This is a genomic window from Rhizobium sp. CG4 (assembly GCF_023701965.1).
Taxonomy (GTDB): domain Bacteria; phylum Pseudomonadota; class Alphaproteobacteria; order Rhizobiales; family Rhizobiaceae; genus Agrobacterium.
Map to the genome: position 1 here is coordinate 112592 of NZ_JABAEG010000011.1, position 46720 is coordinate 159311.

A 46720-nucleotide genomic window follows, 5' to 3' on the forward strand; every position below is an offset into this window, starting at 1 on the left:
TTGGCGCTGGCAGCGGAAAGCCGTCCGGTGCCGCCTGTTGTGCCGCAACTGGCCAGCAGTGTTGCCAAGGAATGGGAAAACAAGACCTACACCAGCACGCAGGAACAGGCGTGGATGTTGCTGGCTGCCCGCGCGCTTAAGGGCGAAGACAAGGACATTCGCCTTGATGTGAACGGCGAAATGTCGACCGGTGGATTTGGCAAACAGATGACGGGCGACGAGTTGCTGCACAAGCCGCTGACCATCTCGAATGCCTCTTCCGATCCAGTCACGGCAACGGTCACCACGGTTGCCGCGCCGGCCTCGCCGCTTGCGGCCGGTGGCGATGGGTTCACGATTTCCCGGGCCTATTATTCGCTTGATGGCGAAGAGGTGAACATCAGCGAGGCCGTGCAGAACGAACGTTATGTGGTGGTGCTCAATGTCACGCCGCAGCATGACTGGCAGTCACGCATCCTGATTACCGACCTGTTGCCAGCCGGTTTTGAAATCGACAATCCAAGCCTTGTGGATAGCGCGCAGCTTTCCAATTTCGAATGGATTGGCGAGGTCGAGGCAGCACACACCGAATTCCGCAGCGATCGTTTCGTGGCGGCTTTCGATCGCTCGGCTGGTGACAATTCGGAAATTTCCCTGGCCTATGTGGTGCGTGCAGTCACACCCGGTACCTACGATCATCCGGCAGCAAATGTGGAAGACATGTACCGTCCGCAGTTCTCCGCCCGCACGGCAACCGGCCGCATGTCTGTGGTGAAGGCTGAATAAGGCTTTCGCCATGGTGCGGTTCAAAAGCATGCGGTGGAAAAAGACAGCTACAGCGGTTGCCCTGGTCAGTGTTCTGACCATCGGCGCCGCCTATACGCTGGATGCTCTCGATAGGGCCTATCCGCCGCCGCTTGATGCCGCGTTGAGCCGCTCATTCGAAGTGAAGGACGCAAATGGCCAGCTGCTGCGCGCCTTTGCGACTCCTGACGGGCGGTGGAGGCTGAAGACCACGGCTGGCGATGTTTATCCGCAGTTTTTGAAAATGCTGGTTGCTTATGAGGACCAGCGTTTCTGGCAACATGCGGGTATTGACCCATGGGCGTTGATGCGGGCGGGCTGGCAGCTTGTCTCGAATGGGAGGATCGTCTCCGGTGCCTCCACACTGTCCATGCAGGTGGCCCGATTGATCGAACCGCGCACGGACCGCTCCTTTTCTGCGAAATTCTTGCAGGCAGCGCGCGCGGTACAGATCGAACGACGTCTGGGCAAGGCGGCAATCCTTGACCTCTACCTCAATCTTGCACCCTATGGCGGCAATCTTGAGGGGGTCCGTGCTGCAAGCCTCGCATGGTTTGGCAAGGAGCCGAAACGCCTCTCAACGGCAGAAGCTGCTTTGTTGGTGTCATTGCCGCAACTGCCTGAAAGGCGACGACCAGACCGTTTTCCTGACGCAGCAAAGGCCGCCCGGGAGCGGGTGTTGTCGCGCCTTGCCGTTGCCGATGTGGTAGGCGATGGTGAAGCCGCCCGCGCATCGCTTTCAATGATACCCTCACGACGAATGGAGCTGCCGGCCTTTGCACCGCATCTGGCGGAGGTTGCCAGACGGAAAGCGCCTGATGCCGGCGAAATCTCAACCACCTTGTCGCTGTCTGTTCAAAGAGAGCTGGAGGCGCTGGCAAAACGTGCAGCTGAAAAGCTCGGGCCCAAAGTCTCGGTGGCGATCGTGATGGCTGACAGCCGCACTGGAGACATTCTCGCGGAAATCGGTTCTTCCGATTATACCGACACGTCGCGACGCGGCTGGGTGGATATGACGCGGGCGGTGCGTTCGCCTGGCTCGACACTCAAGCCGTTTATCTACGGCCTTGCCTTTGAAGATGGCGTGGCAGCGCAGGAAACGCTGATTGAAGACCGGCCGTCCGATTTTTATGGCTATCGTCCGCGCAATTTTGACATGAGTTATCAGGGTGACGTCAGCATCCGCCAAGCATTACAGCTTTCTCTCAATGTGCCTGCGGTGAAATTGCTGGAGGCGGTTAGCCCTGCTGCCTTGATGGTGCGTTTCCGAAGAGCGGGCGTGTCGTTGTCGCTGCCAGCAGGCGAGGCGCCGGGACTTGCCATTGCGCTTGGTGGGGCCGGTGTTTCTTTGGTTGATCTGGTTCAGCTTTATGCCGCCCTTGCCAATCGTGGAGTGCCGGTCGCTCTCGGCGACGGAGTTCGATCGCAGCCCCAGGCGCAACAGACATCGACAATGCTGGATACGGTCGCGGTGTGGAATGTCAGCGATATACTGGCCAGTGTTCTGCCGCCGCTTGGCATGAAGCAGCGCGGCATCGCTTACAAAACCGGAACCAGTTACGGTTATCGTGACGCGTGGTCGGTGGGGTATGACGGCCGCCACGTCATTGGCGTCTGGGTTGGCCGTGCCGATAACGGCGCTGTGCCGGGCATTGCGGGATATGCTTCTGCTGCGCCCATTCTGTTTGAAGCCTTTGAAAAATCTGGCGTGGCGATCACACCCTTGCCATCGGCACCCACAGGTGCGGTGCGACTGGCCGCACAGGATCTGCCTGCTGCGCAGCGTCGTTTCAGTGTGACATCAAGCGGGCTTGTGACTGCTTCAACCCGTGAAGCTGCGCCGCATATCGTCTACCCACCCGAGGGGGCAAAGGTGGAACTTTCGGGGCAGGGCGGTGACATGTCGCCGCTGGTTTTGAAGATGCAGGGTGGTCGGGCGCCGTTTCGCTGGCTGGCAAATGGCAAACCCATTCGCGACCTGTCGCGCAAGCGCACCAGCCAATGGCTGCCGGACGGTGCCGGTTATTCGACGCTGACTGTCATCGACGCGGATGGGCGTGCGTCCAGCGTGCGCGTCTTTGTAGATTAGCCCTGTCCGAAGTCTCGCATAACGTTATAGCGTGGTTTTAATGGCGTAGCTATTATCTGCGATCTTGCTTGTTTTTTGACATGGATCAGTTCTGAGTGGCTAAAACTATCCCATACTTATTGCCAAGTTGCGCTGGTGCGAACTATGCGCGATGTCTGTTGCAGTGCAATATATTGTCGTCGGGACGATGACATAAGTGCGTTTTTAGGAGAGTTTCATGCTTCAGGATCGTATTCGCAACGCCAGCCTTCTCGACAGGGTGGTCAGTGCGGACGAGGCTGCTTTGCTCATCAAGGACGGCATGACCGTTGGTATGAGTGGCTTTACCCGTGCTGGCGAGGCCAAGGCCGTGCCGCTGGCATTGGCGGAACGGGCGAAGAAAAGCCCACTCTCCATTACGCTGATGACCGGGGCATCACTTGGCAATGATCTCGACAAGACCATGGTCGAAGCCCATATGCTGGCGCGGCGCATGCCTTTCCAGTCCGATCCGGCGCTTCGCAAGGCCATCAATGCCGGTGAAGTGATGTTCATCGATCAACACCTGTCGGAAACCGTTGAGCAACTGCGTTCGGGCCAGATCCACGGCGTTGATGTTGCCATTATCGAGGCGGTGGCAATTACTTCCGAAGGTGGCATCGTGCCAACTACATCGGTTGGTAACTCGGCAAGTTTTGCCATTCTGGCGGACAAGATCATCGTTGAAATCAACCTGTCGCAGTCGGTCATTCTGGAAGGGCTGCATGACATTTTCATTCCGGCACGTCGACCTACCCGCATGCCCATCCCGGTGGTGACGCCGGATAGCCGCGTTGGTCTGCCCTATATTCCGGTTCCGCCGGAAAAGATTGCTGCTATCGTTGTCACGGAAAAGGAAGACAGCTTCTCGACCGTTCTGCCACCAGATGACGATACCAAGGCGATTGCCTCCCATCTTTCGGACTTCCTGCTCAACGAGGTGAAGCAGGGTCGCATGGGCTATGAACTGCAGCCGCTGCAGGCCGGTATCGGTACGATTGCCAATGCGGTGATGCACGGTTTTATCGACACACCGTTCCATGACCTAAAAATGTATTCCGAGGTTCTGCAGGACTCGACCTTTGAATTGTTTGACAGTGGCAAGCTGACCTTTGCATCCGGTTCTTCAATCACCCTGTCGGGAGAGATGAACGAAAAGGTTATGCCGCGCCTGATGGACTATAAGTCCCGGTTAATCCTGCGTCCGCAGGAGGTCAGCAACCACCCGGAGGTTATTCGCCGTCTGGGGATTATTGGCATCAACACGGCACTGGAATTCGACATTTACGGCAATGTGAACTCCACACATGTTGGCGGCACCAATATGATGAACGGCATTGGTGGTTCCGGGGACTTTGCCCGCAACGCGTACATGTCGATCTTTGTCACCAAGTCTATTGCCAAGAATGGTTCGATTTCCAGCGTTGTGCCGATGGTAAGTCATGTCGACCACACCGAACATGATGTGGATATTCTGGTGACGGAAGTGGGCATCGCTGACTTGCGTGGACTTGCGCCGCGTGAGCGTGCGCCGGTGATTATTCGCAACTGCGTGCATCCGCTCTACCGCGACCAGTTGGCAGATTATTATGAGCGGGCTGTAAAACGTGGTGGACATACACCGCATATCCTCGAAGAAGCATTCTCCTGGCACACGGCACTGCGGGAAAAGGGCACCATGTTGCCTTCTGCCTGATCACCAAAAATGCGGGATTGTAAAAAGCAATTCCGCTTCATTGGGCTTTGCTATAGAAGGGACCCGGCCGGATGCTGTTTTGACGAAGGCTCCATGGTTCGGGGAGAATGAATCTATGCCCTTTGGAATGCGCACAAAATGTGCGGCAGTGTTTATGGTATTTGCCGTGCTGACCGGCTGTGGTGGGCGTCCAATCGGCGTGATGACCCCAACCGGAACGACCGTCCCGGGCACGTCTGAAGTCAATCTTCTCGTTGCGACGACCCGTGCTCCCTCTGATAATACCGCAATCCTGTTTGGCGGAGAGCGTGGCACCGGCCTCAAGATCGACGCTGTGACTGTCTCCATTCCACCTGAAGCCAATCGCAAGGTCGGGCAGGTGCAGTGGCCAAAGAAATTGCCACCCAACCCGATCAAGGATTTTACAACGGTTTCGATCGAGCCGATCATCGGTGAGGCAGCCGGTTTTTCGTGGGTGAAGAAGCACCTTTCCAAGGACCGCCGCGTTTTGGTCTTCGTGCATGGTTTCAACAACCGCTACGAGGAATCGGTCTATCGATTTGCGCAGATCGTGCATGATTCCGGTACGGACGTGGTGCCAGTGGTGTTTACCTGGCCATCCCGCGCCAGCATCTTCGATTATAATTACGACAAGGAAAGCACCAACTATTCGCGCGACGCGTTGGAGGAAATGCTGACCCGCCTTGCCAAGGACACGTCTGTTGGTGAGATCACCGTGATGGCGCATTCGATGGGCACCTGGCTTGCGGTGGAATCGCTGCGGCAGATGGCCATTCGCAATGGCCGTGTGAATCCGAAGATAAAAAATGTCATTCTTGCCGCACCTGATCTGGATGTGGACGTATTCAGCCGACAGTACACGGCACTCGGCACGACCCCACCGAAGTTCACGTTGTTCGTGTCGCAGGACGACCGGGCCTTGACCCTATCTCGCCGCATCTCCGGTAACGTCGATCGCCTTGGACAGATTGATCCAACCGTTGAACCCTATGCTTCACAGCTTGAAAAGGCCGGCATTACGGTTCTCGATCTCACCAAGCTGAAGTCGGGAGACAATCTCAATCACGGTAAATTTGCCGAAAGCCCCGAAGTGGTGCGGTTGATTGGCGACCGGTTGATTGCCGGACAGACAGTGACAGATTCTGATGTTGGCCTTGGTGAGGCAATTGGCGCCGTTGGAATTGGCGCAGCGCAAACCGTTGGCACGGCGGCCAGCGTGGTGGTCAGTGCTCCGATTGCTGTGTTTGATCCACGCACACGCGACAATTACGGTCAGCAGGTTGAACGCTTCGGTCGTTCGCTTGGCAACACAATTGGTTCGGTTGGGGATACGGCCGGCAGTGTGGTCAACGAGTCGGCATTGGGTTCGTCCGGCGTGAATTGCGATCTCTCCGTCAATCGCGATCGTGCCGTCTGTAATCGACGCTGACTGCGCAAAACTGTCGTCGGGAAACACAATTATTCAATATACAAACTGCATGCAGTTGAGTATTGCTTAAGGCTAGGTCGCGTCATGATTGGCGGCATTGTTCGCCCTTGTTGATTTTCGGAGAGAATATCATGCGTTGGAAACGCACACTTCAGCTTCTCGATGTGCATTGTGAAGGCGAAATCGGTCGCGTCGTCGTTGGTGGCGCGCCGAAAATCCCTGGCAACAGCATTGCTGAACAGCTTCACTGGATGAATACCGATCCGAAAGGTACCGAGCTTCGGCGCTTTCTGACGCTTGAACCGCGTGGCACGCCCATGGGGTCGGTCAATTTGTTGCTGCCACCGAAACATCCGGACGCCCATGCGGCCTTTGTTATCCTGCAGCCGGATCAGGCCCATGCCAGTTCCGGGTCGAACTCCATCTGCGCCACAACGGCGCTGCTGGAAAGCGGCATGGTGGAGATGAAAGAGCCGGAAACGGTGATCATTCTTGAAACGGCTGCTGGCCTCGTAAAAGCAACCGCCACCTGCCGGGACGGACGCTGTGAAAAGGTCAAGCTGACCATGGTGCCGTCTTTTGTTCACGAGCTTGATGTCAGTATCGACACGGCGGAGTGGGGCCCGGTGACGATGGATATCGCTTATGGTGGCATTTTTTACGCGCTGGTGGATGTGCGGCAGATCGGCTTGACCATCGACAAGGCGAACGCAGCCAAGCTGGTGGCGGCGGGTATGGTGCTGAAAGACATCGTCAACCGGTCGGTGCCGGTTGTTCATCCCGAAATTCCGGCGATCTCAGGTGTTGCCTATGTGATGTTCCGTGATGTCGATGCGGATGGCTCCATCCGCACCTGCACCACCATGTGGCCGGGGCGTGCTGACCGTTCGCCATGCGGAACCGGCAACTCGGCCAATCTCGCGACGCTTTATGCGCGCGGCAAGGTCAAACTCGGTGACGAATACACATCGCGTTCCATCATTGGTTCGGAATTCGAGGTTGGACTTTCCGCGCTTACTGAAGTTGCCGGTCGCCCGGCTGTCATCCCGACCATTGCCGGTCGTGGATTTACATTTGGCCTGCACCAAGTGGGTGTGGACCCGTTTGATCCACTGGCGGACGGTTTTGCGATGACCGATGTCTGGGGACCAGAGGCAGGCGGTATCTAGCGCCGGTCTCAGATCGGTCCTTCCAGCTGAAAAAATGCATTTACAGCCGCTGAAACCTGTTCAGCGGCTGTATCCCCGGTGCAAAAGATGTTAAGCGGTTGCCGCATTCCATACAGCACCCGAGGTCCGCACGATGAATTCGATCACCCTTCGCCGCCCTGATGACTGGCACCTGCATTTGCGCGATGGCGCCATGCTCGAAGGCGTGATCGGGGATACGTCGAAGGATTTCGCTCGTGCGATCATCATGCCGAACCTCGTGCCGCCTGTTGTCACGACCGAAGATGCGCAGGCCTATATGGATCGCATCGTCAAGGCTATTCCGGCTGGCCATAAGTTCCAGCCGCTGATGACGCTTTATCTGACCGAACACACCGAGGCGGATGATGTTGAGGCAGGCAAAAATAGCGGCCTGATCACCGCCGTGAAGCTCTATCCCGCCGGTGCCACCACAAATTCCCACGGCGGCGTGCGTGACATGGACAAGGCCATGCCTGTTCTGGAGCGTATGGCGAAGATCGGTCTGCCGCTTTGCGTGCATGGTGAAGTCACAACGCCTGAGGTCGATATTTTCGACCGCGAGGCCGTGTTTATCGAAACGGTTCTCGAACCGCTGCGCAAGCGTTTGCCAGAGCTGAAAGTGACGATGGAACATGTCACCACAAAAGATGGCGTGGATTACATCAAATCCTCCAAGGCCAATCTCGCCGGTTCGATTACCACGCACCACCTGATCATCAACCGCAACGCCATTCTGGTCGGCGGTATCAAGCCGCATTATTATTGCCTGCCGGTTGCCAAGCGTGAAAAACACCGTCTTGCGCTGCGTGCTGCGGCAACATCTGGCGACGCACGTTTCTTCCTGGGCACGGATTCCGCACCGCATATCGATCCGTTGAAGGAATGCGCCTGTGGTTGCGCCGGCGTCTACACCTCGATCAACACGATGAGCTGCCTTGCGCATGTGTTTGAACAGGACAATGCACTCGATAAGCTAGAGGCCTTCACGTCTCTCAACGGTCCGGCATGGTATGGCCTTGCCCCGAATGATGAGACGATCACGTTGGTAAAACGTGATGAGCCTGTCGCCTTCCCAACCAAGCGGGAAACCGGTGCCGGCATCGTGACGGTGTTTGACCCGATGTTCCCATTGCATTGGGATGTGGCCTGAGCCGCAACACCCATTTACTGAATTTTGAAAAGCCAAAGACGCCCAAGGAGAGCCAGATGATCCATGCCAACTTTACAGATCGCGCCATCATGGCAGAAATCGTCGCCAAAATGCTCTGGGAAATCAAGGCTGTGCATTTTTCTGCTGACCAGCCGTACAAGTTCGCGTCCGGCATGGCGAGCCCTGTTTACATCGACATGCGCAAGCTGATTTCCTATCCGCGCATTCGCTCAACGGCGATGGATTTTGCCGCGGCAACTGTGATGCGCGACGCAGGTTTTGAAAAGTTCGACTGTGTTGCCGGTGGTGAAACGGCTGGCATTCCCTTTGCCGCTTTCCTGTCCGAGCGTCTTTCGCTGCCAATGATTTACTGCCGCAAGAAGCCAAAGGGCCATGGCCGTAATGCGCAGATCGAGGGCAACATGCCTGAAGGTTCGCGTGTTCTGGTCATTGAAGACCTGACGACAGCCGGTGGTTCGATGTTTACCTTCATTGATGCAATCCGTGCGGCCGGTGGCATCGTTGATCATGGCATTGCGCTTTTTTATTACGGCATTTTCCCGGAAGCGGAACAGCGTTTTGCAGCCGGTAATGTCAAGCTGCACTACATCGCCACATGGCGCGATGTGCTGGCCGTTGCCAAGGCTGACAAGCTGTTCGATGACAATACTTTGGCTGAGGTAGAAGCGTTTCTGGATGCGCCGCTGGCCTGGTCTGGCCGCAACGGTGGTGTCAGCGAATTGCCAACGTCCTGATCTGGTTTTTCTGCGTAACATCGGTTAAATCGATTTAAAGCGCAAAGAATTTTCAGATTCATTTTTCATATGGGTGAGGAGGACCGAATGATCCTGTGCTGCGGCGAAGCTTTGATCGACATGCTGCCACGTCAAACGACGCAAGGGGAGGCAGGTTATGCCCCTTATGCAGGTGGTGCAGTGTTCAATACGGCCATCGCGCTTGGAAGGCTTGGTGTTGCCTCCGGCTTTTTCTGTGGCATTGCCAAGGACATGCTGGGTGACGTGCTGATTGAAAGCCTCAAGGCCGCCAATGTCGATTACAGCTTTTGTGCACTTTCGGATCGTCCGTCCACCGTTGCCTTTGTGAAGCTGGTCAATGGCCATGCGACTTACGCCTTCTATGATGAGGGCACGGCACTCAGAATGTTGTCGCAGGATGACTTACCGGCGCTGGGCGATGACTGCGAGGCCATGCATTTTGGTGCGATCAGCCTTATTCCCGAACCATGCGGCAGCACCTATGAGGCGCTGATGCAGCGCGAACATGCCGCCCGCGTCATCTCGCTCGACCCGAATATCCGCCCGGGATTCATCAAGGACAAGGAAAAGCACCTGGCTCGTATCACCCGCATGGCTGCGATGTCGGATATTCTCAAGTTTTCCGATGAAGACCTCGAGTGGTTTGGTCTAAATGGTGACCTCGACGCCATGGCCACGCATTGGCTGAAGGATGGCACCAAACTGGTGGTGGTGACCAAGGGTGCTGAAGGCGCTGTCGGTTACACCCGGGATCGCAAGGTGTTCGTGCCAAGCCAGAAGGTTGAGGTTGTCGACACGGTCGGTGCTGGTGATACATTTGATGCTGGTATTTTGGCCTCGCTCAAGTTGCAGGGACTGCTGACCAAGGCGCAGGTTGCAACGCTCAGCGAGGAGGCGATTACCAAGGCGTTGGCGCTCGGCTCCAAGGCTGCCGCTGTCACCGTTTCCCGCGCGGGCGCAAACCCGCCATGGGCCAAAGAAATAGGCCTTTAAAACGAGCGTTTGATGCGTTTTGCAATGTGCAGTGTGCCTCCGGATGACTGCCTGGGGCACACAGCACATATGTGTGTTCTACAGTTAGGGTTGCCCGGACCCAGGGTAGATTGGGGGAGAAATTTGTGTCAGTGGCAGGTGCCGGTTTTGGTCGGTTGATGATCTTTCTGGCCGTGTTTTTCCTGCTTTTGTCGCGCCGTAGCGTCGGGCAAAAAGCGTGAGGGCGGCTCCTTCTGTTGAATGCCAGCACGGCACTGACCTTTCTCACTTTCTTTTATGCTCTGAAGTTGATTGAACCGGCGATTGTCGGTGCGGTCGAAATTGGTATCGGTCCTGTTCTGGCTGTGATCATTACCTTCGCTATGACCGGTCAGAAACCGTCGGTTCAGCGCATTGCGGTCTGCGCGGGTGTGCTAGCTGGATGTGGTGTTCTCGCGCTTGCTGCGGTGAAGGGCAGTGGTTTTGCTTCCATTGGTGAGAATGCCTGGCTTGGTCTGCTTGCAAGTGTGGCCGCCAGTATCGGTGCTGTGCTCATCACTATGGCTTCCAAGGCGCTTCTTAATCGCGGCTGGAAATTCGAGTCGGTGCTGGCGCATCGGTTTTATCTCATCATTCCGATTTCGTTTGTCATGACACTGGGCTCAGGCCTGCCAGCCATTGAGTGGTCCGTCTATCTGGTTGCGGCTCTACTTGCCGTGACAGTAATCGGCGTTCTGGCACCGCTTTATCTTTTGCAGATTGGTATCGGACGTTGTGACGCCTTACTGTGATGGTGACGATGGCGGCACTGCCCGTTTTGACCTTCATCATCGAAGGTTTTTCGCCGCTCTATGCCTGGTCCTGGCTGACCGCTGCCGGGATTGGTGTGGTCACCCTGTTTCTGTTGATTGATGTAATAGCCAAACGCTCCTGACGGATGCTTCCGGTTGAGGCGGCAACGGTGTGTCGGCGATAGCGGACGGCACGCATGAAGCTTGACGTTTTTGCAATCAGTAGGTAGACCGATCTACCTACTAATGAGGTTGCTGATGAGCGATGTGCAAATAACCGTGCCGGAAAGTGCTCGTGAACGTCTTTTACGCGCGGCAGCGGTGCTGTTTTATGAGAACGGCATTGCCGGAACCGGCATTGACGCCATTGTGGAGCGCGCCGGCGTTGCCAAGAAAAGCCTCTACAACAATTTTGCCTCCAAGGCCGATCTGGTAAACCAGTATCTGCAGGTTCGCCATGCCGAATGGCTTGCCCTATACGATAAGCGGTTGGCCAAGGTGCATTCGCCCAAAGACCGGATCCTGGCGGTGTTCGATGCGTATCAGGATCATGCCGAATATGCCTATGAACGTGGATTTCGTGGATGTGGCCTGCTGAATGCGGCGGCCGAACTGACCGTTGGCGACATCGGGCGACAGGCGGTGCGTGTTCACAAGGAAGAAGTCGAACGGCTGCTTGCCGATCATTTGGCCGAACTGATTGGCGGTGACAGGCCTCGTGCGGCCAAGATCGCACGACAACTGGCCTTTCTCCTGGAGGGTGCCATTACCCGCGCCGGACTGGAAGGCAACAGCGGGCTGGTGATTGAAGCGCGTGCCATGGCATCGGACCTGTTGGAGATATTATGAATACTGCGCCAAAAGATTTCAGGATTGGCGTAGCCGCTGTCCTTTTTGCATCCGTTGTCTGGGGCACCACCGGCACGGCAGCAACATTTGCGCCTGAAGTCAGTGCTGCAGCCATCGGCGCAGCTGCCATGGGCATCGGCGGTCTGTTGCAGGCAGCGATTGCCGCCAAAACCATTCGCCTGTCTATCCCGGATCTGGCCGTACGCTGGCGCAAGCTGTTGCTCGGAGGTCTTGCGGTCGCGCTTTATCCGCTGGCTTTTTACGGATCGATGCGTTTGGCCGGAGTTACGATTGGCACGGTGGTTACTCTTGGCTCGGCGCCACTACTGTCTGCCGTGATAGAAAATCTCTTCGATGGGGCACGTTTGTCGAAACGCTGGTTGGGCGGTGCGCTGCTCGGCCTTGCCGGCATGTTGCTGCTGTGCGTAGCGGAAAGTTCCTCCACCGAAATCTTCACCGGTGGTCATTCGACAATTGCCGGGATTGGATTGGGTCTGGTCGGTGGCCTGACCTATGCGCTTTATTCGTGGACGGCACGCGGTTTGATGTTGCAGGGCATTCGGTCATCCGCAGCCATGGGTGCGACCTTCGGTATTGGTGGCCTACTGCTGATGCCTGTGCTGGTTATGACCGGTGGACCGTTTCTCGCCTCGTGGAACAATGCGGCGGTTGGCCTCTATATGGCGATGGTGCCGATGTTCCTGGGTTACATCTGTTTCGGCATCGGACTGGCGCGAATTCCCGCCAGTATGGCGACGACGATTACACTTATCGAGCCGGTCATTGCGGCAATGCTTGCAGTTGCAATCATCGGCGAACGGTTGCCTATGTTGGGGTGGGTTGGGGTCGTCCTGATCATCTGCTGCCTTGTTGTCATTACGGTACCGATGAAGTTCATTCTGCGTCGACAAAGCTCACTATCTGGGCAATCGTGACAATCAGCAAGGCGGTTGTGCCGGCGCTACCGCCAAAGCATCCCGCCAATTGCCTGTATGGAGGAATGAATTTTCGTGAAGCGTCGGTTTCGCGCAATTGTGTCTGTTGATATTTAAGGCGAAATGCCAAATATATAGGCAGACCGCAGCGCCGCATTCATCAGCCGCTGCCACGTTTGTTCTTATCTCCATCAAATGGAATGCAAAATGTCTAGTTCAACATCCGCTTCGCGGGCGCAGAAGCCGTTTTACGCTTCGTTCGGCTTTCAGGTGTTCGTCGCCATGGCTATCGGCCTGGTCCTCGGCTACATCGCGCGCCAGATCGGCCCGACCGATGCTGGCCCGAATTGGCTCGTACAGACGCTTTCGACCATTGGCTCCATCTTTGTGCAGCTTCTGCGCGCCCTGGTGCCTCTGCTGATTTTCACGGCCATTGTGGCCAGTATCGCCAACCTGCGTGAACTCAACAATGCAGCGCGCCTCGTCTGGCAGACCCTGCTGTGGTTTGCGATTACCGCACTGATAGCGGTTCTCATCGGTATCGTACTTGGTCTGGTCATTCAGCCGGGGATCAACAGTGGTGTTGCCGCAACGGCTGCCGCGGCACCTTCCAGTACCGGTTCGTGGCTTGATTTCTTGAAAGGCCTTATCCCTTCCAACGTGCTAGGCCTGCAGGCATCGACACGGATCAATGACAGTGGTGCCACCACATCGCTCAACTTCAACGTCTTGCAGATCCTTGTGGTTTCGATTGCCGTTGGTATTGCCGCCTTGCAGGTGGGTGAAAAGGCTGAACCGTTTCTGTCCTTCAACCGTTCGCTGCTTGCCATTACCCGTAAGATTCTGTGGTGGGTCATTCGCCTGACGCCAATCGGCACAATCGGCCTTCTGGGCAATGCGGTTGCCGTTTATGGCTGGGATGCGCTCGCATCGCTTGGTTGGTACTCTGCTGCGATCTACATCGGTTTGGCGATCGTGCTTTTCGTCGTCTATCCAATCGTGCTGGCGACAAACGGACTGAACCCCGTGCGGTTCTTCGCCGGTGCATGGCCTGCGATCCAGCTTGCCTTTGTTTCCCGTTCGTCGATTGGCACTCTTCCGGTAACCGAGCAGGTTACGGAGCGTAATCTCGGTGTCCCACGCGAATATGCAGCCTTTGCCGTGCCGCTCGGCGCGACCACAAAGATGGATGGTTGCGCGGCAATCTATCCGGCCATTTCGGCGATCTTTGTCGCGCAGTTTTACGGCATCCCGCTTGGTGTGCAGGAATATGTGCTGATTGCCTTTGTTTCGGTACTTGGTTCCGCTGCAACTGCTGGCCTGACTGGTGCCACCGTGATGTTGACGCTGACGCTATCCACCCTTGGCCTGCCTCTGCAGGGCGTTGGTCTGCTGCTTGCGGTTGATCCTATTCTAGACATGGGCCGTACTGCCGTTAACGTGGCTGGTCAGGCACTTATCCCGACCATCGTTGCAAAACGCCAAGGCATTCTCGATCAGGACGCCTATGACCGTGTTGAAGGCATAGACGCGCTTGATCCGACAGCCGTTCCTGCTGAATAAGCGAGGGTACTGTGAATGACAAAACCGCCGGGAAACCGGCGGTTTTTTTATGCGATATGATGGGGCGGCGGAGGCAGGTCACTGTGTTTTGTGGTCAGCGAGCCCGGTGGATGGCCAATGATGCGTTTGAAGGCACGGCTGAATGCGGCCTGTGAGCCGTAACCGAGTTTCAGGGCGGCCGTTTCAATCGGCATATGTTCCTTGCCAATCCATTGCGAAGCAAGCCGCATGCGAAGCTCGGTTAGATAACGCAGCGGTGTTATGCCGGTCACTTCGAGAAAACGTTCGGCAAAAACCGAGCGTGACGCACCCATCTGGCTGGCAAGTTCTGCCAGAGACCAGTCGTGGCCGGGATTGTTGTGAATGGCAAGCAGAACGCGACCAAGGCGAGGATCGCGCAACGCTGCAATCCAACCGGAGGAATCGCCGCAGCCACATTCGACCCATGCCCGCACGATGAATGCTGCAACCACATCGGCAAGCCGCGCCAGAATGCCTGCAAAGCCGGCACGGGCCTGTCGCGTTTCCCGCTCCATCGCCTCCAGCATCGGCAGCAATTCCGGGTAACGATTAATCAAGGTGCCAACGAACATCACTTCCGGCATCAGTCCGACAAGCGGGTGCAGGCCACCCAGGTCAAACTCCATGCAACCGCTGAAAACAAGTATGCGCTCAGCGGCCGGTGTTTCGGGGCTGCAGGTCTTGATGGCGGTGACGGAATTGCAGAGCGGCGCAGTGTTGAAGGAACGGATGTTCTGGCAGGGCATTTCCGGGCTGGACAGCAGGGAATGTGCGCCACCACGTGGCAACAGAACGGCATCGCCAGTGTTCATCTCGTGCAGGCTACCGGACAGTGTTCTCAGATAGACCGGGCCGCGTGCCACAAAGTGAAATTGTGCTCGTCCCTCGACCTCGCCAAACGCCAGACCAAAGGGCGGAGCAACCTCGATGCGATTGTAATTCAGGCCGACAAGTCGCATGCCCATCAGCAGTTCACTGACGAGATCCGGATCTGGCAAGGAGTGATTTTCGGACTTTCGATCAAGCATGACGGATTTTGTGACATAGATAGTCCGGCCTGTCCAGTTTATCTTCAGATCATTCCTTCCCTCCCAAAGGACAAGATGATGAACCCGACTTTTGAACCTACACAGGCTGGGGCTGGCCCGGCAACCCCTGCATGGGGTGCCGTGACCTCCATGGCGCTCGGTGTATTCGGACTGGTGACGGCAGAGTTTCTGCCCGCAAGCCTTCTCACCCCCATCGCTGCTGAACTTGGTATTACCGAAGGTGCGGCCGGACAGGCCGTTACCGTCACGGCGGTTGTTGGCATGATTGCCAGCCTGCTGATCACATCGGCTGCACGTCGCATTGACCGTCGACATCTGATGATGTTTTTCTCCGCGCTGCTGGTTGTTTCCAATCTTATGGTGGCGGCTGCCCCCGGCTTTACGCTGCTTTTGATCGGGCGTCTGCTGTTGGGCGTGGCGCTTGGCGGTTTCTGGGCAATGTCCACGGCCATCGTCATCCGCCTTGTACCGCCGCGTAATGTGCCGCGGGCCCTATCCATGGTGTTCAGCGGTGTGTCTGCTGCAACCATCGTTGCGGCGCCGATTGGAAGTTATGTCGGTGAAATGGCCGGCTGGCGTTTCGTCTTCGTGTTGACGGCCGGTTTGGGTGTTATTGCTTTTATCATGCAGTATCTGACGCTGCCAAAGCTCGCCCCTTCAGGCACAAGCAGCCTGCGCACCCTTGGTACCGTTCTGACGAGGCCAGGCATCGCGCTTGGTCTCGTGGCGGCAACGCTGGTATTTGGCGGACACTTTGCGTTCTTCACTTACCTTCGTCCGTATCTGGAAATGGATATCGGTGCCAATATCGGCATGGTCTCGGCGCTGTTGCTGGGCTTTGGATTGGCCAATTTTGTGGGCACGCTGACGGCTGGATCATTGATCGGCCGTAGCCTCAAGCTGTCGCTGGCCGTCTTGCCGCTGTTGATGGCTGCTATCGCATTCGTGATTGTGACCACACAACCGCCGCTGCCTCTGGCTGCCGTGCTTGTTGCGCTGTGGGGTTTTCTGTTTGGCGCGGTGCCGGTGTCATGGTCGACATGGCTGGCGCGCACCATTCCCGATGAAGCGGAAAGTGCCGGCGGTTTGCTGGTTGCCTCCATCCAGTTTGCCATCGGCATGGGTGCGGCAGTTGGCGGCTTTATCTTCGACATGAATGGCGCAACCGGCGTTTTCGGTATCAGTGGTCTGGTGCTTGCTGTCGCCAGCATTGGCATCATTCTCGGGGTCAAGCCGCGTGCGCAGGTCAGTCTCGCCTGATCTCCTCAAAATATTGGATCATGGAAAAACCGGGATCATCTCCCGGCTTTTTCTTTGTGTTTCAATCAGATAATCGTCTCCTGCTGCCGGTTGTCATGACTCGTCTCGGTCGATCTATTGCCGTGAGTTAATCCGCCGCTTGCGCTCAGAGCGTTGCGGGTATATACCCATTATTATGTCAACCAGTAACTGTCACTGCATATTGTTGCGCCAAGCCTCCCGGAAGGTCTCGTCCTATTACGACGAGGCGCTGGCTCCGCTTGGGGTAAATATCGGTCAGTTCAGTCTGCTGAGGAAGATCAGGCGTTTGGCGCCGGCGTCACTGACCGATGTTGCTGCCGCCGCGGAATTGGACCGTTCGACGGTCGGCCGTAATGCCAAGGTACTTGAGCGTATGGGGCTGGTGGCAATTGGCCATGGCGAGGATCAGCGCGAGGCTATGTTGTCTATTACCGAGCAAGGGCAGGCGGTTCTGAATGAGGGTGCGCCGCTCTGGGACGGTGTGCAGGATGATATTGAGGCCCGGTTGGGCCCTGACAGAACGAGACAGTTACAGGAGCTGCTGGCAGCTCTCTAATTTTTATCAAGAAGCGGGTATATGCACGCAAATAAGGGTATCTACCCGTATTTCGACGCAACACCAGTGATCAGGAAAGGGAAGTGCAATGTTTTCCGAACGTCTTGCTGGCTGGATGGCTGGCAAAAATCTTCATTATGGCTGGGTGGTGGCGTCGACCACATTTCTGACCATGCTAGCGACCGCCGGTGCCATGGGTTCCGCCGGCGTGATGATCCAGCCGCTGCATCAGGAATTTGGCTGGGACATTGCCGATATCTCTTTTGCCATGGCAGTGCGACTGGTGCTTTTTGGTCTTCTCGGACCGTTTGCTGCGGCCTTCATGAATCATTTTGGTGTGCGCCAAGTTGTTTTAACGGCGCTGACACTGATTGTGTTTGGCATCCTGACATCGTTTCTGATGACGGAAGTCTGGCAACTCGTCGCACTCTGGGGTGTGGTCATCGGTGTCGGCACAGGCATGACAGCGCTGGTCCTTGGCGCAACGGTCGCCACACGCTGGTTCTCGAAACGCCGCGGGCTGGTTGTCGGATTGATGACCGCCAGCAACGCAACCGGTCAGCTGGTGTTTTTGCCCATTCTTGCGGCACTTACCGAAGCCTATGGCTGGCGCACAGCCCTGATGCTGGCCGTCACGGTAATCGTGTTGGCAATGCTACTGGTGCTGTTTCTGATGCGTGACTATCCCGCCGATGTTGGTTTACCGGCCTATGGTGAGGAGACGGTGACTGCGCGGGTCAAGCAGGATCACAAACTGCTCGCCACACTTGTTTCGCCACTGCTGGTGTTGAAGGAAGTGTCTACAAACCCGGTATTCTGGGTGTTGTTTGGAACATTCTTCATCTGCGGTCTGTCGACCAATGGGCTCATTCAGACGCACTGGATCTCGATTTGCGGAGATTTTGGCATGGCTGCGGTGACGGCGGCCGGCACGCTAGCGGTTATCGGCATCTTTGATTTCTTCGGTACGGTATTTGCTGGCTGGCTGTCGGACCGTTTTGACAATCGTTTCCTACTGTTCTGGTTTTATGGTCTGCGTGGTCTGTCGCTGATCTACCTTTCCTTCTCGGGTTTCAGTCTGGTGGAGCTGTCGATCTTTGCGGTATTTTACGGTCTGGACTGGGTTGCCACCGTTCCGCCAACCGTCAAGCTTGCGGCTGAGAATTTCGGACGCGAAAAAGCCGGTCTGGTTTTTGGTTGGGTGTTTACTGGCCACCAGCTTGGCGCTGCGACCGCCGCATTCGGTGCCGGATATTTCAGGGATGATTTCGGAACCTATATGCCCGCTTTGCAGATCGCAGGCGTCATGTGCATGATCGCGGCTGTGTCGGTGCTGCTTTTGAGAAAACCCGGTACCACCAATTTCGCGACACCAAATTTGGCGCGGTCTTGACGTTCAATCCAGTCGTACAGACACAGGCTTGGTTTTCATGAAAAAGCCGGGAGCATATCCCGGCTTTTTTATCTTGTGTTGTTGGTTATTTCGCCAGACCGGCCAAAACCTTGACCAGCCCCTGTGTGGAACTGTCATGGCCATCGGCCTTTTCCTTGCCTTCAACAACCGGCAGCAGGCCCGTTGCCAGTTCCTTGCCAAGCTCCACGCCCCATTGGTCGAAGGAGTTGATACGGAACAGCACGCCTTCCACGAAAACGCGGTGTTCATAGAGTGCAATCAGGCGACCAAGCGCAAATGGTGTCAGTTGGTCATACACGAAGGTGATCGATGGGCGGTTGCCGGTAAAGACGCGATGTGGCGCAATGAGATCGGCCTGTTTGTCGTCCATGCCCTTTGAGGTCAGCTGTGCCTTGGCTTCTGCCAGTGTGCGACCCTTCATCAGGGCCTCTGACTGGGCAAGGCAATTGGAAATCAGCAACTGGTGCTGATGACGCAATTCTTTCTCAAAGCCGTTGGCGGCAATCATGAATTCAGCCGGGATGATGCTCGTTCCCTGGTGGATCAGCTGATAAAAAGCATGCTGTCCATTGGTGCCGGGTTCACCCCATACGACCGGGCCGGACTGACCTTCAACGGCTTTGCCGTCAATCGTGACGCCCTTGCCGTTGGATTCCATGTCGAGCTGCTGCAAATAGGCAGGGAAGCGCGAAAGCCGCTGGTCGTAAGGCAGGATGGCGCGGGTTGGATAATCCAGCACATTGCGATGGTAAAAACCGATAAGGCCCAGCAGCATTGGCAGGTTTTGACGGAATGGCGCTTCGCGGAAGTGCTTGTCCATCGCATGCGCGCCATCCAGGAACTTGCCGAAGTTTTCAGGCCCGATGGCAATCATCAATGGCAGACCAATTGCCGACCAAATGGAATAGCGTCCGCCGACCCAATCCCAGAAACCGAAAATACGGTCACTTTCGATGCCGAAGGCGGCCACCTTGTCCAATGCGGTCGATACTGCGCAGAAGTGGTGCTTTACGGCGTCTTCACCCAGTTTGTCGGCGATGAACTTGCGTGCCGTTGCCGCATTGGTCATCGTTTCGATGGTGGTGAATGTTTTTGATGCAACGATGAACAGTGCCGTCTCAGGATCAATTGATTTCAGCGTATCGGCAATATGCGCGCCATCAATGTTGGATACGAAATGCGCACGTGGGCCATCATGGAAGGGTGCGAGCGACAATGTCGCCATGACCGGGCCGAGGTCGGAACCACCAATGCCGATATTGATGACGTCGGTGATCTTTTTGCCGGTTGCGCCTTTGAGTGTGCCCAAGCGGATTGCATCGGCAAACTTGCCCATGGCGGCGAGAACGTCGTTGACATCAGGCATCACGTCCTTGCCGTCAACCAGGACCGGAGTGTTGGAACGGTTGCGCAAAGCTGTGTGCAATACGGCGCGATCTTCGGTGAAGTTGATCGCCTTGCCGGAGAACATTTCTTCGCGTTTTTCAGCAACGCCACCTGCCGTTGCCAGCTTTTCAAGCAGGTCAACAATCTCGGCATTCACTGCGCATTTGGAATAATCCATCAGCAGATCGTCAAAACGTACGCTGAAATTGTCGAAACGCTTTGCGTCATTGGCGAAAGCGGCCCTGATGTCTGTTGCGGATGTGGCCGCAGCCGTAGATTTCAGGTTTTCGATGATAGCCTGCATGGAATGTTCCTCAGTTCCGTGGAAGGATGCAGAAACTATTCCCTTTCAGCAGGCCAAATCAAGGCGCGTATTTGACAAAAGAACGATGTTCTTGCCGACCATCGTTCTGTCGCTGAATGATACCGTCTTCAGCTGCGCAGTTCGCGTCGCAGGATCTTGCCGACATTGGTTTTTGGCAGCTCTGTTCTGAACTCGATCTGGCGTGGGCGTTTGTAGTTGGTCATGTTCTCAGCACAGAACGCCTTGAGTTCTTCTGCCGTCAGGTTCGGGTCTTTTTTGACTACGAATAGTTTAACGGCTTCACCGGACCGTTCATCTGGAATGCCAACCACGGCGCATTCCAGCACGCCGGGATGTGAAGCGACCACTTCTTCGATTTCATTGGGGTACACGTTGAAGCCGGACACCAGGATCATGTCCTTCTTGCGGTCCACGATTTTGGTGTAACCGCGCTCATCCATGAAGCCCATGTCGCCGGAGCGGAAGTAACCATCCGCTGCCATGACCTTGGCGGTTTCGTCCGGTCTTTGCCAGTAGCCGGCCATGACTTGCGGGCCACGAATGCAGATTTCGCCAACCTCGCCAAATGGCAGGCTGTTATCGTTTTCATCCCGAATATCCACTTCGGTGGACGGAATAGGCAGGCCAATGGTGCCTGTGAAATCATTGACATCCAGCCGGTTGACGGTTGCCACTGGTGATGTCTCGGACAGACCATACCCTTCGCTGATCGGGCGGCCGGTTACCGACATCCAACGTTCCGCCACGGGTCTTTGAACAGCCATGCCGCCGCCGAGCACAAGAAGAAGCTCGGAGAAATCAAGCGTCTTGAAGTCGTCATTGTTCAAAAGTGCATTGAACAGGGTGTTGATGCCGGGGAATACGTGAAAGCGATGATGGCGCATTTCCTTGATCAGCGCCGGAATATCACGCGGATTGGCAATCAGCACGTTGTTAGCACCCAGTGCCACGCCCATCAGCGAGTTCACCGTCAATGCAAAGATGTGGCAAAGCGGCAGGGCGCAGAGGAAAGTCATGCTTTCCGGGCGTTGTTTGCCGGCCAGTGCCGAATCAAGCCACAGCGAAATCTGCGCCTTGTTGGCCAAAAGATTGTTGTGCGTCAGCACCGCACCCTTGGAGATTCCTGTGGTACCGCCGGTATATTGCAGAAACGCCACGTCTTCTGGTGCAATATCGGTATGCACCATTTTCAAGCGGTTCGCCTCGTTCATCATGTCCGTGTAGCGGATCGCACAGGAGATCGACCATTTGGGCACGATCTTCTTGACCCGGCGCAGCACGAAATTGATCAGGATACCCTTGGCGCCGAACACGTCACCAATCGAGGCAACAACGACATTTTGAATATCGGTGCCGATGATGGCCTGCTGGGCCGTGTGAGCAAAGTTCTCCAGTACAAACAGGACTTTTGCACCGGAATCCTTCAACTGATAGGTCAGTTCACGGGCGGTGTAGAGCGGGTTGATGTTAACGACAATCATGCCTGCCCGCAGAATACCGTAAACAGCAATCGGGTTTTGAAGGATATTGGGCATCATCACCGCAATACGGTCACCCTTGCGGAAACCGTGGGCCTGCAGCCAGGCTGCGACCTTGCGTGTTTCCTGTTCAAGTTCAGCGTAGGTGATCGACTTGCCCATGCTGGTGAAGACTTTGCGGCCAGCATAAGCGGCGCAGTTTTTCTCCATCAGATCGCGCAAGGAGTTATAAGCCGATGGCGGAATTTCCGCTGGCACACCTTCCGGATAGGAAGCCAGCCACGGTTTATCCTTTGCAGAACCTTCAGGTTTAGTTTTGAACGCGTCGTTCATGCCGCTCCTCCCAGCGTAACTTATCGCACAGCGTTTTGTGTGAGGCAAATAGCTCTCACCCGCTGTCCATGCCGTTCCGGTCCTCCAACCGAATTAGCTGCCTGATCAAAATGTATGTAACTCTAACGTACACGTCAATCTCACTGTAACGATTGTTACAGTCAAAAATACGCGACCGGATTACGCAATTTGGTCCGGTGCGGACGGATGGCGCAAGAGGCGGCACCAAACATCGGCCTTTCGGCGTGTCGATTTCGGTAGTCGACTACAATTTACCGCCGAAAATCCGCTTTCATGGCCATTCGCCCGCCGGTTGGTTTTGACTTTAATCCTGATTTGCGCGATCAACAAAGAATATCGGCCTGTATGCATGGAATAACGTGAATGACTGTCGCTGCACTTGAGTTGAAAAACATCGGTAAACGGTTTGGTGCGACCGATGTGTTGAACAACATCGATCTCACGGTCAACAGCGGTGAAATCATCTGCCTGGTCGGGCGTTCCGGTTGCGGCAAGTCGACGCTTTTGAGAATTATTGCCGGTGTTGAAACTCCTGATCAGGGCACGCTGATGATGAATGGCCGGGAGATTGCCGGGCCGTCGTCGTTTGTCGAACCTGAAAACCGCAATATCGGTTTCGTCTTTCAGGATTATGCACTGTTCCCGCATTTGACCGTCGAGCGAAATGTGATGTTTGGCCTCAAGGGCGTGCCAAAGGACGAGGCGCGTGAGCGTGCCAATTCCCTGATCGAGCATGTCGGACTGCGGGCATTGGCAACGCGTTATCCACACACGCTTTCCGGTGGTGAACAGCAGCGCGTGGCGCTGGCAAGAGCGCTTGCTCCACGTCCGGCTATCCTGCTGATGGATGAACCCTTCTCCAATCTCGACCGTGGCCTGCGAGACAGCGTGCGCGAAGAGACGCTTTCATTGCTACGTGGTCTTGGCACCACGGCTATCATGGTCACACATGATCCCGAGGAAGCGCTGTCTGCCGGTGATCGTGTGGTGCTGATGCAGCAAGGCCAAATCGTACAAACCGGCAGTGGATATGATCTGCACGATAGACCAAATTGCCGTTATGCGGCGGATTTTTTCTGTGCCTTCAACAAGGTCAATGGCGTCATTCGCAATGGCCGGATTGAAACCGGGTTGGGTGCCTTTACGACGCCTGAAAAACTTCCCGAGGGTGCGCAGGCCGTTGCCTATATTCGTCCCAGTGCCATTTCCCTGTCGGCAAATGGCGCGATGAACGGTTCGGTGGAAGGTTTTATTTCCGGCAGAACCTTCCTTGGCGAGATCGAGCAACTCAATATCCAGGTTCCCGGCATGAGTGAAAATCTGCGTGTGCGCAGCATGGATCGCCTGCCTCAAGGCGTGGATCGTGTGCAGCTTGAGGTGAAGCCGGAAACGGTTCTTGTTTTCATTTAGGGTTGTATTTGCGTCGGTATCCACTGTGTTTTTGGTGCGCTATCAACTTAAAGTCAGTATTTTCTCCGAATTTGCCAGCGCATAAACTTGACATCAGTTGTCATGTATGATGCAGACCGCCTGTAACTTTTCTTAGGAGTACAGGGGATTAAGATGAGCAAAGTCATTTCTTTCAAGACAGCACTTCTCGCATGCGTGTTCATGGCGGGTGCGGTTCAGGCAACTGAACTGAACATCTACACCACCCGCGAACCGGCTCTTCTTCAGCCGCTTCTCGATTCCTTCACCACCAACAGCGGCATCAAGGTCAATACCGTATTCCTGAAAGACGGTCTGGCTGAGCGCGTTCTGAGCGAGGGCGCCAGCTCTCCTGCAGACATCCTGATGACCGTTGATGCTGGTAACCTCGTTGATCTGGTTGAAAAGGGTGTGACGCAGGCCGTTGATTCCGCCGCTCTCAAGGAAGCCGTTCCAGCTGAACTGCGTGACGCCGACGGCAACTGGTTTGCACTTTCGATGCGCGCTCGCGTTCTCTACGCTGCCAAGGACCTTGATCTGGCGTCCTTCAACTATGAAGACCTCGCTGATGCCAAGTGGAAGGGCAAGGTGTGCATTCGTTCTGGCCAGCACCCGTACAACACGGCCCTGTTTGCTGACTATGTCGCCCATTACGGTGCAGAAGAAACTGAAAAGTGGCTGGCTGGCGTCAAGGACAACCTCGCTCGCAAGGCTGGTGGCGGTGACCGTGATGTTGCCAAGGATATCCTCGGCGGCATTTGCGATATCGGTATTGCCAACTCCTATTATGTTGGCCTGATGCGTTCGGGCAAGGGTGGTGAAGACCAGATCAAGTGGGGCGAAGCGATCAAGGTCGTTCTGCCAACCTTCAAGAACGGCGGTACGCAGGTCAACATATCGGGCGCTGCTGTTGCCAAGAACGCGCCCAACAAGGACAACGCTGTAAAGCTGCTTGAGTATCTGGTCTCTGCAGAAGCCCAGAAAATCTACGCGGAAGCCAACTACGAATATCCGGTCAGACAGGGTGCTTCTGTCGACCCGATCATTGCTTCGTTCGGCGAACTGAAGATCGACAACAAGACGCTTTCGGAAATCGTTACCCACCGCAAACAGGCCAGCGAACTGGCTGAAAAGGTTGGTTTCGACAACTGATAATCAGTTTGTTACATGCTACCGAGGCGCTCGTTTTGAACGGGCGCCTTTGGCCGTTTAAGATGCTATTCGGCCAAGATGATAATTCCCACCTGAAGAGCAGGTCGATACGTGAGCCTTAACCCAGCCGTCGAATCCGCAAGCAAGGCCAGACGTCGTAAACTGGAAATCTGGCTGGTTGGCGCTGTGGTGATTGCGCTTTTGGCACTGGTGCCGGTTCTGGCATTGCTTTTTGAAGCGCTGCAGGGCTCGCAAGGTCTGTGGGCGCATCTCGCATCATCGGTACTGGCAACGGCATTGCCCGACACGCTGGTTCTGCTCGTTGGCGTCGGGGTCATTGCCGGAGTTCTTGGAACACTTGCCGCCTGGCTGGTGGCCGCACATGATTTTCCCGGTCGCAAGATACTGGAATGGGCGCTGCTTTTGCCGCTGGCCATGCCGACCTATATCGTCGCTTACGCCTATCTCGACATCCTGCACCCGATCGGTCCGGTGCAGGAATTGATCCGCTGGGTATTGGGTTACTCCAGCCCGCGCGAGTTCCGACTGTCGGATATTCGCTCGACCACTGGCTGCATCATCCTGCTCAGCTTCGTGCTGTATCCTTATGTCTACATTCCCGTGCGGGCGATGTTCATGACGCAGGCGGGCAATCTGATCGAGGCTGCACGTAGCCTTGGCGCGTCTCGTAGCGGTGTCTTTGTACGGGTGGCAGTGCCATTGGCGCGTCCGGCCATAGCGGTTGGCATCAGCCTCGCACTGATGGAAGCGCTGAATGATATCGGTGCGTCCGAGTTCCTTGGTGTACGAACGCTGACAGTGTCCGTCTACACGACATGGGTCACCCGTTCCGATCTGCCGGGTGCATCGCAGATCGCCCTGTTCATGCTGTTCATCGTCGTTGCTCTTGTTGCGTTGGAACGGTGGGCGCGTCGCAGACAGCAGTATTCCGTATCTGCGCAGCGCAATCATCCGCTGCAGCCTCTGCGGCTATCTGGGCTCAAGGGCTGGCTGGCATTTCTCGCTGGAAGCCTGCCGATCCTGGTGGGCTTCGTGTTCCCGGCGATCTATCTGGTTATCGAAGCCTGGAAGCGCTTCCGCTTCAGCGGGCTTTCTCCCCGTCTCATCGGTGAGGCAGGCAATACGCTTGTGTTTGCAGGCGTTGCGACAGCCGTAACGTTACTATGTGGCATCATCGTTGTTTACGCCATGCGGCTAAGGCCCGGTGCAACCAGCCGGTGGAGCTACCGTTTGTCGACAATCGGTTATGCAGCACCCGGTACGGTGATCGCGATTGGCGTGTTGATCGCGCTCGGCGCTTTTGATCGCTTGGTCGATGTGACTGCGCAAAGTTGGTTTGGCGTTTCAACCGGTCTTTTGATGATCGGTAGCGGCGGAGCGCTGATCTTTGCCTATACTGCGCGATTTTTGACCATTGCTGCTGGTGGTGTTGATGCCGGTTTTAGCCGCATACCGCACTCCTTTGATCATGCGTCGCGAACACTCGGTCGCACTGCTGGTAGCACATTCCGTCATGTGCATTTTCCACTGTCACGGGCGGCGCTGGCCGCTGCAGGTTTGCTGGTGTTTGTCGACTGCGTGAAGGAGCTTCCGGCAACGCTTCTTCTGCGTCCGTTGAATTTTGAGACCTTCGCCACCCACCTTTATGGCGAGGCGGCACGCGGTACCTATGAGGAAGCGTCAATTGCAGCGCTGGCCATTGTTGTCATCGGTATATTGCCTGTGATCCTGCTTGCCCGCGTCGGTCGGATTGAAACCACCCGTCGATAAGGTTTCCTGGCCGGCAAAAAGACAGAATTGTTTCAAAACGGGACATCTCGCGTGGTTTCATATCAGCACACACCTCTTCCTGTGTCCTTTGTATTTTATTCATTAGGCAAGTCTAATTAAATGAAATGAATTAAAGGAACTGCTGATGTAGTTTCGCTTTCAATGGTTTGTAGCCGCTCGTGGCTAACAACATTTGGAGGAAGATCATGAAAACAATAACAAGCAGCCTTCTCGTCTCCGCCTGCCTTCTTATGCCCGTGGGTGCCTACGCTCTCGACATCAATGTTGGTGGTGAAAAAGGTGTGAGCGTCAGCGTCGATGCAAAAGACGGGCTGGATGCGGGTGCCTCGGTTGGCGGTCGTGATGGCGTTAATGCTGGCGCTTCCGTTGGTGGCCGCAGCAGTGGCGGTCTCGGTGCTGATGTCAGCGCATCGGTTGGTGGCCGCGATGGCGTTAATGCCGATGTCGGAGCCACGGTTGGCGGTCGCGACCTTGCCAGTGCCAATGCAAAAGCCTCGGTTGGTGGCGACCGTGGATTGAAGGCCAATGTCGGGCTGAATGCCGGAACCGGTGGTGTCAATCTGGGTGTGGGTCTCGGTCTCGGTGGCACCACCACGACGACACCTGGCACACCAGGAAACCCTGGCGTCAACAATCCCGGTACCAAAAATCCGGCCCTGCGTCGCGCTATAGTTGGCTACAACAACATGTCTCGTCCGGAGCAGATCCGACTGGCACGTCGCTGTGTCGATATTCTCGGTAGCGGTGGTTATGATGCGGCGCTGACCCAGCTCTGCCGCATGATCCAGATGGCGTCGCGCTAAACCGACCCTTGATCTCAAGTGACGTAAAATCCATCACCCGCAGATGTCTTTGCGGGTGATTTATTCGTCCTTTGACAGTTGCCGTGTTGTTGATCAGGCGCCGCGCCGGCCCAGCGACATGATCCGCTGACGCAACATACGCGCAATACTGCGGGTGTTACGATACATATGGACCTGTGACGAAACTTGCCGCACATCGCGGTCGCTTTTCTGTGTCAAGCCGATGATCAATGTTCCCATCTCTTCACGCTCTTTCCAGAAGCGGCTCATGATGGGGTGATCTTCAACCGCGCAACTGTCGGTCCGTAAAATATTGGCGTCATCAAGGTGCCAGTCCGTCAGCTTCCATGTCAGCAGCTTGCCGGGCGAATATTTTGAGTAGTTTTCGTTGTAGGCCGTTTTCCAGGTGTATGCTTCGCCTTGCGCCATCAGTACCACCATGGAGGCGATCGACTGTCCGTCGAGGTCGATGGTGTGAATACGGGCCGCATCGTTTTCCGCAAGGTTGTTGATGCCTTCACGCGCAAACGCAGCGCGGTAACGGTCATCCACCAATGCAGAGCGTTTGCGCCCCTTCCAGCCGCTGGCTTCCAATGCCAAAAATTCTTCCAGACGGAAACGAATGTCCTTTGGCTGACGGGCCACATTGTAGGTCAGCGTACCGACCTTCTCCAAAAGCCGCCACTGCCGGCGCATTTCACGCAGGTGATTGGAGGCCAACGTTTCTTTCAGATAGGCCTCGCCATCCTCATAGCTTTGCAGCATCGGGCGTTGATGTTGTTCAGCGGTTGCCAGTGGCAGGTTGCGGCTGAGTGCTATGGCTTTCAGCATACGCGCAAACGGTCCATCCAAGCGCAGGTCCGGCAGAACCAGAACGTCGGGCAGATCGGCGCGGTCATCGCTTAAGGCGTCAAGCAGGGTGTCAATGGTTTCGGCCGCGGCTTCTGTATCCACCAGCGGCGTGCCAAGTGGTCCAAACGGATTGGCCCAGACACGAATAACGGATGGACCTATCGAAAAACCAGGCTTTTCGACCGAGAATGGCATTAGCAGGCGCATGCGGCTGCGCTGCTCGTTGCGGTCGCGGATCAGCGCAAAACGCACAGCGCGCTCATCGATACGTGTCATGGCCGGTGCCAGAAGACGACCGGTGAAAAAGACGTTCGGTTCCATCACGCGGTTGGTGAGGAAGTCGAGTTCTTCTTGCAAGTCATAGCCCAGTTGTGCGGGATATATGCAGAACTCTCGACCCTCGCGACCAATCTGCAGGGTCTTGTCAGCAGAAGGGGCAACCGTATCGCTCATGCCACTGGCCTTTGCGCCTGCTGGCGTCTCAACCGTTTGCATGTCGGTGGGGCGCTGGTTGGGGGTCATGATCATGCTGCCTTTTTCCGGTCGGCACGCGCAAATGGAAACTTGAAAGCAAACAGCACAATGCCAAGCGTATGGCGTACCGCGACATGCAACAGAACGGTTTCGATGACCGTAATTGCTGCCGTTGCAATTGCTGCTCCGATCAGTCCGTAAAGCGGCGTCAGGGTCAGATAGAGAATGATGCCGCACACCAGAGTTGCGACGTAAATACCAACACACAGTTTCTGGTGTCCGGTCATGTTCAGCAGTGCCTCCGCCGGGCCAATACTGGCCTTGGCCAGGAAACCGGCAAACAGAATGAACATCAAACTATAACCCTGAGTGAAGGCGGGTCCGAAGAGAGAGAGTAACAGAGGTCCTGCCAGCAGTACACAGGCGCCGATACCGAGCGACGGCCAGAATGTCCAGCGCGCTGACTGCCCGGCAAAGGTGGATAGTCCTTCTCGGTCATTGTCGGCGATCAGGGCTGCAAAACGCGGTGATGCACCAGCCTTAACGGCAAAAAAGACGAATTGCACCAGAATGATGGTTTTGGCGGCGGCGAAATAAATGCCGACATGATCGGGTGGCAGGTAAAAGCCGACCACCAATACATCTGCGTTGGTCATCATGAAGCCGATGCCGTCGATGACGAAAATCGGCAGGGCGAAGCGAAACCATTGACTGAAATGGATGGTTCTTTTGCCGCGATCAAATGTGTGATCCAGCCTCTTGCTGATCAGCAGCAGTTGCAGAACAGTTGTCGTGTAGGCGGCTGCCAATCCGGCAACCATTGCCGTTGTGGCAGTGTGAGGTTCGCCCGCCAGTATGGCGATCAGCATATAGATCAGGATCAAGAGCGGGCGTACGATGTAGGTTGGACTGAGAGCGGAAACAGGCCAGCCATTGGCTCTGGCCGTGCCATCCAGCACATCACCGAGTGCGATCATTGGCAGGATCAGGGCGCCCAGAAAGGTCGGAACCAGATAATAGTCCGGTATCATGTCGCCGAAGAAATACAGGAAGGCTGCACCGGCTGCGGCCATCAGACTTGCAGAGACGAGTGCAAAAATACGCGCTGTGGCGGTCAGGCCGCGGATCAGATGGTTGTCGCCCGCTGCCTTGTATCCCGGCAGAAAACGGATGACGGTGGCGTGGAAACCGAGACAGGACATGTTGCCGAGCAGAATGACCATGACCCAAACAAAGGCGAAAATGCCGTAGTCAAATTCACCCATCAGGCGGGCAAGCATGATCTGCGACACGAAGGCAATGCCAGCACTGATAATGCGGATCAGGAAGGCGATCAGCGCCATGCGTTGGGCGCGCGTTGCTTCGGTTTCGCCGGATAAAATTCGTGCGGTTCCGAGCCTTACCGCTGCGACTTTGCAGCGAAGACTATCGGGCAGGATTTTTTCCGCCGCATAGAGAACCGTCATGATGGTCACGCAATACTTCCAAAGCCACCGGGCTATGCACAGCCTAGCCTGCGCCAGTTAACGAAGGGTATTGGCTGCACAAAATTGATGTGTTTTCGGTACCTTGCACGTCAAGGTTTTTGCGGACGGGACAGGCTTTATTTTCGACCTGTTTCAGGTTTCCGGCATGAAAGGAACGGGTTGTTTGCGGCGCGGGAAAAGTCCCAGCACCAGAATGCATCCGGTAATGATAACAACGGCACCACCCAACTGCAAAACTGAAAGTGGTTCGTGCAATACCAGCGCGCCAATCAGCACCGCTATAATGGTAACGGCAAACTCCACGCTGATGGCCTTGGTGGCTCCGATCTTGGAAACCAGCCAAAAATAGGTGATGTAAGTCAAAGCACTCATCACCATGGCAAGCGTGAAAAGATAAAAGAAATCAACGGGTCCCGGTATCGCGCGGAAGGGGACAGCGAGCAGCAGCGGCAATGTGATAAAGCCGCCGGCCAGAAATGAGCCGATGGTGATTTCCCACGAACCGGTGCCTTTCAGGCTGCGGCTGGCATAGTTGCTGCCAAAGGCAGCGCAGATACAACCGACAAGGCAGGCACCACAGCCAAGCACGAAGGACAGTGTAACCGGTACGGTTGGAAAACCAACCAGCAGGATGATGCCGCCGGCGCCGAGCAACAACCCGACCAGCCCCTGTACTGTCATTTTCTCCAATCCCCAGAACTGGCTGATCAACATGGAGAACAGGGGAATGGTGGCAACGATGATTGCGGCCATCGCAGTCCCAATCAACGGAGTGCCGTAGGACAGGCCGACAAGCTGACCAGCAACAGTGGTCGCGCCCACAATGGCAAAGGCACGCCATCCAGCGCCAAAGTTCAGTTTACGGCCGGTCAGCTTTGCGATCAAAAGCAACATTAGGCTGGCAATGAAACAGCGGGTTGTCACTGCGCCCACCCAGCCGAATGTTTCGACAACGCGTAACATCAACAGGAATGACAAACCCCACGCAACAGCGAGGAAAATGTATGCGGCGATTGCACCGGGTTTCATAAAATTATCCAGAAAAAGAGGCGGTTCTGGCGGCACAGTTATGAGAGCCTTTGACAGGCGTCAATCAAATTGTATGCGGCGAGAATACCGCCCGACAGCCGATGGCGCATGAGTGTCCCCCCTTGCGCCATCCTGACATCCGCAGGTCGTGTTGGCCGACCAATTATTCTTCGATCGTGTATTCGCTCAGTTCACACAGGTTCTGAGTGTCTTCCGTTGTGTCCAAGTCAGCGCTGCCTTCAAACTCAAAGCGCATGTCGTATTCACAGACGTCGCGACCGTCAGTAATGGTGACAGTGCCGCTTTCACCGGGCTTGAGGACTTGGCTGCCAAACACATCGCCTTCCCAGTTATCTACACCCACTGGCGAAGTATAAAAATGGGTCAGGACAGAGTTCGTGCCATTGATGAGCTTGAACACAAGGTCTTCAGCCATCGAAGGCGTAGCTGCGGCCACACAAAGTGCTGCCGTTACGATCGCAGTTTTGAAGTTGAACATGATTTTTCCATCCAGCTCATGAGCGAGCGGGTAATCATTAAAATAAAACCAACAAGAACTGGTAAATCTGCCTACTGATTGTTCGCCGATCCTGCGCAAGCGTCCTTGCTGTCCGTGACTACAAAAAAGCCTGCAAACGAGGTTTGCAGGCCTTTTGAATTTTTTTTGTCGCTGAACAGGCAATCAGGCCTGATCAAAAACGCCGTGGCAATGTTTGTATTTCTTGCCGGAGCCGCAAGGGCAAAGCTCGTTGCGACCGATCTTGCCCCAGGTTGCGGGGTTGTTCGGATCACGATCTTCCGGAGCAACGTAGGCCAGACCCATTGCAAAAGCCGGTTCGTTCATCTCGTCTTCGCCGGTATTCGGGTCTGCGTGATGAGCGGTCATTTCCGGCAGTTCGGCAGGCTGTGGTGGTTCCTGAACCAGTTCAACACGCATCAACTGGGTGGTGACGGCTTCGCGCAGATTGGCAAGCAGTGCCTGGAACAGTTCGAATGCTTCGGCCTTGTATTCCTGCAGCGGGTCGCGCTGGGCATAACCGCGGAAACCGACGACGGAGCGCAGGTGATCGAGGTTGACGATGTGCTCGCGCCACAGGTGGTCGATGGTCTGCAGAAGGATAGAGCGTTCGACATAGGTCATCAGCTCTTCGCCGAAACGCTCGCGACGGTCTGCTGCGTATTTTTCGGTGGCTTCCGTGATGCGCTGGAGAATGTCATCTTCAGCAATGCCTTCTTCCTTGGCCCAGTCTTCGATAGGCAGGTCAAGGTTGAGGAACTGGGCAACACCGGCCTTCAGGCCAGTGGTATCCCATTGTTCGGCATAAGCATGTTCAGGAATGTGCTTCTGCACCAGCATGTCGATGACTTCGCTGCGCATGTCGGCAACGGTTTCGCTGATGTTCTGTGCATCCATCAGTTCCAGACGCTGGTCGAAGATCACCTTACGCTGATCGTTGAGAACGTCGTCGTATTTCAGCAGGTTTTTACGCGTTTCGAAGTTGCGGGCTTCAACCTTCTTCTGGGCGCGCTCAAGGGCCTTGTTGATCCAGGGGTGGACGATTGCCTCACCATCCTTCAGGCCAAGTTTCTGCAGCATGCTGTCCATGCGCTCGGAGCCGAAGATGCGCATCAGGTCATCCTGAAGCGACAGGTAGAACTTCGAACGGCCCGGGTCACCCTGACGACCCGAACGACCACGCAACTGGTTATCGATACGGCGGCTTTCGTGGCGCTCTGTCGCGATGACGTAAAGACCGCCAGCAGCCAGTGCTTTTTCCTTGAGAACCTTGATCTCTTCGCGGATCGCCTTTTCTTTTGCGTCGCGCTCGGCGCTTGGCTCCATACCGTCGAGTTCGCGCTCAAGACGCATGTCGACGTTGCCGCCAAGCTGAATGTCGGTACCGCGACCAGCCATGTTGGTGGCGATGGTGACAGCGCCGGGAACGCCGGCCTGTGACACGATGTAGGCTTCCTGCTCGTGGTAGCGGGCGTTCAGAACCTGGAAATTCTCGAAACCAGTCTGACGCAGCATCGTGGCAAGCAATTCCGATTTTTCAATCGATGTCGTGCCAACCAGAACAGGTTGATTGCGGTCATGGGCTGCGCGGATTTCGGTGATGATCGCCTTGTATTTCTCTTCACCGGTCCGGTAGATCTCATCATCCTCGTCGATACGCTGGATCGGCAGGTTGGTGGGAACTTCGATAACATCGAGGCCGTAGATGTTGCTGAATTCTTCCGCTTCGGTAGATGCCGTACCGGTCATGCCGGCAAGCTTCTTGTACATACGGAAGTAATTCTGGAAGGTGATCGAGGAAAGCGTCTGGTTTTCCGGCTGGATCTGAACCTTTTCCTTGGCTTCAAGCGCCTGGTGCTGGCCTTCCGAATAACGGCGGCCTGGCATCATACGTCCGGTAAATTCGTCAATGATGACGATCTCATCATTGCGGACAATGTAGTCCTTGTCGCGTGTGAACAGCTTGTGAGCCTTCAACGCGTTGTTGATGTGGTGAACGATTGCAACGTTCTCGACATCGTAAAGCGATTCACCCTTCAACAGGCCAGCAGCGCGCAGCAGGTTTTCCAGCTTTTCGGTGCCTTCCTCGGAGAAGTTGGCCGAACGTTGCTTCTCGTCGATTTCGTAATCGGCAGCATCAAGCAGAGGGATGAAAGCGTCGATCGTGTTGTAAAGATCGGAACGGTCATCAAGCGGGCCGGAAATGATCAGTGGCGTCCGCGCTTCATCGACGAGGATCGAGTCCACTTCGTCGACGATGGCGTAGTGGTGGCCGCGCTGAACCATCTGGGCGCGATCATATTTCATGTTGTCGCGCAGATAGTCGAAACCAAGCTCGTTGTTGGTCGCGTAGGTGATATCGCAGGCATAGGCCGCGTGACGCTCTTCGTCGGAAAGACCATGCACGACGATGCCGGTGGTCAGTCCAAGGAAGCTATAGAGCCTGCCCATGATGGTGGCGTCGCGGGAGGCGAGGTAATCGTTCACCGTCACCACGTGTACGCCCTTGCCCTCAAGCGCGTTCAGATAAACCGCCAGTGTTGCCACAAGCGTTTTACCTTCACCGGTCTTCATTTCCGATATGGCGCCCTCATTGAGGATCATACCACCAGTCAGCTGCACATCGAACGGGCGCATGCCCAGAACGCGGCGCGATGCTTCACGGCAAACGGCAAAGGCCGGAATAATCAGGTCTTCCAGTTTCTTGCCATCTGCAAGCTGCTGGCGGAATTCGACGGTCTTTGCGGAGAGCGCCTCATCGGAAAGAGCCTTAGTGGCTTCTTCCAGCGCGTTGATGGCTGCGATCTTGCTTTTAAACGAACGGACACGGCGTTCATTGGCCGAACCGAACAACTTGCGGGCGATGCCGCCTAGACTGACCATCTTGCTGGCCCTTTCTGAAGTGCCGTTTCCGCTTCGTGCTGCGACCGTCAGAGCTTTTCACAAACAAATGACGGCTTTCGCCCGGAAACGTATCTGGACGCGAGGTTGCGTGACAGATAAGAGGGGGGGCAAATGATGTCAACGGTTCTGCCGGTTACAGAATGGCCACAATCCAATGTTTGGAACATTTTCCAGCCGGAAGTGCCATGTGGAACCCGGCATAGTCTCCGAAAGGTTTATTATGTTGCGCTATAACAAAATTGCCGCCGCCGTAATCGTGGCGACGCTTGGCCTTCAACTTCCAGCTTTTGCGCAGGAAGACGCCGTTGTTGCAAAAGTGGGCGATCTGGAAATTCACCAGTCCGAACTTGATCTGGCAATTGCCAATCTCGACCCGCAATTTGCCCAGTTTCCCGATGAGCAGAAAAAAGTTGCAGCTCTGTCGTCCATCATCGATGTGAAGCTGCTGGTAAAGGATGCTGATGCGGAAGGTCTCAGAGACACCGACGCTTTCAAGAACCGCGTCAATTTCATCACTGAGCGCGAACTTCACAATGCTTACTTCCTCAAGCACGTTTCCGACGCCGTGACGCCTGAAGAGGTCAAGGCACGCTACGACAAGGAAGTCGCTGCGATGCCACAGGAAGAAGAAGTTCACGCCCGTCATATTCTGGTTGAGTCTGAAGACGTGGCCAAGGATGTCATCAAGCAGCTTGATGAAGGCAAGGATTTTGCTGAAATCGCCAAAGAGAAGTCCACTGATTCCAACAAGGATGAGGGTGGCGATCTCGGCTGGTTCGGCAAGGGCCGCATGGTGCCAGAATTCGAACAGGCTGCTTTCGCTCTCGAAAAGGGCGCTTACACCAAGACCCCGGTCAAGAGCCAGTTCGGCTTTCACGTGATCAAGCTGGAAGACAAGCGTATTGCACCACCACCGCCATTTGATCAGGTCGAGCAGCAGGTTCGCCAGATGGTCATGCGCGAAAAATATGTTGCGCTGATTGAAAAGGCAAAGACCGAGCAGAAGATCGACATCATGGATCCGGCGCTCAAGACTGGCTACGACGAAGTCAACAAAGCGCAGGACGCTGAGGCGGCACAGCCGCAGCCGCAGCCATAATCGATATTTCGCGGGGCGGTCATTACCGCCCCGTTTTCCATAGCCCCACCCCGTTTCTGTCAGGTTCCGTCATGTCCGTTGCCGTTTCTCCGCTCGCCCCCAAATCCTATCCCGAAATGCCTTCCTTGCGCGGTGTGCGCATGGCAACGGCGGCAGCTGGCATAAAATACAAGAACCGCACAGACGTTTTGATGATGGTCTTCGACAAGCCGGCCAGTGTTGCCGGTGTTTTCACCAAGTCGAAGTGCCCGTCTGCGCCAGTTGATTTCTGCCGCGCCAACCTTGCACATGGCGTTGCCCGCGCAGTGGTCGTCAATTCCGGTAACGCCAACGCCTTCACCGGCGTAAAGGGCAAGCAGGCCACCACGCTGACGGCGCAATCTGCAGCCGCTGCTGTTGGATGCGGCGAAAACGAAGTTTATCTTGCTTCGACCGGTGTTATTGGCGAACCGCTCGACGCGACAAAGTTTGCAGGCGTTCTTGGCCAAATGCACAGCGACGCGACTGGTGATTTCTGGAAGCAGGCTGCTGAAGCCATCATGACCACGGACACCTATCCAAAGGTTGCGACCCGCACTGCCGACATTGGCGGCGTGAAGGTGACAATCAATGGTATCGCCAAGGGTGCGGGCATGATTGCGCCTGACATGGCGACCATGCTCTCCTTTGTGGTGACCGATGCCGATATTGCGCCTGAAGCGCTTCAGGCGCTGTTGTCCGCCGGTGTTGGCCCGACTTTCAATTCGGTTACGGTTGATAGCGATACATCGACCTCCGACACATTGATGCTGTTTGCCACGGGTGCCGCTGCCGCTGATGGCCAGGCCCGTGTTGAAAAGGGCGATGATGCTCGCCTCGCGTCCTTCCGTGAAGCGCTAAACGATCTGCTCAAGGATCTGGCACTGCAGGTGGTTCGCGATGGCGAAGGCGCACGCAAGATGGTTGAAGTGACGGTCACCGGCGCGGAAAATGATGCCGCTGCCAAAAAGATTGCACTTTCGATTGCCAATTCGCCGTTGGTCAAAACAGCTGTGGCCGGCGAAGACGCCAATTGGGGCCGTGTCGTAATGGCCGTTGGCAAGTCCGGTGAAATGGCTGACCGCGACCTTCTGGCCATCTGGTTTGGCAATGTTCGTGTTGCCGTTAATGGTGAACGTGATCCGGCCTATTCGGAAGCGGAAACAACTGCGGTCATGAAGCTGGAAGATATTGCTGTCAAGGTGGATATCGGTCTTGGCAATGGCGCCGCTACGGTTTGGACCTGTGATCTGACCAAGGAATATGTGGCGATCAACGGTGACTACCGGAGCTGATTTTGTGACTGTCGATAAGCCTAAAAATAATGTCAATTTTCCGCTGGTTCGCCGTTTAGAGGCGGTCAGCTTCCGTGCGTGGCCAGCATCATCAGTTGTTTATGATGGCAGCTGGCAGGTGCGCATGACAGGTTCGCATCCTTCCAAGCGGATCAACTGTGTCGTGCCGTTGGATCCTTCGGATTATGGCAATACCGATATGCGGCTGGAAAAAGCGCGCAAGCGGTTTGAAGATTACGGACGGCCGCTTCTGGTGCGCGAAACGCCACTGATGCCACCGCAATTGCGCGAACATCTAAGTAAAAGCGGCTGGTCTGCCTTTGAAGAGGTCAAGGTGATGACCGCCGACATTTCAAGCGCGGAATTGCCGGAAACTATCTCACACCTGCCAAGCCAGGATGTCGGGCGTTTCGTTGAGGCTCACCTCAAGGTCTCTGGCGATGATGCCGGGCTGCGTCCGGCTATTGCCGAGATCGTCAGCTCGATCGTGCCGCCGCTTGGTCTGTTTATCAAGGAAGACGTCGAGGGCGAACCGCAGGCGACCGTCATCTGCGTACAGGACATCGATCTTGCCGGCATTCTCTCCTTGGATGTGGCAGAGGACAGCCGTCGTTTGGGTATCGCGACGCAGGTGCTGACTTCGGCGCTGCGTTGGGCGCGGTTGAGCGGTGCCAAGCTCGCCTGGTTGCAGGTGGTTTCAACCAACAAACCGGCGTTGGCACTCTACGAGAAGTTCGGTTTCACCGAAGCCTACACCTATGCTTACTGGCGAAAAGGCGATGCGCAATGAGCGAAGCGGGAAAGAAGATCGTACTGGTTGCGGCTTGCGCGCTCGTTGACAGTGACAACCGTATTCTTCTGGCACAACGTCCTGAAGGAAAGTCTCTTGCAGGCCTTTGGGAATTTCCCGGCGGCAAGCTGGAAGCAGGAGAAACGCCTGAGGAAACACTGGTGCGGGAGTTGGAAGAGGAACTGGGCATTCGCACCAAGGTTGCCTGCCTTGCGCCGCTGACTTTTGCTAGCCATTCCTACGAGACATTTCACCTGCTGATGCCACTTTTCGTATGCCGTCGTTATGAGGGAATCCCCTACGGTCGCGAAGGTCAGCTGGTCAAATGGGTAAAGGTCAATGCACTGCGTGATTACCCTATGCCACCCGCCGACGAACCGCTTATCCCTTACCTTCAGGATTTGCTTTAGATCTTTCTAAAATTGATCGTCCGTTAATAGATCGTTTAGCACCATCTGGCACATTCCACTGTGTAGAATTGGTAAACGAGGCGTAACGATGAACGAGGATTTCTGGAAGACCGTAGAGGTCCGTCGGCCTTATTCTCGTAAGGCGCGCCAAACTGGCATTTTGAACATTGCCCTGCTGTTCGGTACGGCAGCCATTGCGCTGTCTTTGATCATCACACCGATGGTGGCTGGCAAGAATAGAGAGCCGCGTCTGGCGCAGGTTCCTGATAATTTCGACATGATTACCACCGGATCGATCAAGCCTGCTGCTTCGGTAGACGGCAAAAAAACCTATTCCATTCGGCGCAGTATTCTCCAGCAAACACCCGGTTCGGTTTGTATTGTTGAAGGCTATGGCAACGAAAGCGGCTGCTGATTGTACCTGCAGTGCGGCCGGGAGGCCCGTGCCGACATTATCGGCATGAAATGACCCTGTTCATATGTTCCGGCCGCAATTGCGCGCGCCGAAATGACGACATCATTCAAGCAGCAGCAGGCTCGGCTTGCCGGACAAGGAAAATCAATGCGCCAGCTTTTTGAGATGCTGCGTGATTGTAAGGGATCGACCGCTATTGAATACGGCTTGATCGGTGGCTTGATCGCTATCGCCATTATTCTGGGCTTTGGTGCGATCACCGAAAATCTGGGCAAGATATTCGATATCATCTATAACGCACTGGCAAGTTCGACGGCCTGAACGCTCAGGCCGTTCTTCCTGTCGTTATTGCAACTTGTTCACCCTGCCATGCTCGGCATGACCGAGGTCAAAGCTTTATTTCCTTGGTTTTCAGGGCATCCGCCAACCGTATTTTTGCCGAGCCTGGCTTAAGCGGCTTCTGCTGGCTGTCATGGGGTGCCCAGCCTGACACATAGATGAATGAGAAGGTGGCGCGGATGCGACCGTCCGGATCGGAATATCGCTCGGCGTAAATCTCGGCAGCCCGCATGAAGAAGTGACGATTAAGCGGCGCACGGCTGCGGCCCATCAACGGATTGGCCATGCCCATCGCACGCAAATCACGCATCAGCGGGAAAATGGAATCGTAACGTACCGTATAGGTTTCGGTGTCGGTTACCGGCAGGGCAAAACCTGCGCGTTGCAAGAGGGCGCCAACATCACGCACATCCGCAAAAGGAATGACACGCGGGCTGGCACCGCCGGTCAGCTCGGCCTCTGTGCTGAGCAGCACGTCGCGCAATTCGGCAAGGGTACCGGCGCCGGGGATTGCCCCCATGAACAGGCCGTCTGGCTTCAATGCGCGTCTGATCTGGATAAAGGCACCGGGTGTGTCATTGGTAAGGTGTAGGCCAAGTGGCGACACGATAAGGTTGGCCGAGGCCTCTTCGAGTGGAAATTGCTCCAGCGAAGCGACCTGTACTGTTTCGCCTGATTGGGCAAATGCGGCGTCTATTTCAACACGGTGTAACGTTTCGACCTTGCCGGTCTGCATGATCCGTCGCGCGGTGATGCCGGTTGCACCATGAAGTTCGACCGCTGTCTCAAACTGCCGCTCAACGACAACAAGCCGTTCGGCAATTTCATCGGCGGCGATATCGAGCAGAAAAAGCGCCTTTTCATCCAGTGTGCGCAGGGCGCGTTTGCGATTGGCTTCAATCAGCCGCTGGTCGAAAAGTATGTCCATGGGATGGCCTTCAGAATATTTGCTTCGCAAAGGCACCCGTTCGAAGGTAATGTCAACATCATGGGGTCGGGCAGGTTGCGTTTTTTATCATCGGGACCATTTGGGCTGCTACGCCAATGGGGCAGGGCGGTAGTTGATATCGTCTATCCTCCACAATGTGCCGGTTGCGGCATTATTATCTCGCGAGGCGGTGCATTTTGCAGTGAGTGCTGGAGTGGCATTGGATTTATCGAACGTCCCTATTGCGAAATTCTGGGACTGCCGTTTTCCAGTGATCCGGGCCCAGGCATGCTCTCGTCCGAAGCGATTGCCAACCCACCACCTTTTGACCGTTTGCGATCAGCTGTCATTCACGAGGGCGCTGCGCGCAAGCTCGTTCATCAACTGAAATATCTCGATCGGTTGGATCTTGTCAGCACGATGGCTGTCTGGATGCTGCGCGCCAGTGACGGCATGATCGAACAATGTGACTACATCATACCCGTGCCACTGCACCGGAGACGATTTATATCACGGCGCTTCAATCAATCTGCAGAACTGGCACGCCATCTGGCGGACCTTTCAGGAAAGCCTTTTCTGTCTTCATCCGTTATCAGGACCAAACCAACCAAACGACAGGTTGGCCTCACTGCAAAGGGGCGACAGGACAATATGCGAGGTGCATTTGCCTTTGCGCCGGGACGCGAACTGGATGTTGCAGGGAAGAGAGTGGTGCTGGTGGATGATGTTTATACCACCGGTGCGACCGTTTCAGCGGTATCGCGACTATTAAAGAAAGCGGGCGCCGCAGATGTCACCGTTTTGACCTTTGCAATGGCTATTTCCGGCCCTATATGACGGGGTGAACAGGCTGAAACGCCTTCCATTGATGATGTTGCATAACCTGGGGAAAACCTATGGCATCTGTCACGATCTACACACGCGATTTTTGCAGCTATTGCGCCCGCGCAAAGGCTCTTCTTGATGAGAAGGGCGTTGATTATGCGGAGTATAACGCGACTGTAACGCCAGAATATCGGCAGGAAATGATAGAGAAATCCGGACGTAATACGTTCCCGCAGGTCTTCATCGCTGGCCAGCATGTCGGTGGTTGTGATGATTTGCATGCCCTTGAACGGGATGGCAAACTCGACGCGATGCTTGCGAACTGAGAACGGGATAGCGAGATGACTTTCAAGGCTGCCGCAATTCAGATGTGCTCCGGTGTTGATCCGGAGAAAAATGCCGTTGAGATGGAAAAGCTGATCCGTGAAGCGGCGGCCAATGGCGCTGTTTACGTTCAGACGCCGGAAATGACCGGTGCAATACAGAAGGATCGCGCTGCGTTGCGTGCTGTCCTGAAAGATGAAGACACCGATATCATTGCAACGACTGCTGCAAGACTTGCCAAGGAGCTTGGTATTTACGTGCATGTCGGCTCAACGGCCATTGCCAGAGATGATGGCAAGATTGCCAATCGTGGTTTCCTGTTTGCGCCTGATGGTCAGAGGATCTGCACCTATGACAAGATCCACATGTTTGATGTCGATCTCGACAATGGTGAGAGCTGGCGTGAGAGTGCAGCCTATGAGCCGGGTACTAATGCGCGCGTTGCGACGCTGCCTTTGGCATCCTTCGGTTTTGCCATTTGTTACGACGTGCGTTTCCCGTCACTGTTCAGAACGGAAGCCGTTGCAGGCGCTGAGGTGCTGACGGTTCCGGCCGCTTTTACCCGCCAGACCGGTGAAGCACATTGGGAAGTGCTTTTGCGCGCCCGTGCCATTGAAAATGGTGCTTTTGTGATTGCCGCGGCACAAGCCGGTGTTCACGAAGACGAGCGCGAAACCTTCGGTCATTCGATCATCGTTGACCCATGGGGCAAGGTTCTGGCCGTTGCCGGTGGAGCAGGTGCGGAAATCATCTATGCGGAGATCGATCCTTCGGCAGTCGCCGCTGCACGTGGAAAAATCCCGAACCTCAAGAACGCACGTGATTTCAAACTGGACACAGTTAAAGCAGCGTCTTCAGCTGGAGGTGAGGCGGCTTGATCCGTTACTCGCTTAGTTGCGAAAAGGCGCATGAGTTTGAAGGTTGGTTTGCAGGCAGTGCCGATTTCGACCAGCAGGTCGAACGTGGTCTCGTATCATGTCCGGTTTGCAATTCTCTTCAGGTTACGAAGGCGCTGATGGCGCCTTCTGTATCTACTGCACGCAAACAGGATGAAATGCGCACCCTGGCGATGGATACAGCGCAAAAAGCGGTGCTGGCCAAGGTGAAAGAAACGTTGGCGGAAATTCGTGCCAATACGGAAGATGTCGGCGAGCGGTTCCCCGAGGAAGCCCGCAAAATCCATTACGGTGAGGCAGACCAACGCGGCATTATCGGGCAGGCGACCTTGCAGGAAGCCAAGGCATTGGTCGAAGAAGGCATCGATATTGCACCGTTGCCTATCATCCCGGATGATGTGAACTGAACTGCGTAAATCTTATGCGGGGCGTTTTGCCAGCAGCATGTAGTTTACGTCCATATCGCTGGACAGGTTCCAGCGATCCTGCAGCACATTGTAAAACACACCGGTGCGGTCAATGATCTGCAGGCCGCTTTCGGTCAGCGGCTTTTCCAACTCTTCTGGACGAACCAGTTTTTCATATTGATGCGTGCCGCGCGGCAGCCAACGCAGAATATTTTCAGCCGCGAAGATGGCGAGGGCGCGCGCCTTGAGCGTGCGGTTGATGGTGGCAGCAAACATCAGGCCGCCGGGACGCACCATGCTTGCACATGTTGTCACGAAGAAGTCGACATCCGCGACATGCTCCACCACTTCCATGTTCAACACCACATCGAATGTCTCGCCTGCTTCGTGAAGCTGTTCGGCTGTGACGGCACGATAGTCGACCGAGACGCCACTTTCACGGGCATGGGTCGATGCAATGCCTATATTCTTTTCCGATGGATCCGCGCCAACAACGTCCGCACCCATACGGGCAACGGGCTCTGAGAGCAGGCCGCCGCCGCAACCGATATCAAGAATACGAAGTCCCTCGAGTGGCTTATGGGATTTAGGGTCACGCCCAAATGCTTCGCAGACCTGGTTGCGAATATATTCGAGGCGCACCGGATTGAACTTGTGCAACGGACGGAATTTGCCGGTCGGGCTCCACCATTCTGCGGCCATGGCCGAAAAGCGGTCAACTTCCGTCTGGTCGATGGTCGTTTTTGCTGTTTCGTTCATCTGCAATGCTCCAAGCTGTTTGTGGACTGGAGTCCAATGATTGACGTGTGAAGTCAAGAGATACCTTTGGAACAACCTGACGGCCAGTTCGTTAACGCCGTAATAAAAGACTGAAAAGTCGGCATTTTCCAGACATCTGCGACATGATATCACGCAGTTTGGAAGCAGAATTTTATCATCATCAAAAAATCCAAATTGCGTTCCAACGATGATTAAGAAGGATGCCGGAAATCGGCAGGCGGGCCTTGTCCAGGGAGAGAACGAACGTGAAGAAGAAATTATATGGTGCAATTGCGCTTCTGGCGCTTGTCGCCATGCCGGCGCTTGCGGAGGCGGCCACTCGAGGCTTTGCAACCGCAAACGTCAACATGCGCTCAGGCCCGAGCACCGCATATCCCGCGGTTGTGGTGATACCGGAAGGCGCGCCCTTGGTCATTTATGGCTGCCTTTCCGACACGCCATGGTGCGACGTTTCATTCAACCGTGGACGTGGCTGGGTAGCGGGCCGTTATGTTCAGGCCGAATATCGCCAGAACCGCGTTTATGTCGAACCACGTTATTACCGCGATCTGGGCGTTCCGATCATCACCTTCGATGTCGGTACCTACTGGGATCGCTATTATCGCGACCGTGATTTTTATCGTGATCGAGCTCGTTGGAGCCGTCCGCGCCCACCTCGTAATGACTGGGGTGGACCACCTCCCGGCTGGAACAGACCTCCGCCACCACGCCCTGGCGATTGGAACCGCCCACCGCCACGTCCGGGTAACGGTGACTGGAATCGTCCACCGCCACGTCCCGGTGATGGCAACTGGAACCGCCCGCCGCCGCCACGTGGTCCCAATGATGGCCGTTGGGAACAGCGTTACGGTCAGGAGTGGGATAGTGGTCAGCGTCCGCCGCGCCGTGATGACCGGCGTGACGATGACCAACGCAGCGACAATCGCAGAGACGATAACCGGAGAGACGATAATCGTCGGGATCCTCCGCGCTGGAGCGAGGACAGCCGGCCCGGTGGCAACAATGGCGATCAACCGCGCCGCCAGTATGATCCGGACCGCCAACGTGGCGGCTCCAATGATCGGGGCGAACCATGCATGCCCGGCATGCCAGGTTGCCGCCCGAGCATTTAATGTTTGACCAGAAACCAAGGCGGCCACAGCGATGTGGCCGCCTTTTTCTATGGGCTTTGCAGGCCAGGTTTCCAGAGATTGACCGTAGCTCGGGTCTTGAAATCCACGCACAAAAAAACCGGCTGAAAAGCCGTGTTTGTCATTCGATTACAAATTTACTCAGCGGCTGGCGACCTGTTCCGGCTTGCCTTCGGAATCGAGCAAGGCATCGATACGCTGACGTTCATCGGTAAATCTGGCAAGTGCATCGCCGCTCAGTGATTTTCCGCCGGGAAGACGGACTTTCATGGCATCTACCTTGGTGCCATTGACGATCAGTTCGTAGTGCAGATGGGCGCCGGTCGAAAGGCCGGTCGAACCGACATAACCAATCACCTGACCTTGGGTGACGCGCGCGCCTTCTTTCACACCCTTGGCGATGGCGCTCTGGTGATTATAAGACGAGACATAACCATTGGCGTGGCGAATGAGGGTCTGATTACCGTAACCATTTGCCCATCCGGCTTTCTCGATAACGCCGTTGCCGGTGGCAATAATGGGCGTGCCGCGCGGAGCTGCCCAGTCTGTACCGGTGTGCATGCGGCTGAAGCGCAAAACAGGGTGACGACGCATGCCGAAACCAGAGGTCATGCGACCGTTTGGCACCGGGTTTCTGATCAGGAACTGACGGATGCTCTTGCCGTCTTCATTGAAGTAGTCAACGCTGTTATCTTCCGGGTTCTGGAAACGATAGAACCTTGTTTCGTTGTCACCGAACTTGGCATTCACATACAGCAGTTCTGAATCGTCGGTTGCTTTGCCTTCCTTATCCTGGACGGAGAAGAAAGCTTCCAGCGTATCGGTTGGACGCAACTGTGCCTGAAAGTCGACGCTGCTGGCTAGCAGCTTGATCATCAGGCCAATCATGTCCTTGTTCATGCCGTAGGCAAGTGAGGCGCGGTAAATGCCGTCATAAACACGCGGCAAATCACGGTTTGCCATGGCGGCCGCCGGATTACTCTCGAAAGCGCTCGCTACGGCATCCAGTTTCGGAGGCTCGCTTGCTTCTACAAACTGGCCTTTGTCATTGACCGCCACGGTGACGTCGTGCCGGTTTTTACGATAGACGCTGGCGCGGACGATTTTGGCGGCACTTTCGCCTTCACCTTGCAGAATACCAACCCGCAATACATCACCAGGGGCCAGTTCGGCAGAACGCATCAAAGGCTCAAGGCTGTTTGCAGCGGTATCGGCCTGTTCCTTGCTGTAGCCATTGGCTCCCAGAAGTTCGGCGATTTTGCTGACTTGACGAACCGGTATCACATCATCTGCATATTCAAGCTGGTTGGCGACAATTGTCTGAGGTGTGGAAACAGACATATTCTGTTCAACCACGCGCGCCGAAAGGCCGGCGGTAATGTCCACATCACTTTCGGACGTGTCGAAACGGCGTGGGTCGATATAATAGAGCGCAGCGAGCTGCTCATTGCCATCGGTCAAAATGGAGCCGTTTGATCTTACAGCTTCCTCAACCTCATCAATGCTCATTGCGCCTGCATAAGCAAAATCCGGGTTCTTCAACGGAAATGCCACGGTACGAAGGCTGACTTCTGACTCCACATCAGAGCCATAAATAGTGCCGGTACGGCTTGCCGCCGGTGGCGGTGCGCCATTGGCTGCAAAGATATTTAGGGGATCAAAGGCTGGATAATCGTCCTGCGTCGCATAATTTGAGGCGAGTGCGATCTTCACATGCGCGAATGGTACGCGGCGGACGACTTCCTTGTCGCCATCATGAATGACGGTTGACACTTCCAATACTGAACGGTCAGACGGGCGCGCTGCAATATTGCTTTCAAGAATACGGCCGCCGCGACGTGTCACATCTGCTGATGCGCTGTTCATATCCGTTTTTGCAAAGGCTTCGGCAGGAATGGCCAATTGCTGGCGTCCGTCGAGAGCCGCAAACAGTGCAACGCCCATCAATATAGAAGAGGTGATACCCGTGAGAAATGTGCCGGACAGCCAACGCAATGAAATCTCCCGGCGATCAGGCGCGCGACGCCCATCTGCCAGAATTGGAGGCTCATTGCCAAGCGAACGGATCGTGTTGCGGTCCGCTATCATGCTTGTTGCGACCAGTCTTTCATTTAATCTCCAGAAGGTACTGCCGAAGGTGTGCAACTTTCAGTGCCGCGAGTCAAATGCGTAAGCTCTTACATATATACATATGAGCGCGGGACGAAATTAACGCTCCTTTGACCATTGAGATGTGGCGGAGTCAGGGCAGAATAAAGGCAGACACATTAGAGATTTCGTATGTTCCTTTGTTTGCAGTGTTTGTGAGTATCGTCTAAAACTATTATGGTGTGCGAAACGATCGAAAAACATACATTTCTCTAATAAAAACAGTAGTTTGTATGATTTTATTATAAATATGAAAAAGGGCTGTTGACTTGTTTGTTGGGATAGATTTATAAGTCCGCTCACTGAACGAGGGCGGCGGCGCTGCTGGCGAC

At 55.4% G+C, this 46720-nt stretch carries 42 protein-coding genes (1 of these 42 only partly in view); 31 read left to right on the forward strand and 11 right to left on the reverse strand.

From position 1 onward, the window contains the following. From HGO37_RS24195 to HGO37_RS24250, 13 genes are all read left to right on the forward strand, one after another. Nucleotides 1-765: the final stretch of an alpha-2-macroglobulin family protein gene (locus HGO37_RS24195; protein WP_250985596.1), read on the forward strand. It extends 4689 nt beyond the left edge of the window; the window shows 765 of its 5454 coding nt (coding positions 4690-5454); the start codon falls outside the window, past its left edge; it ends in the stop codon at nt 763-765. 28 nt (nt 766-793) lie between these two features. Then, nucleotides 794-2872 carry a penicillin-binding protein 1C gene (pbpC, locus tag HGO37_RS24200; protein WP_250985630.1) on the forward strand — a complete coding sequence of 693 codons (2079 nt, stop codon included), beginning with the start codon at nt 794-796 and terminating at the stop codon, nt 2870-2872. 217 nt (nt 2873-3089) lie between these two features. Further along, a complete protein-coding gene (scpC, locus tag HGO37_RS24205; RefSeq protein WP_250985597.1) occupies nt 3090-4586 on the forward strand; it encodes a succinyl-CoA:acetate CoA-transferase ScpC in 1497 nt (498 codons plus the stop codon). Between the two features lie 127 nt (nt 4587-4713). After that, nucleotides 4714-6036 carry an alpha/beta hydrolase gene (locus HGO37_RS24210; RefSeq protein ID WP_250985631.1) on the forward strand — a complete coding sequence of 441 codons (1323 nt, stop codon included), beginning with the start codon at nt 4714-4716 and terminating at the stop codon, nt 6034-6036. Nucleotides 6037-6167: 131 nt separating this feature from the next. After that, on the forward strand, nt 6168-7205 hold the full coding sequence (locus tag HGO37_RS24215) for a 4-hydroxyproline epimerase (RefSeq protein ID WP_250985598.1): 1038 nt from the start codon (nt 6168-6170) through the stop codon (nt 7203-7205). Between the two features lie 133 nt (nt 7206-7338). Continuing rightward, nucleotides 7339-8376 (forward strand): dihydroorotase, encoded by a 1038-nt coding sequence (gene pyrC, locus HGO37_RS24220; RefSeq protein WP_250985599.1) that lies wholly within the window; start codon nt 7339-7341, stop codon nt 8374-8376. A gap of 56 nt (nt 8377-8432) precedes the next feature. Next, nucleotides 8433-9131, forward strand: a complete 699-nt coding sequence (locus HGO37_RS24225) for an orotate phosphoribosyltransferase (protein WP_250985600.1) — start codon at nt 8433-8435, stop codon at nt 9129-9131. Nucleotides 9132-9218: 87 nt separating this feature from the next. Beyond that, nucleotides 9219-10145, forward strand: coding sequence for a carbohydrate kinase family protein (locus HGO37_RS24230; protein ID WP_192491452.1), 927 nt, complete (start codon nt 9219-9221; stop codon nt 10143-10145). A gap of 236 nt (nt 10146-10381) precedes the next feature. Next, nucleotides 10382-10915, forward strand: coding sequence for a hypothetical protein (locus HGO37_RS24235; protein ID WP_250985601.1), 534 nt, complete (start codon nt 10382-10384; stop codon nt 10913-10915). Between the two features lie 8 nt (nt 10916-10923). Next, nucleotides 10924-11058 carry a hypothetical protein gene (locus tag HGO37_RS26430; protein ID WP_285201188.1) on the forward strand — a complete coding sequence of 45 codons (135 nt, stop codon included), beginning with the start codon at nt 10924-10926 and terminating at the stop codon, nt 11056-11058. Nucleotides 11059-11173: 115 nt separating this feature from the next. Beyond that, nucleotides 11174-11764, forward strand: a complete 591-nt coding sequence (locus HGO37_RS24240; protein ID WP_250985602.1) for a TetR/AcrR family transcriptional regulator — start codon at nt 11174-11176, stop codon at nt 11762-11764. After that, nucleotides 11761-12699 (forward strand): DMT family transporter, encoded by a 939-nt coding sequence (locus HGO37_RS24245; protein WP_250985603.1) that lies wholly within the window; start codon nt 11761-11763, stop codon nt 12697-12699. Before HGO37_RS24240 ends, HGO37_RS24245 begins: the two co-directional genes overlap by 4 nt. Nucleotides 12700-12906: 207 nt before the next feature. Next, nucleotides 12907-14262: a dicarboxylate/amino acid:cation symporter gene (locus HGO37_RS24250; protein ID WP_192491449.1), complete on the forward strand. Its 1356-nt coding sequence runs from the start codon at nt 12907-12909 to the stop codon at nt 14260-14262. A gap of 47 nt (nt 14263-14309) precedes the next feature. Here HGO37_RS24250 and HGO37_RS24255 read toward each other — a convergent pair whose 3' ends face one another. Then, nucleotides 14310-15311 (reverse strand): AraC family transcriptional regulator, encoded by a 1002-nt coding sequence (locus HGO37_RS24255; RefSeq protein ID WP_250985604.1) that lies wholly within the window; start codon nt 15309-15311, stop codon nt 14310-14312. A gap of 78 nt (nt 15312-15389) precedes the next feature. Between HGO37_RS24255 and HGO37_RS24260 the strand changes: the two genes are divergently transcribed. From HGO37_RS24260 to HGO37_RS24270, 3 genes are all read left to right on the forward strand, one after another. Further along, a complete protein-coding gene (locus HGO37_RS24260; RefSeq protein WP_250985605.1) occupies nt 15390-16592 on the forward strand; it encodes an MFS transporter in 1203 nt (400 codons plus the stop codon). 175 nt (nt 16593-16767) lie between these two features. Continuing rightward, nucleotides 16768-17169, forward strand: coding sequence for a MarR family winged helix-turn-helix transcriptional regulator (locus HGO37_RS24265; protein ID WP_192491563.1), 402 nt, complete (start codon nt 16768-16770; stop codon nt 17167-17169). Nucleotides 17170-17257: 88 nt separating this feature from the next. Then, on the forward strand, nt 17258-18562 hold the full coding sequence (locus HGO37_RS24270; protein WP_250985606.1) for an MFS transporter: 1305 nt from the start codon (nt 17258-17260) through the stop codon (nt 18560-18562). Nucleotides 18563-18647: 85 nt separating this feature from the next. Here the strand turns inward: HGO37_RS24270 and pgi are convergent, their stop codons facing one another. After that, nucleotides 18648-20273, reverse strand: coding sequence for a glucose-6-phosphate isomerase (gene pgi / locus HGO37_RS24275; RefSeq protein WP_250985607.1), 1626 nt, complete (start codon nt 20271-20273; stop codon nt 18648-18650). Nucleotides 20274-20401: 128 nt separating this feature from the next. Further along, nucleotides 20402-22105, reverse strand: a complete 1704-nt coding sequence (locus tag HGO37_RS24280) for a long-chain-fatty-acid--CoA ligase (protein ID WP_250985608.1) — start codon at nt 22103-22105, stop codon at nt 20402-20404. Nucleotides 22106-22489: 384 nt separating this feature from the next. Here HGO37_RS24280 and HGO37_RS24285 point away from each other — a divergent pair, with 384 nt between their 5' ends. From HGO37_RS24285 to HGO37_RS24300, 4 genes are all read left to right on the forward strand, one after another. Further along, nucleotides 22490-23536 carry an ABC transporter ATP-binding protein gene (locus HGO37_RS24285; RefSeq protein ID WP_250985609.1) on the forward strand — a complete coding sequence of 349 codons (1047 nt, stop codon included), beginning with the start codon at nt 22490-22492 and terminating at the stop codon, nt 23534-23536. A 153-nt stretch (nt 23537-23689) separates the two neighbouring features. Next, a complete protein-coding gene (locus HGO37_RS24290; protein ID WP_250985610.1) occupies nt 23690-24706 on the forward strand; it encodes an extracellular solute-binding protein in 1017 nt (338 codons plus the stop codon). A gap of 162 nt (nt 24707-24868) precedes the next feature. Then, nucleotides 24869-26497, forward strand: a complete 1629-nt coding sequence (locus HGO37_RS24295; RefSeq protein ID WP_250985632.1) for an ABC transporter permease — start codon at nt 24869-24871, stop codon at nt 26495-26497. A 206-nt stretch (nt 26498-26703) separates the two neighbouring features. Further along, the gene (locus HGO37_RS24300; protein ID WP_250985611.1) at nt 26704-27321 is read left to right on the forward strand and encodes a hypothetical protein; all 618 of its coding nucleotides are present in this window, start codon (nt 26704-26706) and stop codon (nt 27319-27321) included. Nucleotides 27322-27414: 93 nt separating this feature from the next. Here the strand turns inward: HGO37_RS24300 and HGO37_RS24305 are convergent, their stop codons facing one another. From HGO37_RS24305 to secA, 5 genes are all read right to left on the reverse strand, one after another. Further along, nucleotides 27415-28626 carry a GNAT family N-acetyltransferase gene (locus HGO37_RS24305; protein ID WP_250985633.1) on the reverse strand — a complete coding sequence of 404 codons (1212 nt, stop codon included), beginning with the start codon at nt 28624-28626 and terminating at the stop codon, nt 27415-27417. 71 nt (nt 28627-28697) lie between these two features. Then, entirely contained in the window at nt 28698-30113 is a 1416-nt protein-coding gene (locus tag HGO37_RS24310; protein WP_250985634.1) for a lipopolysaccharide biosynthesis protein, read from the reverse strand. A 153-nt stretch (nt 30114-30266) separates the two neighbouring features. After that, nucleotides 30267-31163, reverse strand: coding sequence for a DMT family transporter (locus tag HGO37_RS24315; RefSeq protein WP_250985612.1), 897 nt, complete (start codon nt 31161-31163; stop codon nt 30267-30269). Nucleotides 31164-31326: 163 nt separating this feature from the next. Next, nucleotides 31327-31662: a hypothetical protein gene (locus tag HGO37_RS24320; RefSeq protein ID WP_250985613.1), complete on the reverse strand. Its 336-nt coding sequence runs from the start codon at nt 31660-31662 to the stop codon at nt 31327-31329. A 183-nt stretch (nt 31663-31845) separates the two neighbouring features. After that, complete coding sequence (gene secA, locus HGO37_RS24325) at nt 31846-34563, reverse strand: preprotein translocase subunit SecA (RefSeq protein ID WP_250985614.1); 2718 nt, start codon at nt 34561-34563, stop codon at nt 31846-31848. A 241-nt stretch (nt 34564-34804) separates the two neighbouring features. Here secA and HGO37_RS24330 point away from each other — a divergent pair, with 241 nt between their 5' ends. From HGO37_RS24330 to HGO37_RS24355, 6 genes are all read left to right on the forward strand, one after another. Continuing rightward, entirely contained in the window at nt 34805-35683 is an 879-nt protein-coding gene (locus HGO37_RS24330; RefSeq protein WP_250985615.1) for a peptidylprolyl isomerase, read from the forward strand. Nucleotides 35684-35754: 71 nt separating this feature from the next. Continuing rightward, nucleotides 35755-36996 (forward strand): bifunctional glutamate N-acetyltransferase/amino-acid acetyltransferase ArgJ, encoded by a 1242-nt coding sequence (gene argJ / locus HGO37_RS24335; protein WP_250985616.1) that lies wholly within the window; start codon nt 35755-35757, stop codon nt 36994-36996. Between the two features lie 4 nt (nt 36997-37000). Next, nucleotides 37001-37786 (forward strand): GNAT family N-acetyltransferase, encoded by a 786-nt coding sequence (locus tag HGO37_RS24340; protein ID WP_250985617.1) that lies wholly within the window; start codon nt 37001-37003, stop codon nt 37784-37786. Next, nucleotides 37783-38196, forward strand: a complete 414-nt coding sequence (mutT, locus tag HGO37_RS24345; RefSeq protein ID WP_192491434.1) for an 8-oxo-dGTP diphosphatase MutT — start codon at nt 37783-37785, stop codon at nt 38194-38196. Before HGO37_RS24340 ends, mutT begins: the two co-directional genes overlap by 4 nt. Before the next feature lie 88 nt (nt 38197-38284). Next, nucleotides 38285-38611, forward strand: coding sequence for a hypothetical protein (locus HGO37_RS24350; RefSeq protein WP_250985618.1), 327 nt, complete (start codon nt 38285-38287; stop codon nt 38609-38611). Between the two features lie 147 nt (nt 38612-38758). Further along, nucleotides 38759-38932, forward strand: a complete 174-nt coding sequence (locus HGO37_RS24355; protein ID WP_250985619.1) for a Flp family type IVb pilin — start codon at nt 38759-38761, stop codon at nt 38930-38932. Nucleotides 38933-38999: 67 nt separating this feature from the next. Here the strand turns inward: HGO37_RS24355 and HGO37_RS24360 are convergent, their stop codons facing one another. Continuing rightward, nucleotides 39000-39878: a methyltransferase domain-containing protein gene (locus tag HGO37_RS24360; protein ID WP_250985620.1), complete on the reverse strand. Its 879-nt coding sequence runs from the start codon at nt 39876-39878 to the stop codon at nt 39000-39002. A gap of 60 nt (nt 39879-39938) precedes the next feature. On the opposite strand from HGO37_RS24360, the gene HGO37_RS24365 reads away from it, so the two are divergent. The 4 genes from HGO37_RS24365 to HGO37_RS24380 are packed head-to-tail and all read left to right on the forward strand — an operon-like array spanning nt 39939 to nt 42330. Further along, the gene (locus tag HGO37_RS24365) at nt 39939-40715 is read left to right on the forward strand and encodes a ComF family protein (protein WP_192491430.1); all 777 of its coding nucleotides are present in this window, start codon (nt 39939-39941) and stop codon (nt 40713-40715) included. A 59-nt stretch (nt 40716-40774) separates the two neighbouring features. After that, entirely contained in the window at nt 40775-41029 is a 255-nt protein-coding gene (gene grxC, locus HGO37_RS24370) for a glutaredoxin 3 (RefSeq protein ID WP_192491429.1), read from the forward strand. Nucleotides 41030-41044: 15 nt separating this feature from the next. After that, nucleotides 41045-41905, forward strand: coding sequence for a carbon-nitrogen hydrolase family protein (locus tag HGO37_RS24375; RefSeq protein ID WP_250985621.1), 861 nt, complete (start codon nt 41045-41047; stop codon nt 41903-41905). Further along, nucleotides 41902-42330: a DUF1178 family protein gene (locus tag HGO37_RS24380; RefSeq protein WP_250985622.1), complete on the forward strand. Its 429-nt coding sequence runs from the start codon at nt 41902-41904 to the stop codon at nt 42328-42330. Before HGO37_RS24375 ends, HGO37_RS24380 begins: the two co-directional genes overlap by 4 nt. 12 nt (nt 42331-42342) lie before the next feature. Here the strand turns inward: HGO37_RS24380 and ubiG are convergent, their stop codons facing one another. Next, nucleotides 42343-43089, reverse strand: a complete 747-nt coding sequence (ubiG, locus tag HGO37_RS24385; RefSeq protein ID WP_250985623.1) for a bifunctional 2-polyprenyl-6-hydroxyphenol methylase/3-demethylubiquinol 3-O-methyltransferase UbiG — start codon at nt 43087-43089, stop codon at nt 42343-42345. A 266-nt stretch (nt 43090-43355) separates the two neighbouring features. Here ubiG and HGO37_RS24390 point away from each other — a divergent pair, with 266 nt between their 5' ends. Then, a complete protein-coding gene (locus tag HGO37_RS24390; protein ID WP_250985624.1) occupies nt 43356-44222 on the forward strand; it encodes an SH3 domain-containing protein in 867 nt (288 codons plus the stop codon). A gap of 159 nt (nt 44223-44381) precedes the next feature. Here the strand turns inward: HGO37_RS24390 and HGO37_RS24395 are convergent, their stop codons facing one another. Continuing rightward, entirely contained in the window at nt 44382-46328 is a 1947-nt protein-coding gene (locus HGO37_RS24395; protein ID WP_250985625.1) for a M23 family metallopeptidase, read from the reverse strand. Between the last annotated feature and the right edge of the window lie 392 nt (nt 46329-46720).

Coding starts and splice junctions, on each gene's coding strand:
- HGO37_RS24250 (WP_192491449.1), top strand. CDS start 12,907: ATGTCTAGTTCAACATCCGCTTCGCGGGCGCAGAAGCCGTTTTACGCT.
- HGO37_RS24210 (WP_250985631.1), top strand. CDS start 4,714: ATGCGCACAAAATGTGCGGCAGTGTTTATGGTATTTGCCGTGCTGACC.
- HGO37_RS24330 (WP_250985615.1), top strand. CDS start 34,805: ATGTTGCGCTATAACAAAATTGCCGCCGCCGTAATCGTGGCGACGCTT.
- HGO37_RS24320 (WP_250985613.1), bottom strand. CDS start 31,662: ATGTTCAACTTCAAAACTGCGATCGTAACGGCAGCACTTTGTGTGGCC.
- HGO37_RS24290 (WP_250985610.1), top strand. CDS start 23,690: ATGAGCAAAGTCATTTCTTTCAAGACAGCACTTCTCGCATGCGTGTTC.
- secA (WP_250985614.1), bottom strand. CDS start 34,563: ATGGTCAGTCTAGGCGGCATCGCCCGCAAGTTGTTCGGTTCGGCCAAT.
- pyrC (WP_250985599.1), top strand. CDS start 7,339: ATGAATTCGATCACCCTTCGCCGCCCTGATGACTGGCACCTGCATTTG.
- HGO37_RS24270 (WP_250985606.1), top strand. CDS start 17,258: ATGTTTTCCGAACGTCTTGCTGGCTGGATGGCTGGCAAAAATCTTCAT.
- HGO37_RS24315 (WP_250985612.1), bottom strand. CDS start 31,163: ATGAAACCCGGTGCAATCGCCGCATACATTTTCCTCGCTGTTGCGTGG.
- HGO37_RS24280 (WP_250985608.1), bottom strand. CDS start 22,105: ATGAACGACGCGTTCAAAACTAAACCTGAAGGTTCTGCAAAGGATAAA.
- HGO37_RS24350 (WP_250985618.1), top strand. CDS start 38,285: ATGAACGAGGATTTCTGGAAGACCGTAGAGGTCCGTCGGCCTTATTCT.
- HGO37_RS24375 (WP_250985621.1), top strand. CDS start 41,045: ATGACTTTCAAGGCTGCCGCAATTCAGATGTGCTCCGGTGTTGATCCG.
- grxC (WP_192491429.1), top strand. CDS start 40,775: ATGGCATCTGTCACGATCTACACACGCGATTTTTGCAGCTATTGCGCC.
- HGO37_RS24265 (WP_192491563.1), top strand. CDS start 16,768: ATGTCAACCAGTAACTGTCACTGCATATTGTTGCGCCAAGCCTCCCGG.
- HGO37_RS24215 (WP_250985598.1), top strand. CDS start 6,168: ATGCGTTGGAAACGCACACTTCAGCTTCTCGATGTGCATTGTGAAGGC.
- HGO37_RS24230 (WP_192491452.1), top strand. CDS start 9,219: ATGATCCTGTGCTGCGGCGAAGCTTTGATCGACATGCTGCCACGTCAA.
- HGO37_RS24255 (WP_250985604.1), bottom strand. CDS start 15,311: ATGCTTGATCGAAAGTCCGAAAATCACTCCTTGCCAGATCCGGATCTC.
- HGO37_RS24365 (WP_192491430.1), top strand. CDS start 39,939: ATGGGGTCGGGCAGGTTGCGTTTTTTATCATCGGGACCATTTGGGCTG.
- HGO37_RS24310 (WP_250985634.1), bottom strand. CDS start 30,113: ATGACGGTTCTCTATGCGGCGGAAAAAATCCTGCCCGATAGTCTTCGC.
- HGO37_RS24260 (WP_250985605.1), top strand. CDS start 15,390: ATGAACCCGACTTTTGAACCTACACAGGCTGGGGCTGGCCCGGCAACC.
- argJ (WP_250985616.1), top strand. CDS start 35,755: ATGTCCGTTGCCGTTTCTCCGCTCGCCCCCAAATCCTATCCCGAAATG.
- pgi (WP_250985607.1), bottom strand. CDS start 20,273: ATGCAGGCTATCATCGAAAACCTGAAATCTACGGCTGCGGCCACATCC.
- HGO37_RS24360 (WP_250985620.1), bottom strand. CDS start 39,878: ATGGACATACTTTTCGACCAGCGGCTGATTGAAGCCAATCGCAAACGC.
- HGO37_RS24355 (WP_250985619.1), top strand. CDS start 38,759: ATGCGCCAGCTTTTTGAGATGCTGCGTGATTGTAAGGGATCGACCGCT.
- ubiG (WP_250985623.1), bottom strand. CDS start 43,089: ATGAACGAAACAGCAAAAACGACCATCGACCAGACGGAAGTTGACCGC.
- pbpC (WP_250985630.1), top strand. CDS start 794: ATGCGGTGGAAAAAGACAGCTACAGCGGTTGCCCTGGTCAGTGTTCTG.
- HGO37_RS24285 (WP_250985609.1), top strand. CDS start 22,490: ATGACTGTCGCTGCACTTGAGTTGAAAAACATCGGTAAACGGTTTGGT.
- HGO37_RS24245 (WP_250985603.1), top strand. CDS start 11,761: ATGAATACTGCGCCAAAAGATTTCAGGATTGGCGTAGCCGCTGTCCTT.
- HGO37_RS24225 (WP_250985600.1), top strand. CDS start 8,433: ATGATCCATGCCAACTTTACAGATCGCGCCATCATGGCAGAAATCGTC.
- HGO37_RS24240 (WP_250985602.1), top strand. CDS start 11,174: ATGAGCGATGTGCAAATAACCGTGCCGGAAAGTGCTCGTGAACGTCTT.
- HGO37_RS24305 (WP_250985633.1), bottom strand. CDS start 28,626: ATGAGCGATACGGTTGCCCCTTCTGCTGACAAGACCCTGCAGATTGGT.
- HGO37_RS24395 (WP_250985625.1), bottom strand. CDS start 46,328: ATGATAGCGGACCGCAACACGATCCGTTCGCTTGGCAATGAGCCTCCA.
- mutT (WP_192491434.1), top strand. CDS start 37,783: ATGAGCGAAGCGGGAAAGAAGATCGTACTGGTTGCGGCTTGCGCGCTC.
- HGO37_RS26430 (WP_285201188.1), top strand. CDS start 10,924: ATGGCGGCACTGCCCGTTTTGACCTTCATCATCGAAGGTTTTTCGCCG.
- scpC (WP_250985597.1), top strand. CDS start 3,090: ATGCTTCAGGATCGTATTCGCAACGCCAGCCTTCTCGACAGGGTGGTC.
- HGO37_RS24300 (WP_250985611.1), top strand. CDS start 26,704: ATGAAAACAATAACAAGCAGCCTTCTCGTCTCCGCCTGCCTTCTTATG.